The sequence below is a fragment of the Paraburkholderia phosphatilytica genome (assembly GCF_003443895.1).
In the GTDB taxonomy this organism is placed as follows: Bacteria; Pseudomonadota; Gammaproteobacteria; order Burkholderiales; family Burkholderiaceae; genus Paraburkholderia; species Paraburkholderia phosphatilytica.
The window spans coordinates 1-56,869 of the sequence record NZ_QQOA01000026.1; the positions used below are offsets into that span (position 1 = coordinate 1).

The following is a 56,869-nucleotide window of genomic DNA, read 5'->3' on the forward strand; positions in this document are numbered from 1 at the left end:
ACCCGGGAAACCCTTGCCTTCGGCTAACTCTTCCCCTTGCCGGGCGAGTAGAGGACTTTCACCTCCAAGTGAGTGCGCCCTGCCGGGCGCACCCAATGAAAAGCGAGCCGCATCGCGCGGCTCGCCAGGTACAGGGGAAACGGTACGGTTTAGCCGCTTCAGGTTTGCGAGGCGCTATCGTCCTGCGGAGCGGCGGTGTTGTCCGCATCCGTGGTCTTGTCGGCTTCGTCGTCTTTCTTCTCGACCAGATTTTCCAGCGCCTTCGCGCCTTCGAACCCGCCGACGGCGGCGGCTGCCTTGGTCAGCAGGCCGGCATCCGGGTCGACCTTCTCCGTTGCCTCGACGGCTGCGATCGCGCCAGCAATCTTGCCCGCTTCATCCAGAAGTCCCATGATCGTCTCCATGTGGATCGAACGCACGATCGCGTCCAGCTCTTAATGTAGCGGCTTTTATGCGGCGAAACTGTTAAAAAATATTTGGCGCGGCGCACCGGCGGGCGACGGAACGCGCTATGCGAACGTCAGGCCGTGCGATCATCGCGAACCTGTCGAAAGGATGACTGCATGCTCTTCGCGCTTGCCACGTTGCTGGTTTTTCAATGCCTCGGTGAAGGCGTGTCGTATGTGTTCAGGCTGCCGGTGCCGGGCCCGGTGGTCGGCATGCTGCTATTGCTCGCGTTTCTCGTCGCGCGGCCGAAAGCGGCGGCGGCGATCGAGCCGACCGCGCTCGAACTGCTGCGGCACCTGTCGCTGCTGTTCGTGCCCGCGGGCGTGGGCATCATGGTGTCGGCGAGCGCGGTGAGCGGCGATCTGCTCGCGGTCGTGGTGTCGATCGCTGTCAGCACGACGCTCGCGATCGCGGTGACGGCCCTCGTGATGCGCGCGCTGCTGCGGCGCAGCCGGCGGCTCGCGAGCGCTCAGGAGCCGCAATCGTGAACGCGCTGCCGCGCCTCGGCACGATCTGGGTCTACCTCGCGGCGTCGCCGCTGCTCGGGCTGACCATCACGCTGCTCGCGTATCTCGTCGCGCAATGGATCTATGCGCGCTGCCGTTTCAATCCACTTGCGAACCCTGTGCTGATCGCGGTCGCGCTCGTCGTCACGCTGCTCGAAATCAGCCGCACGCCGTATCAGACCTACTTCGAAGGCGCGCAGTTCGTGCACTTCCTGCTCGGCCCCGCGACCGTCGCGCTGGCGTTGCCGCTTTACCGGCAGCTCGCGAATCTGCGGCGGCTCGTCGGGCCGCTGCTCGTGGCGCTCGTCGCCGGCTCGTTGACCGCGATCGTGTCCGCGGTGGGAACCGCGGCGCTGCTGGGCGCGTCGCATCGCACGATCGCATCGCTCGCGCCGAAGTCCGCGACGACGCCGATCGCGATGGCCGTCGCGAACGAGATCGGCGGCATTCCATCGCTCACCGCGGTGCTGGTGATCTCGACGGGCGTGTTCGGCGCGGTGTGCGCGCGCAGCATCCTGAACCTGCTGAAGGTCGCCGAGCCCGAGGTGCGGGGCTTCGCGCTCGGCGTCGCATCGCACGGCATCGGCACTGCGCGGGCGTTCCAGGTGAGCGAGGAGATGGGCGCGTACGCGGGGCTCGGCATGGGGCTCAACGGCGTCTTCACCGCGTTCGTGGTGCCGATCCTGCTGCCGCTGCTCGCGAGGTGGCTGTAGGGTTGCGAAAGCTTTGGCCGGCGCGCGAAGTTCGCGAACAAGGTGTACAACCAGCAGGCGAAGCCCGCGCAACACACATTCACTGGACGGAGACACGATGCGCAACGTCGACGAAAACAGCATCACGCAGATCGTGCTCGCGCGTCACGCGCAGGCGGAGAACCCGCGGCTCAGGCAGATCGTGACGGGCATCGTCGAGCATCTGCACGCGTTCGCGCGAGAGGTCGAGCTGACCGAAGCCGAGTGGTTTCAGGGCATCCAGTTCCTGACCGACGTCGGCCATATCACCGATGAAAACCGCCAGGAGTTCATCCTGCTCTCCGACACGCTCGGTCTGTCGATGCTCGTCACCGCGCTCAACAACCGCAAGCCCGCGGGCTGCACGGAATCCACCGTGTTCGGTCCGTTCTTCGTCGAGAACGCGCCGCGCTACGAGAACGGCGACGACGTCGCGAACGGCGCAAAGGGCGAGCCGTGTTTCGTGACCGGACGCGTCACCGGGCTCGACGGCGAACCGGTGGCCAACGCGCGGATCGACGTCTGGCAGGCGGACTCGGAGGGTTTCTACGACGTACAGCGCGAAGGGGCGCAGGGCAATCGCGGCCGCGGCACGTTGACGAGTCTCGCGGACGGCTCGTTCCACTTCCGTTCGATTACCGCGGAGTCCTATCCAATTCCGCACGACGGGCCAGTGGGGCGCATGCTGAAGGCGCTGGGCCGGCACCCGTGGCGCCCCGCGCATCTGCATTTCATGATCGAAGCGCCGGGCTACGAGCGGCTCATTACGCACGTGTTCCGCGATGGCGACCAGTACCTCGATTCCGACGCGGTGTTCGGCGTGCGCTCGTCGCTGATTGCGGACTGGCAGCGCCATGAGCCGGGCAGGGCGCCCGACGGCACGCAGATCGATACCGCGTTCAGTACGCTCGATTTCACGTTCGTGCTGAACCCGTCGCCCGCGCGGCCCGTGCCTCGATAGACGCCGGATATCGCGCGATAGCGCCCGCTATGCGGCCACTGCGATGGCAGGCGCGACGCTGTCCGCCTGCGCGAGAAACCGCTGCAGACGTTCGAGCCTGATGCGGAACTGCGCAACCTTGCATGCTGGCGCGAGCGCGTCGATGCGCGCCTGCCAGTACGACGTGGGGAACGGGCCGCTGCCCATCTTCGGCAGGATGCGCTCGAGGTGAAGCAGTTCGCGCTCGACGTTGTGATGCAGCATGGTCTCTCTCGTTGTGTGCCCCTTTATGTGTTCTCCGACCGGGGGCTTCGGACAGCGAAGTGCACATGGAGAGCAGGGACCGTGCCATCTCAGGCGTGGCATCGTGCGCCAGAGCACATAGGGCTCGCCGAGGATGGGAAATGGACGGAATCGTCCACTGGTTTCGCGTGGCTGGCCGGATACGTCCGGAACCGGACATGCGCCTGGTGAAAACCCGGCGGGCCGTTCAGCCACCATCGCGCAGCGCGTCGACCACGACGGACAGCGCTTTCGAATAGTCGCGGCGGCCCGGATAGAAGATATGCAGCCCCGGAAAGGTCGGGAACCAGTCTTCGAGCACCCAGCGCAGCCGCTTCGCTTCAACGTGAGGCCGCGCAAGCTCCTCGGGAATGAATGCAAGCCCCGCGCCATCGATGGCCGCGTTCAGCATCGGATAGGCGCTATTGAACGTGAACTGTCCGTCGACGCGCACCTGCACCGCCCGGCTACGCTTCTTCAACTCCCACGCGTACAGGCCGCCGCGAGTGGGCAGGCGCAACGTGATGCAGTTGTGCCGCAGCAGGTCTTTCGGCCGCTTTGGCGCAGGGTGCTTTGCCAGATACGCCGGCGAGCCGACGATCGCAAGGCGCGCATCGGGCGCGATGCGGACCGCGATCATGTCCTTCGCGACCTGATCGCCGTGCCGCACGCCGATGTCGAAGCGCTCGGCCACGATGTCCGCGAGACCATAGTCCACCACGACCTCGACCTTGATGTCGGGATAATCCGGCAAGACCTTCGCGAGACGCGGCCAGATCACCGTATCGGCCGCGTAGTCGGTTGCGGTGATGCGGATCGTGCCGGCCGGCTTGTCGCGCGCGTCGACCACCGCGGCGAGTTCGCTTTCGATCTCCTCGAAGCGCGGTGCAACGGTCCGCAGCAACCGCTCGCCGGCCGCCGTCGGCGCGACGCTGCGGGTGGTCCGGCTCAACAGGCGCACACCCATGCGCGCTTCGAGCCCACGCAACGCATGGCTCAGCGCGCTCTGCGACAGGCCGAGCTGCGCGGCGGCGCGCGTGAAGCTGCCTTCGCGCGCCACCGCGATGAAAGCCAGCAGATCGGAAACGTTCTCGCGCAGCATTGATGAACCTCGCTCATAAGTCCTTGCTCATTCTAGCGTCTAGTCGGCTGGCCGGGCGGCGCGGACAATGCATGTCGTGCCGCACAAAGCCATGAAGGAGCCATGCATGTCCACACCCCACACCACCGCGCGCAACTCGTTCGGCAGCGTCGCGCCGAAGCTTGCCGAACTGAGCGACGACGTGCTGTTCGGCGACGTCTGGGAGCGTCCGCAGCTTTCGAAGCGGGATCGCAGTCTCGTGACCTGCGCAGCGCTGATCGCGCTCGGCAAGACCGAGCAGATGAACTTCCATCTGCCGCGCGCGATCGAGAACGGCGTGACCCACGACGAGCTCGTCGAACTCGTCACCCATCTCGCGTTCTACGCGGGCTGGCCCAACGCGATGTCCGCCGTGTCGAAGCTCAGGGAGCTTTTCGCGGCGCCGAACCGATAAGAGACACACCATGCAACTGAAGAAACCGGGCTCGCAGCCATCGATCAAGGGCCCCGCCGAGTGGTTCACCGGCACCGTGCGGATCGATCCGCTGAACGCGCCGCCGCCGCCCGCGCGCGTGTCTTGCGCAAGCGTGACGTTCGAGCCGGGCGCGCGTTCGAACTGGCACACCCATCCGCTCGGGCAGACGCTCATCGTCACGGCCGGCTGCGGCTGGACGCAGTGCGAGGGCGAACCGGTCGCGGAGATCCGTGCCGGCGACGTGATCTGGTGCCCGCCGGGTCACAAGCATTGGCATGGCGCATCGCCGACCACGTCGATGACGCACATCGCCATCCAGGAAGCGCTGGACGGCAGGAACGTCGAGTGGATGGAACCCGTGACCGACGATCAATACCTGGCCGGGCCGCCGCAAGCAGAAACGGAATGAAAGGCCATTGAATGAAAGGCCGTTGAATGAAAGGCCGCTGAATGAAAGGCCGCTGAATGAAAGGCCGCTGAATGAACACCCGTTGAACCACGCGTTCACGAAACCAGATACCGCCCCGGACGGCGCGCCGTTTGCTCATATTTATCAGGGCAATCAGCGGAGGGCGTATGGATCGTCGGGATATCGTGGTCGTCGGCGGATCGCGGGGTGCGTTCGGCGTATTGAAGACGCTCGCCGCGAATCTGCCGCCGGATCTGCCGGCCGCGGTGTGCATCGTGCTGCACGTCGGACGACACGAGAGCGTGCTACCCCAGCTGATGTCGAAATGGGGCGCGCTGCCGGCGATCCATCCTGCGGACGGAGAAGCGTGGACGAGCGGCAGGATTTACGTGGCGCCGCCTGGTCGCCACATGCTGCTATGGCAGGACGAGTTGAGGCTCGACGAAGGGGCCGCCGAAAATTTCTCGCGTCCCGCGGCGGATCCGCTCTTCAGGTCCGCCGCGCTGAGCCACGGCCAGCGCGTGGTCGGCGTCGTGCTGAGCGGCGATCTGGACGACGGCGCGGCCGGGCTCGCCACGGTTCGCGCGCACGGCGGCTACTGCATCGTTCAGGATCCGGCCGACTGCGAAGCCCCTTCGATGCCGCGCTCCGCGCTGGCCGCCGCGGGCGCCGACATCGTCACGACGACCCAGCAGCTCACGCAACACATCGTCGAGGCGGTTCACGGCGCACCGCCCAGGCATCGAAGAGAGGGGCACGCCATGATGACCCGGGAACTCGACGTCGAAGCGCGGATCGCGCGACGGGAAATCGTCCAGCCGGAGGATCTGGACCGCATCGCGGAGCGTTCGCCGCTCACGTGTCCGGACTGCGGCGGCACGTTGTGGCGCATGCGCGACGACCATCCGCTGCGCTACCGCTGCCACACGGGTCACGCGTTCAGCGCGCTGTCGCTCGAGGACGGCCGCGAAAAGGCCGCGGAAAATGCGATCTGGGCCGCGATCCGCGCGGTGAACGAGCGCGTGATCTTCGCGCGCGAGCGGCAGCAATGGGCCGAGCGGGTGGGCGACGAGCAGCGGATGAAGATCGAGCAGGCGCGCATCGACGAGGGGACGAAGCTCGTCGAGACGCTGCGGCAGACGCTGCAACCCGCGAACGCTCACGAGACGTGACGGATGCGGCCGATGCGTCGTTACCCAGGTTCCGCTAGATCGTGCCGTACAGCGCGCGCGGCCGGTCGCGCAGCGTGCGCGACAGCACCTGCAGCGCACGCGCCAGTTCATCGCGCGACGTCGCGCAGGCGAGGTTCACGCGCACGCCGTGTTCGATCGTCGAGCGGTCGACGGCGAACGCCGACGCCGGCATCGTATTGACGCCGCGCGCAAGCGCGTTCGCCGCGAAGTCGTCGGAGCGCCACGGCGCGGGCACGCGCAGCCACACGAACATGCAGGCCGGATCGCTCTTCAGCAGGTCCTTCGGCAACAGCTCGCGCGCGAGTTCCTGACGCGCCTGCAGTTCGGCGCGCTGCGCATCCAGAATGGTCTGCGCAGTGCCGTCCTCGATCCAGCGCGTCGTGATCAAGGTCGACAGCGGCGCGGGCATCCATGCGGTGGTGCGCACGGCTTCGGCCGCGAGCGCCGCGCCATGCGGCGGCGTGAGCAGATAGCCGACGCGCAGGCCAGGCGCGAGAATCTTCGACGTCGACGCGATGTGAAACGTCAGCTCCGGACACAGGCTCGCGATGGTGGGCAGGCGCTTGCGCAACAGCGGTCCGTAAACGTCGTCCTCGATGATCGCGACATGATGGCGCCGCGCGATGTCGACGAGCGCGATGCGCCGCTCCAGACTCATCGTGACCACACCCGGATTCTGGAGGTTCGGCACCGTGAAGATCGCCTTCACGCGCATCCGCTTGCACGCATCTTCGAGCTGTTCGGGCAGCAGACCATCGTCGTCACTGGGAATGCCGACCAGTTCGAACTGGAACACGGGCGCCAGCGCCTTGAGTCCGTAATACGTGAGCTTGTCGGAGAGGATCACGCCTTCGTGTCCCATCAGGCTGCTCAGCACCGCATAGAGGCCGTGCTGCGCGCCGCTCGTCACGACGAGGTTGTCCGCGAGCGGCGCGAAACCGGGCGCGGCCATCCACTGCGCGCCGGCCGCGCGCGCCCAGTCGGGCCCTTGCGGCGGCTGGTACTCCTGGGTCTCCGCGAAGCGCGGATCGCGCGCGATGGACGCCATCGTACGCGCGAGCTGCGTGAGGAATTCGCCGGTCGCTGGCCGGTTCACCGTCAGATCGATCACCGCGCTCGCTTCGCTGGCCGCCGCATTCGCGCCGCGATGGACCGGCGTTTTCACCGCGGGCATCGCGCCACCGGTCACGATCGAGCCGCGCCGCTTGCTCGCGACGATCAGTCCGCGTGCCTGCAATTCCTTGTATGCCCTCGACACCGTCGACACGTTGATGCCCAGTTCGAGCGCGAGGTCGCGCTGCGGCGGCAGCCGGCTGCCCGGCGGGTAGTGTCCGCTGCGCACCTGTTCCTCGAGATTGCGCGAGACCTCGAGATAGGTTGCCTGCCGCCCTTTTGTCTGGAGTTCGTCGTCGCTGTTTGTGTGGTTATCGATGGCTTTCATTCAAGTAGTAACTCCATACAAAACATGGCCGGCAAGCATGAACGGCTTGTGCGGCCTGGCCGGCGGGGTCCCCGGCAAGATACGTCGAATCCAGTCAATCCCCTGCATAACGCCCATTCTGCCTGACCTCCCCCGGTTGTGGTCAAGTTTCTCCGGGAAACTCCTGGTCTCCACACAAAGCAATTTCATTTGCAGACAAAAAATTTTTGTGTGAGCATGAATCGACAGTTTGTTCGGCCACCTCGCCGACGCAACACGCACTGTAGATCAAGAGGAGATGTTCGTGATGGATCAGCAGCCAGCTTCCCGCCAGGACCCGACTTCCCACCACCTCGGTCACTCGCTGAAGAAGCGCCACGTGACGATGATTTCGCTCGGCGGCATCATCGGCGCAGGCCTGTTCGTCGGCAGCAGCGCCACCATCGGTGCAATGGGACCAGCCGCGTGCCTCAGCTATCTGATGGCCGGCATCGTCGTGCTGTTCGTGATGCGCATGCTCGGCGAAATGGCGATCTCGCATCCGGGCGTGGGGTCGTTCACCGAATTCACGCGTATCGGCCTGGGCAACTGGGCCGGCTTCACCAACGGCTGGCTCTACTGGTATTTCTGGGTGATCGTGGTGGCCGTCGAAGCGGTGGCCGGTGCCGGCATCCTGCAGCGCTGGATACCGGCACCCGTGTGGATGATCGGTCTCGTGCTGCTTTCAGTGATGACGGCGATCAACCTGCTGTCGGTGAAATCGTACGGCGAATTCGAGTACTGGTTCGCGTCGATCAAGGTGGCCGCGATCATCGTGTTCATCGTGGTCGGTGTGAGCTGGCTGTTCGGCTTCAGTTCGTGGCATCAGACGGCCGCCAATCTGACAGGCAACCGCGGCTTCCTGCCGTTCGGCGCGATGTCGGTGTTCGCGGGCGTGCCGACGGTGATCTTCGCAGTGGGCGGCGCCGAGATCGCGACGATCGCCGCCGCGGAATCCGACGACCCGAGCCGCAACGTCGCCGCGATGACGCGCTCGGTGATCCTGCGCGTGATCACGTTCTACGTCGGCTCGATCTTCGTGATTGCGTGCGTGGTGCCGTGGGCGCTGATCAAGGTCGGCTACTCGCCGTTCGTCGCCGCGCTCGAAACCATGCATATCCCCGGCGCCGCCGACATGATGAATGCGATCGTGCTGGTCGCGGTGCTGTCCGCGCTGAACTCCGGTCTCTATGTATCGTCGCGGATCATGTTCCGTCTCGCCGAACGCGGCGACGCACCGCATGCGCTCCTCACGCTGTCGCCGAATCACGTGCCGCGTCTCGCAGTGCTCGCGAGCAGCGTGGTCGGCTATGTCGCGATCGTTGCCGCGATCGTGTCGCCGCAGGGCGTGTTCCTGTACCTCGTGAATGCATCGGGCGCGATCATGCTGTTCGTGTATCTGTCGATCGCGGTGTCTCAGATCGTGATACGTCGACGTATCGAAGCGCGCGAGCCGCAACGGCTGCAACTGAAGATGTGGCTGTTTCCGTGGCTTTCGTATGCGGTGGTCGCGGCGATCGCCGGCGTGCTGATCGCGATGGGCTTTGATCGTTCGCTCGCGAGCCAGCTGATGGCGAGCCTCGGCAGCGTCGCGGTGGTGTCGCTCGCCTTCGTGCTGACGCGGCAGGCGCGGGGCCGTGCGGCCGGCGCCGCAGCTTCGCAGGGCGGCAAGCTTCGCCGTTTCGACGAACCCGCCACGCACTGGAAAAAATGATGGCTGACGTCGCTGTGATCGGCGCGGGTTTCATCGGTCTTTCGTGCGCGCACTGGCTGCTTCGCGATGGGCATCGCGTCACGCTGTTCGACGCGCAGGGCCCGGGCGAGGGCGCGTCGTACGGCAATGCCGGCACGTTCGCGAACTACGCGTGCATTCCAGTGAACAACCCGGACGTGTTTCGCAACCTGCCGCGCTTCCTGTTTTCACCCACGAGCCCGCTGCGGATCCGCTGGCGTTATCTGCCGAAGCTCGCACCGTGGCTCGCGCGCTTTCTGCTGAACGCGACGCCGCGCCGCTATGAGCACAGCGCGGCAGCGCTCGCCGCACTGCTGTCGCGTGCGTTCGAAGGCTACCGCGAGATGCTGGCGATGGACGCATTGGCCGGCTTCGTGCGCGAAGGCGAATGCCTGTACCTGTATTCGGGCGCAGCGTCGTTCAAGGGCGCGCAGGCGTCGCTCGCACTGCGCCGTTCGCTGGGCGTGGCATTCGAAACACTCGAGCGCGACGGCATCCGTGTGCTCGAACCGAATCTCGCGCCGATCTTCGAGCACGGCACGCTCTTTACCGGCAGCTGGTTCCTGAGCGATCCGCGCGGCTTCCTGCAGGCGCTCGACGCATCGATGACACGTCGCGGCCTGCATCACGAACGCGTCGCGATCGACCGGATCGAGCCGACCAGAAACGGCGTGCGGCTCGTGGATACGAGCGGCCGCGCGTTCGATACCGCGCGTGCGATCGTCTGCGCCGGCGCGCTGTCGGGCCGCTTCGCGCGGCAATGCGGCGACGCGGTGCCGCTCGATACCGAGCGCGGCTACCACGTGCGGTTTCCCGATACGTCGAGCCTCATCTCGCGGCCGTGTGGCTGGGCGGAACGCGGCTTCTACATGACGCCGATGACGGGCGGCATTCGCGCTGCCGGCACCGTCGAACTCGGCGGCTTCGGACCCGAGCGCAACGCGGACCTGCTGAAGCTGCTTAGAACGTCCGCGCGCGAAGCGCTGCCCGCGCTCACGCAACCCGATACCGACTGGCTCGGCTTCCGGCCGAGCCTGCCCGACGGTCTGCCCGTGATCGGACCGTCGCGCCGTTCGCCGCACGTCGTCTATGCATTCGGACATCAGCATCTCGGCGTGACGCTGGGCGGCGTCACCGGCAGCGTGGTCGCCGATCTGGTCACGGGACGCGCGAGTCCGGTCGATCTCGAGCCCTACAGTCCACGCCGTTTTTAACCACCACCGCTTTCAACCACCGCACCAGCACACAGAGGAAAACGTCATGAACCGCCGCAACCTGGTATTCGCACTGGCCCTCGCCGCCCTGTGCGTCAACGCGCCTTCGTATGGCGCCGATCCCGAGATCGTCAAGATCGGCTTTGCCGGACCGCTCACCGGACCGGTGGCGCGCGTCGGCAAGGATCTGCAATACGGCGCGCAACTCGCGCTCGACGAAGAAAACGCGAAGAATCCGACGATCGGCGGCAAGCCGGTCAAGTTCGTGCTCGACGTGCAGGACGATCAGGCCGATCCGCGCATGGCGATTCAGGCCGCGCAGAAACTCGTGGACGACGGCGTGGTCGGCGTGATCGGCCATTACAACTCGGGCTGCAGCATCCCGGCGTCCGCGGTGTATCACACGGCGGACGTCGCGATGATCACGCCGGGCTCGACGAATCCCGCGCTCACGCAGCAAGGGTTCGCGAACGTGTTCCGCACGATGGGCAACGATGGCGTGGGCGGCGTGATTGCTGGCCGCTTCGCGGTCGAGCAGCTGAAGGCGAAGCGCATCGGCATCATCGACGATCGCACCGCGTTCGGCCAGGGTCTGGCCGATGCGTTTGCGAAAGGCGCGAAGGAAGCGAACGGCAACGTCGTGGATCGCGAGTTCACCAACGACAAGGCCGTCGATTTCCGAGCGATCCTGACCACACTGAAGGAGAAGAACGTCGACATGATCTTCTTCGGCGGCCTGGACGAGCAGGGCGCGATGCTGGTCAAGCAGATGCGCTCGCTCGGTATGCAGACGCAGCTGTTCGGCGCGGGCGCGCTGAAGAGCAACGCGTTCCTGCAGATCGCGGGCACCTCGGGCGAGGGCACGCGGGACCTGGAGCCGGGCCCCGCGCTCGACAAGCTGCCGTCCGCGCAGGATTTTGCAAAGCGCTACAAGGCGCGCTTCAATCAGGATGTCGAACTGTATGCGCCGTTTGCGTACGATGCCGCGCTCGCGATGATCAAGGCGGTGCACGAAGCGAACTCGCTCGACCGCGCGAAGATCGTCGCTGCGCTGCCGAAGGTCACGGTAACGGGCGTGACCGGCAAGATCGAGTTCGATCCGCATGGCGACCTGATCAAGCCGCCCTATACGCTCTTCGAAGTGCAGCAGGGTCAATGGAAGAGCCTGCGCACGGTGGGCGGCAATGGCGTCTGATTCCAGCGCGATGTCTCGTCGATACGTTGCGAGGATGACCGCATGAGCTTTCGCGAAACCATCGGTAGCCGCAGCTATCGCTTCGACAGCCTGGGCACGCTGCTCGCGAAAGCGAGTCCGCGCCGCTCGGGCGACGAACTGGCCGGCATCGCCGCGACTTCGGAAGAGGAACGCGTCGCGGCGAAGATGGCGCTCGCCGCAGTGCCGTTGCGCGCGTTTCTCAACGAGGCGGTGATTCCGTACGAAGACGATGAGATCACGCGCCTCATTTTCGACGGGCATCGCCGCGACGCGTTCGCGCCGGTTTCGCATCTGACCGTGGGCGGCCTGCGCGACTGGCTGCTGGCGGATACGACCGGCACGGACGATCTTGTGCGGGTTGCGGACGGACTCACGCCCGAGATGGTGGCCGCCGTGTCGAAGCTGATGCGCAACCAGGATCTGATCCTGGCCGCGCGCAAGCGGCCGGTCGTCACGCGGTTTCGCAATACGGTTGGCTTGCCGGGCCATCTGTCGGTGCGTCTACAGCCGAACCATCCGACCGACGACGTGAAGGGCATCGCCGCGTCGATGATCGACGGCTTGATGTACGGTTGCGGCGACGCGATGATCGGCATCAATCCGGCCTCCGATTCGCTCGCGGCGATCACCGCCCTGCTGGCGATGATGGACGACTTCCGCCGCGCGTACGACGTGCCGACACAGACCTGCGTGCTGACGCATGTGACGAACACGATCGCGGCGATCGAGCAGGGCGCGCCGGTCGATCTGATCTTTCAGTCCATTGCCGGCACGGAGAAGGCCAACGCGAGCTTCGGCATTTCGCTGTCGCTGCTCGCCGAAGCGTACGATGCAGGCCGCTCGCTGAAGCGCGGCACCGTCGGCGAGAACCTGATGTACTTCGAGACCGGGCAAGGCAGCGCATTGTCCGCGAACGCGCATCACGGCATCGACCAGCAGACCTGCGAGGTGAGGGCGTATGCGGTTGCGCGCAGGTTCGATCCGTTCCTGACCAACACGGTGGTCGGATTCATCGGCCCCGAGTATCTGTATGACGGCAAGCAGATCATCCGCGCCGGCCTCGAAGATCACTTCTGCGGCAAGCTGCTGGGCGTGCCGATGGGTTGCGACATCTGTTACACGAACCACGCGGAAGCGGACCAGGATGACATGGACAACCTGCTGACGCTGCTCGGCGCGGCCAACGTCAATTTCATCATGGGCGTGCCGGGCGCCGACGACATCATGCTGAACTACCAGAGCACGTCGTTCCATGATGCGCTGTACGCCCGCAAGGTGCTAGGGCTCAGGCGCGCGCCGGAGTTCGACGCGTGGCTCGAACGGATGCAGATCGCGGACGCGCGCGGCGCGATCCAGGATCACGCGCGGGCGCAACCGCTGCTCGGATGGATCGAATCATGACGCGATCGCCGCAGCGCAAGGATGCGCATGAAGTCGTGAACGGTTCGACGGGAACCGTCGACTCATGGTCCGCGTTGCGGCGCTTCACCGATGCGCGTATCGCGCTCGGCCGTACCGGCAGCAGCCTGCCGACCGCGCCGCTGCTCGCGTTCAACCTGTCGCACGCGCAGGCTCGTGACGCGGTGCATACGCCGCTCGATACGTCGGCGCTCAGGCGCGAGCGGGAAAGCCTGACGCTCGATACGATCGAAGTCGCGAGCGCGGCCGCGCAGCGCGACGTCTATCTCCGGCGCCCGGATCTTGGGCGGGTGCTGGACGCGCACAGCGCCGCGCGTCTCGCCGAGCATGCGGCGGTGGCCGAGGCACCGCCCGATCTGATATTCGTGATCGCCGACGGTCTGTCCGCGAAAGCGGTGGCGACGCACGCGGTGCCGCTGATCGATCGCACGATTGCGCAACTGCAAGGCTGGCATATCGGCTCGATCGTGATCGCGACCGAAGCGCGCGTCGCGATTGGCGATCACATCGGTTCGCTGATGAACGCGGAGATGGTGGCCGTGCTGATCGGCGAGCGACCCGGCCTCAGTTCGCCGGCGAGCCTCGGCGTCTATCTGACGTACCGCCCCGCCGTGGGGCGCAGCGATGCCGAGCGCAACTGCATCTCGAACGTGCGGCCCGAAGGCTTGGCGTACGACGCGGCCGCGTTCAAGCTCGTGCATTTGCTCGAAGCAGCGCGCCGCAAGCGGTTGACCGGCGTTGGGCTGAAGGACGAGAGCGTGTGGCGTGCTGTTGACGCGCCAGAGGGTGCACGCGCTGCGCTGGGCGGTTCGTCATCGCCGGGCAACTGAAGCGTCTCGCGCTGCGTACCCGGTATCGCGATCACTTCATAGCGAACTACCGCCGCACACCATGATCTGCTGCCCGGTGATCGCGCCGGCTTCGTCGCCGATCAGAAACGCGACGAGCGCGGCTACTTCATCCACCGTCACATAGCGGCCGATCGGCGGTACGACCGGCGCGCTGGTTGCACGTTTTGGATCGCGCAACATCGGCGTATCGGTGGCCGCTGGCGACACGACGTTGACCGTGATGCGACGCGGCGCGAGTTCGCTTGCCCATGAGCGTGCGAGCCCGACCATTGCGGCTTTCGCGGCCGCATACTGGCTGCGTCCGGCCGCGCCATTCGACACGCGGCTGCCGATCAGCACGATGCGTCCACCGTCGCGCATCGCCGGCGCGAGCGCATCGGCGAGCGCCGTTGCAGCGCCGATATGCAGCCGCCACATTGCTTCGCCGCTCGCGTGATCGAGTTCGCCCAGTCTCGCGATTTTCATGAATCCCGCTGCGTGCACGAGTCCATCCACCGGACCGAGTGTCTGGGCAAGCGGTGCGATCGCGTCGAGTTCGCCGAGATCGGCCGCCACGAAGCGGAAATTGTCGTGTGCGAAATCGGGTTCGCTGCGACTGAGACCGATGACTTCGCAGCCTTCTTTCAACAGCCGTTGGCTCACGGCATGACCGATTCCGGAACTCGCTCCGGTCACTACGATGCGTTTCGTCATGTCCTCGCCTGATGTGAGCCGGCAGGCGCGCCGGCCCGTATCTGCTTCAGTTCGCGTCGAGATCCGTCGGCGTGACCGATTCGACGGTGATGCCCGCGACGTTCATGAACGCATGCAGGCCGGTGTGCGCGCGATTCGCGTCGGTGATCAGGGTCCACGGCTTGTCGATCGGCGCCCAGTGTTGCTGGCTGTCGCGATTCAGCTTGTCCGACGTGGCCAGCACAAAGATGCCCGCGGCTTGCCGCATCAGGCATTCCTTCAGGTACGCTTGGTCGGCGGTCGCTTCGCACAGGCCGCGGCCCGGCACCACACCGTCCGCGCCGAGAAACGCCTTGTCCACAGTGACGCGCGTCAACGTGAGCTGCGCGATCGCGCCAAGCGTACTCATGCTCGAACCGCGCACTTCGCCGCCGATCAGCGTCAGCGGCACGCAGGAAGTAGCGAGCATCTGCACGACCAGCAGGTTGTTCGTCACGACGCGGATGTCGGGGCGCTCGGCGAGCGCGCGGGCGAGCGCGGCAGTGGTCGTGCCGCTATCGAGGAAGATCGTGTCGCCGGTCATCACGTGCGCGGCGGCGGCCTGCGCGATCGCATCCTTTTCCGCCTGAAAACTGTGGCGGCGCTGTTCGAGCGATTCTTCGGGCGCATGCGTGCCGACCGACGCGGCGCCGCCATAGGTGCGCAGGATCAGCCGGTCGTCGGCGAGCGCGCGCAGGTCGCGGCGCACGGTGGCTTCGGACATGCCGAAGTGTTCGCACAGCTCGGCCACCTCGGTCATTCCGGACAGCACGGCCTTCAGCATGGCCTCGCGGCGGCGGGCAACTTTCATGTTGGAATCGGAAACGGGTTCGGGACGCCGCCTGCGCAGATGGCGGGCGGCGGCGCGGAGGGTCCGGCGCGAGGGTAGTTTATCCATTTCCGTGTCGAGGCGTAGCTGGAATCCCGCGGTGCGCGGCGATGCACCGCCCGTCAGGCGGCGTGCCGCACGCCGGCCGATGCCCAGTCTTCGGTCACGCAGACGTACTTGATGCGCTGGCGGAAGTACGTGTAGGCGATGTGCAGCTTGCCGTCGGCCGACTGCGCGATCGACGGATACGAGAACTCGCGGTTGAGCTTCTCGGTCGAGTTGTTCGTCATGCAGTAGCCGTCGCCGGTCTCGAGATTGCGCTGCACCGGCCACGTGCGTCCGCCATCGGTGGAGATCGCGAGCGTCATCGGTGCGCGCGGTGCGCCCCAGAATGCCGTGCCGTGTGACGATGCAGCCTGCGTGACCAGCGCGCCGCTGTCTTCCGAATCCTCGATGTCGTCGTAGAGCGACGCGCGGCGTGCGGTGCTGTCCGCGGCGCTGCTGTGATTGAACACGAGGCCGAGATGGCCGTTCGCGAGCGCGACGAACTGGATCGACGAGTTGTTGTTCGGCAGATCGAGCGGCTGCGGCTCGCTCCAGTGGCATCCGTCGTTCGAGCGGCTCGCGTAGACATGATCGGCCCAGCGGCTGCGAAACAGCGCGATGAGCGTGCCGTCGGCGAGCGGCTGGATGTTCATGTGCACGCAGCCCACGCTGCCGGGCACTGCGTGTTCGGTCCACGTCGCGCCGTCATCCGTGGAGCGCATCACGGCGCTGACGTCGTCGTTGCCCGACCAGCGCTCGCCCGGCTGCACGCGACACGAGAACACCGGGCACAGCCAGGCACCGTCCCGCGCGACCACGATCGGCTGCCGCACGAAGGTGCCGGGGCGGTCGAACAACGTCGTGATCGGCCCCCACGTGAGGCCGTTGTCGGTGGACACACGGCGCCGTACGATCGCGGTGTTCTGGTGTCCTGATAATTGCGCAGTGTAGATCAGCCACAACGCGCCGTCCGGCGTCGCGAACAGCACTGGATTCTGCTCGGAGCGCGTCGGGTCGTCGGAGAGACGCTCGGGTTCGCTCCACGTCGTGCTGCCTTTCGCGAGCCGCGACAGCCAGATCGAGATATCCGGCACGCCTTCCTGGGTGCCGCCGAACCACGCGCACAGCAGGTCGCCGTTGGCGAGCGCGATCAGGTTGGCGGCGTGATTCTGCACCGTCGCCGAAGGCAGGTACGCATCGATGCGCGAGTGGTCGGAGGAGGCGGGATGCAGCTGCCCCGACAGCGTGGTCGCTTCGACGGGCAGGGTGGACTGGCTGGTCATGATCGGATCCTGAAGCATGGAATGATGGCTGAAGCCGCGGTCATGCGCCGCTCACGAATCGGTATGCGCAACGCGCCGGTGCTCGACCTGCGAGCCATTGCCGCTCGCGGAGTGGAACAGCAGCTTGTCGAACACCATCACGATCGCGGGCGTAATCAGCGCGACGTACATGTTGTCGATACCGAACGGGTTGCCGAGCAGATACCAGACGGTGGTCGCGATGGTCGCGATCACGAGCGCGGAAATCGCGCCGCGATTGCTGTTGAAGAACGGCAGGTAGATGCCCATCAGCGCGACGACCGTCACGGTGAGTCGCAACGCGCGGGTGAAGAACGACAGCGCGAGAATCTGCGGCACGAACAGCACGAAGATGAGCGGCAGGAAGCCGACTGCGAACGAGATGAGGCGGGTCGCGTGCAGCTCGCGTTCCGGCGTCGGGCGGTAGCGGGGCACGTAGAAGTCCTTGACGACGAGCGACGCGATCGCGAGCGCCACCGTGCTCACGCTGACGAAGATCGACGCGACGAGCGACACCGTCACCACGCCCGACAGCAGCGGGTTCATGTGCTGCAGGAAGATCGGCAGCGCGTACAGGCTCTTGATGTGCGGAAACAGGAACTTCGCCGCGACACCGAGAAAACCGAGCGCGATCGCGATGGGCACGCACAGCACGCCTGCGATCAGCGTCGAGTCGCGCGCATCGTTCGCGGACTTCGCGCCCGAGATCGCCTGGATGATGAACTGGGTCGAGAAGATCGCGCCGGCCGTGCCGATGATCCATGCGCCGATCGTGCCGCCGCTCAATGCGCCTTTCCACGTGAAGTACTGCGCGGGCATCGACTGGACCATCGGCGCGATACCGCCCGTCATCGAGAATGCGACCCACACGAGGATCGCGATGCCGATCAGCTTGATCGCGCTGTGCAGCACGGTCACGTATGCGACGCTCTTCAGGCCGCCGTACGCGAAGTAGATCGTGCTGACGACCGCGGTGATCAGCGCGGCGGTGGGCAGGTTCACGCGCAGCACGGTGGAGATGGCCGCGGCGCCGCTCACGTAGTTGCCGACGTTGACGATGAAGAGCGCGTAGATCATCACCGCGGACACGACGAGCCGCGCGCGGTTGCCGTACTTCTGCGCGATGAAGCCCGAGATCGTGAACTCGCCGGAGCGGTACAGGCGCTTCGTCATGAAGAGGCCGAACAGCACGAAGCCGATCGACGCGGAGATCACGGACCACGACGCGGCGATCCCGACGTTGAACGCTTCCTGCGACGTGCCGATCGTCGATTTCGCGCCGATGTACTCCGACATCAGCAGGATCGCGATCACGATGGCGGGCGTCGAGCGGCCGGCCACCATGAACTGCTCGGTCGTTTTGCTGCGCAGCTTGATGCTGAGCCACGACGTCGCGACGATATACACCACCACCATTGCGATGATGATCGCCGTGTCCAGCACGGTGAAATGATTCATTGCTGTCTCCGATTGTTTTGGGCGCTACGGGTCCGCATGCAGGCGAAGCGCGTCTGCATGCGTCCGGGCAAATCCGTCCTGGCAAAACCTAGGCGGTCTGAACCGCGCGGCGCGTGGCGAGGTCTTGTGCCTGCTTCAGCGCTTCGAGCATGCTGCGTTCGTCCGCGATGCCTTTGCCTGCGATGTCGAATGCGGTGCCGTGATCGACTGACGTGCGGATCACCGGCAACCCGACCGTCACGTTGACGCCCGCTTCGAGTCCCATCACCTTCACGGGACCATGACCCTGGTCGTGATACATCGCGACGACGACGTCGAAATCGCCGCGGCCTGCGCGGTAGAACAGGGTGTCGGCGGGCAGCGGGCCTTCGACGTCCCAGCCGCGCTCGCGCAGCACGTTGACCGCCGGCACGATCTTCTCTTCTTCCTCGCCGTAACCGAACAGGCCGTTTTCACCGGCGTGCGGATTGATGCCGCACACGCCGATGCGCGGCGTCTCGATGCCGGCGCGCACCAGCGTGTCGTGCGCGCGTTCGATCGTGCGCTGCACGAGGCCGGGCTCGATGCGACGGATCGCGTCGATGATGCCGATGTGCGTGGTCACGTGAATCACACGGAGCCGTGGCGCAACGAGCATCATCGACACCTCGGGGATACCCGTGAGATGCGCGAGCATTTCCGTGTGACCGGGGAAAATGTGGCCGCCCGCGTGCAGCGCTTCCTTGTTGAGCGGCGCGGTGCAGATCGCATCGAGCTCGCCCGACGAGGTCAGCTGCACAGTGCGCGCGATGTACTGATAGGCCGCATCGCCCGCTACCGCGGAGAGCTTGCCGTACGGCAGTTCTTCGGGAATCAGGCCGAGGTCGATGCAGTCGACTTCGCCGTAGCTGAAGCGCGCGTCGGCAGGGGTGGCGACCGTGCGCACCGCGAGCGTCACGCCGACGCGTCGGCCCGCATCGACGAGACGCTTCGCGTCGCCGATCACGAGCGGCCGGCAGCCGTCGTAGACCGACTGGTGCGCGAGACTCTTCATGATGATTTCGGGGCCCACGCCGGCGGCATCGCCCATCGTGATTCCGATTACCGGACGATATGTCATGGCTTCCTCTTTGCTGGTTTGACGCGGCGCTTGCGTGTCCGCGGGCGCGATAGCGGCGAGTCGCCGCCATGCGCGATACAGGGTTTCCGGGTTGCCGAAGCCACCCGCCTTGGTCACCACCGGTAGGTTGCGGCCGGCATGCGTGGCGGCGAGCAGCGGCACGCCGGTTTCGATTTCTTCGTTCACTTGCAGCGTCGCGACACCCATCGCCGACAGCAGCGCGCGGGCAGTTTCGCCGCCGGTTGCGATCAGCCCGGCCGCGTGTTCCGCGGCGCGCGCAAGCAGCGCGCCGAGCTGCCGCGCGAGTTGCGCGCCATCGGCCGTGCCAGTGCGTTCGCTCTGGTTCAAAGCGACGACCACGTGACGACCGCGCAGCAGCGCATGCGTGACGCGCGCGGTGAGCGTGAGGCTGGCCTGGCTCACAGGATCGAGCAGCGCGGCGGCGCTCAGCTCGAACGTATCGAGCGTGTGCCCGGCATGGGCGGAGAGCGTCGCGACCTGCCGATGCGACACGCTCGACATGCTGCCGACGACGATCAGCACACCGCGCGGATGAGACGTGGTCGCAGCGATGGCGGCGAGCGGTGCCGCGTTCGCGTTCGTAGGTGTCGCCCTCGATGCCGATGCGGCCAGCGCTTCGATGAGCGGCGCTGCAAGGCCCGCCGAGCCGACCCAGAACACGCCCTGCATGCTTGCCGATGCAGCTGCTGCATTCACGAGATCTTCGTCGGTTTCACTGTCGCACACCACCGCCTGCCAACCGGCCGCGTGCAGTTCGACAAGACGCGTATGCAACGATGCGGCGCTCTCACGTACGCTTGCGAGATCGACATGGGCCACGCGCAGACCGCTGTCTTCAAGCATCGCGCACAGATTCGCGGTGCCGCCGATGTCTTCGTTGCGCCAGACTTCGGAATCCTCGACTGGGACGCCGAACACGAACTGGCGTCCGCCGACCGTCGTGCGTCCCGCCGACGGAAACGCGGGCGCGATGATCGCCATGCCGGCGATGCGCGCGAGCGCCGCGATTTCGGCGGCGACGTTGCCGCGCAACGTCGAGTCGATCTTCTTGTAGAGCCTGCGGCTGCCGCCGTGTTCGCGCCATGCGCGCTCGACTGCTCGCGCGGCATCCGGCGCAGCGGCGCGGCGCGTGTCGGTATCGATCGCGAGCACGGTGACGTCGTCTGCGGCGGCATTGGCGTGCGCGACGTCGAGACTCACCACGCTGCTCAGTCCGTGATGTGTGCAGGTGACCGCGCAGTCGGCGGTGCCGGACAGATCGTCGCCGACGATCAGCAGGCGCGCGCTTTCGTTCGACGTTTCGGGCGAGACGGCAGTCATGGCAACAGACGGCGATAGATCGCCTTGATGTCGTCGAGGCTCAGCGCCTTCGGATTGTTGCCGAGCAGCCGCTTCACTTTCGACGCGGCAACGGCAAGCGGATCGAGATGCGCTTCCGTCACGCCGAATTCGCGCAGGTTCTGCGGAATCGCGAGTGCTGCGGTCCACTCGCGCAGACGCGAGAGCAGCTGGTCCGCGGCGGCTTCGTCGCTGTCCTGATGCGCGGCAATACCGAGTGCGTGCGCGACGTTGGCGAGACGCCCGACGATCGCGTCGCGATTGAACTCCATCACGTGCGGCAGCAGCATCGAATTGGCGACGCCGTGCGTGATGTTGAACATGCCGCCGAGCGGATACGCGAGCGCGTGCACGGCCGCTGTTCCCGCCGCGGTCAATGCGAGGCCGCCGTACATCGAGCCGAGCAGCATCGCTTCGCGCGCCTTCAGCGAATGGCCGTGCTCGTACGCTTCGATCAGGTTCGCGCCGATCAGCCGCATCGATTCCATCGCGTACATGTCGCTGACCGGATTCGCCTTCGTCGAGATATACGATTCGAGCGCGTGAATGAACGCATCCATGCCGGTCGCGGCGGTGATCGGTTTCGGCAGATCGAGCGTGAGCGTCGCGTCGAGAATCACGAGTTGCGGCAACAGATGACGGCTCACGATGCCGACTTTCAGCTCTTCGTCGGGCAGCGTGACGATCGCATTCGGCGTGACTTCCGAGCCTGTGCCGGACGTGGTGGGCACGAGGATCAGCGGCACGCCGGGCGCTGCGATGCGGTCGATGCCGAGCCAGTCGGCGAGCGGTGCCTCGTTCGTGAGCCGGACGGCGAAGAGCTTCGCGGCATCGAGCACGCTGCCGCCGCCCACCGACAGCACGGCATCGGGCGCGAACGGCGCGATCTGCTCGCGGAACACGGTTTCGACGTTCTCGATGGTCGGTTCCGGCTGCACGTCGCGCACCGTCAGCACCTGGATGTCCAGTTTCGTCAGTGCGGCGACGACGCGATCCGCGACGCCGTTCTGCTCCATCACGGGCTGCGTGATGAACGCGATGCGGCGGATCGGGCGATCGAGCAGCGCGAGCTTTTCCGGCAGCTGATCGAGGCTGTGCGCGCCGTGAACGATGTGCCTGACGGTCTGGAAGTGATAAACGGTACTCATGTCGTGCGTCTCGGTATCTCTGTTTCTCTGTGTCGCGATCGGAAGGGCGAAGGGCGGCCTTCAGCCAGCGTGCTGGTAGACGGCAAGCGCCACGGCGAGGCGTGCGCGTGCGGCGTCGTCGAGCGGCAGCGCGGGCGCCCGTGCGGGACCAGCCGGCATGCCGAGCATCGTCGCGGCGGTCTTCAGCACGACCGGCATGGTGCCGAGCGCGAACGCGTCGCGTAGCGGTCGCAGCAGTTCCTGTGCGCGGCGCGCCGCTTCGATTTCACCTGCCTGGAAGTGATTCCAGATCGACATCACGACGTCCGGTACCGCGTTCGTCGTGGCCGCGACCGCGCCGTCGCCGCCGGCGATCAGCGTCCACAGGATCATCGAATCCGTGCCGGTGAAAACGGCGAAGTCGTCGCGGCGCAGATTGATCAGTTGCACCAGGCGATCGAAATCGCCGCCGCTGTCCTTGATGCCGCGGATGTTCGGAATCTCCGCGAGACGGCGCACCGTATCGACGGTGAGCGTGACGCCCGCCTTGGCCGGGATCGTGTACAGCATGACCGGCAACGATGTGCCGCGCGCGATCCGCTCGTAGTGCGTGAACAGCTCCTGCTGCGTGGTGCCGTTGAAATACGGCGTGATCACCGATACGGCGTCGACGCCAGTGTCCTGCATCCTGTGATTGAGCTCGATCACGTCGCGCGTTGCATAGGCGCCGGTGCCCGCGATCACTGGCACCCTTCCGCGCGCGTGGTCGACGGCGATACGCGCGACGCGCAGCTTCTCCGCTTCCGACAGCGCGACGAATTCGCCGTTCGTGCCGAGCACGAAAAGCGCATGCACCCCGGCGTCGATCAGCCGATCGACGAGGGTGCGCAGGCCGGTTTCATCGATGTCCTCTGCCGCGGTCATCGGGGTGATGAGGGCGGGGACGATGCCTCTGAAAGTGACTGACATGCTCGAACTCCACTTGCGGGCCGGGCAACGCGGGGTTGCCCGGCGGTCATAACAATGATTCGTTCTGCTGCGTGACTGCTGTTGCTACGTTTTCTGCTTGTTGCTGGGCGCTTTCTGCCTAGAACTTGTGCCGCAGACCCAGCGCCGCGACGATCTGATGCGAGTTGCTCGATGCGGTGATCGGCCACAGTGCCGCGACCGCTGCCTTGCCGGTCGAGTCGGTGCCGGCCGCGTGCTGGTACGCGGTGGTCAGGTAAATGTCGGTGCGCTTCGACAGGAAGTAGTCGGCGCCGAGATTCGCCTGGCTGTAGCGCGCATCGCCCGCGCCGTGGCTGCGCGTGTAGTTGTACGCTACACCCGCGAGCAGCGACGGCGTGATCTGGTAGCTGAAGTTGGCTTCCGCGTTGTCGAACACCGCGGTATCGCCGCGGAATCGCGCGATCGGCGCGGCGGCCGCGCCCGAACCGAGATCCTCGAAGCGCGAGTTCGAATAGACGAGGCCGAAGCGCGCAGCGCCGAACGTGTAGCTGCCGCCCACCGACGCGACTTCCTGCGACCGCGCGGACGTGTAGCCGGAGAAGATCGGCGTGTTGTTCGGCGAGATTGCTGCCGCGCCCGCGGTGCCGTCCCACAGCGCCGTATTCGGCGTCGACGTGTTGATGTACGCGGCGCCGAGCGCGAGCGGGCCACGGTTATAGCCCGCGGCGATGCTCCAGATCCGGTTGTTGCTGAAGTTGCCCGCGGTGCCGCCGAGGCTGAACAAAGCGCCCGCGCGGAAGCCGCCGTAGTCGCGGCTGATGAACTTCACGCTGTTGCTGATCCGCGAGTTGATATACAGGTTGTCGGTATCGCCCGGGTGCGCGCCGATGCCGCCAGCCCACTGGTTCGATGCGACGAGCGGCCCGACGAAATCGGCCGAAGGTTCGTTCTGGCGGCCGATCGTGACGTTGCCGAACGGGCTCGCAATGCCGACCCACGCGGCGCGGCCGAACTCGCGGCCGTTCTGGCCGAGTGTGCCGACCGTGCTGCTGAAGCCGTTTTCGAGCACGAAGATTGCGCTGTAACCTCCGCCCAGATCTTCGGCGCCTTTCAGACCCCACCGGCTGCCGGACTCCACGCCGCTCGACATCTGATAGTTCGCGGCGCCTTTCTGGTTGTTGGTGTACACGAGCGAGGTGTCGATCAGACCGTACAGCGTGACGCTGCTTTGTGCGTGCGCGGACATCGCGACACCCAGCATCCCGAACAGCGCAATGGACCTTCTCATCCTGTATGTCTCCTGTCGTTTTCCGTTTTGACCGATCCGATCATTCCGTGCGCTTGCCGCACATTGCTCACGTGTTGCTGATGCATCGCCGAGATCAGTCAGCTGTCACGTGGCTTTCTCTATGATCGGTTCAGTCATTGTATTTGATCGATTCGGACGATTCAACTCAAGGTTAACCCGATTTTGATTGAATCGATCGTTTTGACGTCAGATGAAAGCACCCCGCGCGCGACGGAATGAACGCGCGTGGAGGCGGTGTGCGGTGCGGGTTAGAAGGCTGAGGCGAGTGGCGGGAAGCGTTTGCGATGTTGAACCGGGGATGAACGGCCGTTCATTCCGGTGTCGTGGTTTGAAGCATCGGTGGAATTGCCGCCCACGGCGTGCGCGCGCACGACTCGACGTTGTCGGCCAGACGGAACGCGCGCGAACCGTCGTCGAATTCAAGGCACTCGAAGGTCCAGCCGTCTTCGCGCGGCGTGGAACCCGCGACGAGCTGTCCGGTGATATGGCGGAAACCGAGGTCTCCTTCGCGCAGCAGTTCGACCGCGGACTGTCCGGCTTTCACGGTCTCGCGGCGTTCCCAACGGTTCATCAAGGTGATGGCGATCTCAGCGTCGTGCATGAATCTGTCCTCCATGCCTCCTGGGCGGGCCGCGATTGAAGCGTCGCGGCCACCATCAATATACCAGGAATGTTGCGACGCAGCAGAGAACTGTCAAATGAACGGAAACGCACCGACGATCGTCATGGAATGAACGGCAGTCAGCGGCATCTGCCGGCGTGAATCGCTTTTTCTGGGGTCACGCTGTCACGCGAAATTCACGCCGGCAGGCATGCGGCTGGCGCGCCCGGTACGCGGTGGCACCCCTGTGTGCCTGTCCCGTACACGGTCCGTCGCAATGCTCGCTCACCTTGCTCCATCGTCCGCCATTGTCATGGCGATGCTCGTCGTCTGCCTCGTCATGGTGCTGGCCTTCGAGGCCAGCAACGGTTTTCACGATTCGTCGAACGCGGTGGCAACCGTGATCTACACGAATTCCCTGCAACCGGTGCAGGCGGTCGTCTGGTCCGGCATCCTGAACCTGATTGGCGTGCTGGCTGGCGGCATTTCGGTGGCGTACGCGCTCGTCGAGATCCTGCCGCCCGACGTACTGACGCCGCCGGATGGTTCGCCCGCGGTGCCGATGCTCGTGTCGATCTTCGCGTCGGCGTTATTCTGGAACGTGCTGACGTGGGCGTTCGCGATACCGAACAGCAGTTCGCATTGCGTGATCGGCTCGCTGATCGGCGTGGCGGCCGCCGATGCGTTGCTGAAGTCGCGCAGTCTCGAACAGGGGGTGGACTGGCGCCAGATCGTGACGGTGCTCGAAGGGCTCGCGATCTCGCCGGTGCTGGGGTTCGTCATTGCGGGCGGTCTGTACTTCGTGCTGCGAACGATCGTGCGTAGCGGGCATCTGCTCGAACCGCCGCAGCATGGCGAAAAGCCGGTCTGGTGGTTGCGCGGGCTGCTCGTGCTGACCTGCACGACTGTCAGTTTCTCGCACGGCACGAACGACGGCCAGAAGAGCATCGGCCTCATCATGCTGACGATCATCGGTCTGTTGCCCGCGACGTATGCGCTGAACCCCGCAGCCGTGGACCGGATGACCGAGCTTGCGCAACACGCGGCGCAGGCCGGACCGTTGATCGCGGCCTACGGCGACGACGTCAAGGCGCAGGGGCTCGCGGCTGCGCAGGCACTGGTGCGCGCGCAGCCTCAACTCGTGCAGGAGGCGAGCGAACTGCACGCCGACCAGTCGCCTGCCGCCGACGAACGCGCTACGCGCTCGCAATTGCGCGGCGATGTGTACGACGTCGTGTCGGAAATGAAGTACATCAGCGAGCGCAAGGAAGTGCCCGCAGCGCAGCGGAAAGAGGCATCGCAACTGCGCAGGTCGATGAGCCAGCCCGTCGAATACGCGCCATGGTGGGTGCGCGTGCTCAGCGCCGTCTGCCTCGGGCTGGGGACGATGGTCGGCTACCGGCGCGTCGTACGAACGCTGGGTGAGCGGCTTGGGCGTCAGCACATGACGCCGGGCCAGGGCGCGTGTGCCGAACTCGTGGGCTCCGCGCTGATCGGCACGGCGGGATTCACCGGGCTGCCCGTGAGCACGACGCACATCATCACGTCGGGCATCGCGGGCACGATGGCCGCAAGCGGGCAGGGTGTGCAGGGCGGCATGATCGCGCGCATCGTGATGACGTGGCTGATCACGCTGCCCGTGACGATCGTCCTCGCGGGCGGGCTGTTCTACGTGCTCGCGTGAGGCCGCTTACGCGTAGCGCGCTTCGTTCAGGTCGGCGATCAGCGTCGGTCCGTGCGGATTCCAGCCGAGCGCGGCCAGCGTTTTCGCGCTGGAGGCCGGCATGTCGAGGCCGACGAACATCGCCATCCAGCCGAAGTGCGCTTCCGCCTCGTTCGGCGCGATTGAAACGACCGGCAGCTTCAGGCCGCGGCCCAGCGCCTCGGTGATTTCGCGGCTGCTGATCCCTTCTTCGCCGACCGCGTGATAGCGCGCGCCAGCCTCGCGTTTTTCGATCGCGAGACGATAGAGTCGCGCGACATCGGACAGATGGCCGGCGGGCCATCGGTTGCGGCCTTCGCCCACGTACGCGCACGCGCCTTTTTCGCGCGCGATGGCCACGAGCGGCGAGATGAGGCCCTGCTTGTACGGGTTGTGAACCTGCGGCAGGCGCACTACCGACACGTTGATGCCCGATTCCAGCAGCGCATTGCCTGCCAGTTCGGACGCGATCCGCGGGTTCGGGTGGCTGGTATTGAACACGTCTTCGCTGGCCAGTTCGCCATGTTCACCGCTGCCCATGCCCGTGCCGGACGTGATGACGAGCGGCCGGTCCGAGCCGGCGAGCGCGGAACCAAGCGCCGCGATCGCACGTTTGTCCTTCTCGCAGTTCTCGATGAACCTGGAGAAGTCGTGATCGAACGCGGTGTGAATGACGGCATCCGCCTGCGCTGCGCCACTGCGTAGGCTCTCGGGATCCTCGAGCGTGCCGCGATGCACCTCGGCGCCCGCGTCGGTCAGCGCCTTCGCGCCTGCATCCGAACGGGTCATGCCGAGCACCTGGTGGCCCGCTGCGATGAGTTCGGGAACGATGGCCGAGCCGATGAAACCGGTCGCGCCGGTCAGAAAGATTCGCATGGTGAAGTCTCCGTGATCGTGACCACGGCACTATCCAACCGTTTTTCATTCCGTTGAAGTAGTGACGTCATCATATTAAGTTGACTAACAGGATGCTGAACGCGCTCTGACGGGGCGCTCAGTGAAGTCAGGTTGGCGCGGGTTGGCGACATCGCGATCGTGCTGAATCTAGAATGTCGACATTTACGCTTCACAGTCTGGGTTTTTTCTTTTCTCGCTCCGGCCGGCGCAACTCCACATGAGGAACAGTGAACGATGAAGCTTTATGGAAGACGCAGTTCGATCAACGTGCAGAAGGTGTTGTGGTGTCTCGCCGAACTCGGCCTCGAGGAAGGCCGCGATTTTCAGCGGATCGATGCGGGCCTCGATTTCGGCGTCAACAACACCCCCGAATTTCTCGAACTGAACCCGAACGGGCTGGTGCCGGTGCTCGTCGACAACGGGCGGGCGCACTGGGAATCGAACACGATCCTGCGCTATCTTGCGGCGACACACGGCAACACCGCATTGCTGCCGGCTGACGCGGGCGAGCGTTCCGAGGTGGAACGCTGGATGGACTGGCAACTGAGCGCGCTGTGGGCCAACCTGCGCATCACGTTTCTCGGGCTCACGCGCACGCCGGAAGCGCAGCGCAATCACGACGCGATCCGCGCGGCGTTCAACGAGGCCGCGCGGTTGCTGCGCCTGCTCGACGTGAAACTGCAAACGCGGACGTACGTCGCGATGGAGCACTTCACGCTCGCGGATATCGTCGTCGCGCTGGCTGCGCACCGCTGGTATGGGCTCGCGGAACGCTTTCCCGGCGAGATCGATGCGCAGCCGGAGATGCCGGGCGTCAGGCGCTGGCTGGACGAGGTTCGCGCGCGGCCGGGCTTTGCGCTCGCGGTGCAGCCGTAGCGTACGACGCGGCGACGTGGCTTCGATCGAAGCCGCGCGCTGACAGTGCCGCTAGTCCTGCAGCCCGCGCACGTTGCGATACGCGCACTGGCTCGATTCGACGAAGCGCACGCGAAATTCGACCGGCCGGTCCTTGAACGTATAGGCCGTCCGCTCGATGCGCAGCACCGGCGTACCGACCTCGATATTCAGCGCGCCCGCCACGTTTTCGTTCGCAAGCGCGCCGCTCAGGTCTTCGACCACGCGCACCACCGAGATGCCGAAATGCTCCTGATAGAAGCCGTAGATCGAGCCGCGCCGGGCGGCGAAGGTCTCCGCATCGAGATTCGGGAAGACGTCGAGCGGAAACCACAGATGGTCGAGCATCACCGGTGCGCCGTCGCGCAGCCGCAGATTCTCGACGCTCGCGAGCCGCGCGCCGCGTTCGAGCTTGAGCGCCGCGGCCAGCGTCGGAGTCGCGCGTTCCTTGCCGAAACGCAGCAACTGCGCGGTGACGTGCACGGCCTCGCCGTTCTCGTCGACGAAATTGAAGTAGTGATCGAAGGCGTGCTCGTCGCCGAACTTCGCGACGACCGTGCCGAGCCTCGCGCGCCGGATCAGCAGCCGCTCGGCGACCAGTTCCTCGACCGCGCGGCGGATCGTGCCGATGCCGACGCCGAATGCTTCGGCCAGTTGCGGCTCGGTGGGGATCCTGTCGCCCGCCGCCCACTCGCCGGTGTGGAGCCGTTCGAGTATGCCGGCGCGAACGATTTCGTAGAGCGGCTGGTCGCTGGAATGACGGGTGGCTGACATCGGTGGCGCTTGAAAGAGGGCGGTTGGCGAAGATGTCGGAAGGATACAGGATCGGTCTGGACGGCTGCGAGTCGTCCGCCTGAGTCTTGCGGGGAAACCTGCAATGCGTACGGGAGATCGCCATCACGGACTCTATCATTTAAATCGAATCATTCGAATGATTCGATTGACTCGGAGGATTCGCGACCCTAGACTTGCCACATCGCGCTACCCGATCCCGCGCGGCAATCACGAGGAGCTACCGCAATGCCGAATTTCATCAAGCACATCGCATTCAAGGTCGAAGACGTCGAGAAGGAGCGCGCGTTCTACGAGAACGTGTTCGGCTACCGGCACGTGAACACGGTGCGCCGCAAGGGCAAGAACGGCGATCACATCTCGCATCACCTGACCGACGGCTATATGGACCTGACGCTGATCCACTACGAGTCGGCCGATTCCGACGAGGCGGATTTCGCGGGTCCCGCGCCGTGCATTCATCACATCGGCATGGAAGTGGAAGACCTCGATGCATTCATCGAGCAGATCAAGGCGAACGGCGGCGAGATCCTGACGGCGCCCGGCCATCTGCCCGTCAAGTTCCGCTCGCCGAACGGTCCGGTGGCGGAAGTCGTGCCGATGAAGCGCTGGGAAAAGGACACGCTCTCGGCCGGCGTGCACGGCGAAGTGCTCGAATAACGCCAGAATCAGCAGTAGTAGCGCGCCGGCGCACAGGCTCCACACACAACACAACACAACACGACGCGTCCGGCGCGTCGCCGCGCACGCAATGCGCAGGCGAAAAGCAGGTTGCAGCAATGCCCGTCATTCCGTATGACGCGTGCCGCCTCGTCGCGGCAACGCGATACGGAAGCTGGGCACACGCAGTCGCAACGACGCGCTGTCCCCGCACGGCGCGCCTGCATGGAGAGAGACAATGGCAACATCCAACGGCGCGAGCGCGCGTAGACGCTTCTCCGCCACCAACGGCGTGCTGCTGGTCCTGTGCATCATGTCGTTCCTGATGTACATCGACCGGACCAATATTTCGACGGCCGCGCTCGCGATCCGGCGCGACCTGCAGCTCAACAATTCGCAACTCGGCATCGTGTTCTCCGCGTTCGCGATGACCTACGCGATCGCAATGATTCCGGGCGGCTTCCTCGGCGACCGGCTAGGCGCGCGCAAAATGCTCGCGATCTGCGGCGTGCTGTGGGGCGTCGGCACGCTTCTCACGGGATTCGCGGGCGGCCTGGGCACGCTGCTGCTCGCGCGCTTCGTCGTGGGCCTCGGCGAAAGCCCGATCGTGCCGGCGTCGGCGCGTGCGCTGACCGCATGGATGAAGCCCGACCAGCGCGGCTTTGCGCAAGGCGTCACGCACGCGTGCGCGCGACTCGGCAATGCATCCACGCCGCTCGTCGTCGCGGCGCTGATCACCGCGTTTTCGTGGCATGCGGCGTTCGTGATCCTCGGCATCGCGAGCCTCGCGTGGGTTGGATTGTGGCTCTGGTATTACCGCGACGATCCCGCGGATCATCCGGGCATCACGCCCGAAGACATCGCGCGTCTACCCGTGAAGGTCAGCAAGACACGCGTACCGATGCGCTGGGCGCCGCTGCTGCGCGCGTTGTGGCCGGCAACCGTCGTGAGTTTCTGTCACGGCTGGATCCTGTGGTTCTTCCTGAACTGGATGCCGTCGTTCTTCGCGCAGGCCTATCACCTGAACATCCGGCATTCGGCCGTGTTCAGCTCGGGCATCTTTCTGAGCGGCGTGGTGGGCACGACGCTCGGCGGCTGGCTGAGCGACCTGCTGTTCAGGCGCACCGGCAATCTGCGCCGCGCGCGGCAAACGCTGATCACGGTCGGCTTTCTCGCGCCGATCGTGTTCTTCATCCCGATGTTCCTGCATCCGTCGTCGATGGCCGCGGCATGCTCGCTCGCTGCCGCGCTGTTTCTGTCCGAGTTCGTGACCGCGCCGCTGTGGGCCGTCGCGATGGACCTCGCGCCGAATCATTCGGCCACGTCGAGCAGCATCATGAACACAGGGCTTGGCATCGCGGCGTCGGTATCGCCGCCGCTCGTCGGCTGGCTCGTCGATCTGACGCACTCGTGGCAGCCGGTGTTCGCGCTATCGATTTTCTTCCTCGCGCTAGGCCCGATCGCCGCGCACTGGATCCGGCCGGACCGACCGTACCTGGGCGAGCCCGAAGGCGAATCGAACGCTGCGGCAAGCGGTTTTGCAGCGCAGATGGACGCGTCCTGAAGGTCGCGTTGCGTGAGAAGAGGGAATCTCGATGGAGCGTATCGAGAGTGAAAGCGGGCTCGATGCCCGCTCCGTTTCGCGATATCGGGCCGCGTCGCTGCGCGGCTCGCATCGCAACAAGACACCGCCCGCATCGTCAAGCGCGGGCGGCGTCCTGCAACCGCAAAACTCAGTGCCGCAATTGCGCGGCGCCAGCCATCGTGGTCGCGCCGAACACGTGCTCGCACCACGTGCGCGCGGCTTCCGCGTTCTCGGCATCCCAGCCGCCGTAGCGCGCGTTGTCGATGAACTTCGCGTTCAGCTCTGCCGCCGACAGCGGTTCGTGCGCGCCGCCCCGCATGTGCGGCTGGCGGATTTCGTGCACGCTGCCATCGGCAAGCGTTGCGCGCAGATGCCCGGTGAAGTTCTTCGGATATTCGTTCTCCGGATCGATCCGGTAGCGGATCTTCGCGGCGAGCGCGAGCACCTGCGCGTCGTGAATGCGTGCTTCGGTGAACTGCTCGAAGCCGGCCTTGCGATCGAAGAAGCCCACGGCCATGCAGAACGGCGTGCTGAATTTCGCAGCATACGCAGTGGGCGGCCGATGCTTGACGGCCAGTTCTTCCCACAGACGATGCACGGTCCCTTCGCCGACGTCGCAGACGATCTCTTCGATCTGCGCCGCCTGCACGCCGCGCTCGGCGAGCGCAATCGCGCAGTCGATGTACGGTTGCGTCATCGTCCCGCACGCGTACGGCTTGAACGCGATCGTCGACATGATCCAGCTATCGCCGAGCCCGTTGAGCGCCGGCTCGAAATCCGGCGTACGCGACGGCGCGAATGCCTTGAAGAAACCGTGGCGGCCTTCGAGCACCGTGCGCGGACCGTCGAAGCCCGCGCGCGCCATCAGCGCGGCGCGGATACCGGATTGCGCGGCCCATCCTGCGTGCATGCGCTTCGTCGACGTGCCTTCCGCGAGGTACTCGATGATGCCCGACGCCATGCTGCCCGCAATGCCGAGCGCCGACGTCGCGGCCTGTGCGTCGAGCCGCAACGCGGCCGATACGCCGGCGGCGGCAGCGAGCGCGCCGATCACGGCGGTGGGATGGAAGCCTGCGGAATGAATCGCGCGTGGCGCAACGAGGCTCAGCCGGCACATCAGTTCCGCGCCGGTCGCGATGCCGCGCAGCAACGCGTCGCCGCCCAGGCCTTCGCGTTCACAGGCCGCGAGCACCGCAGGCACGACGACCGCGCCCGAATGCACCGGGCCGCCTTCGAACGTATCGTCGTAATCCTCGCCGTGCGCCGCGGTGCCGTTGATCAACGCGGCATCGAACGCGCTGAAGCTGCCCGCGTGACCGATCGCGGTGCAGGTACCGTTGCGATCGGTCGCGGCGAGCGTTGCGCGGACATAGCTTTCGGCACGCCCCGCGATGCACAGGCCCGTGACGTCGGCGAGCAGCAGGCGCGCGGTATCGATCGCGGCGGCGGGCAGCCGCGCTTCGTCGATCGATGCAATCCAAGTTCCAAGTTGCTCAGCAATGCTTAATGTTGAATCGGTGGTATTCATGTTCATCGGATGTCCCGCTCCAGTCTGTCGGTTCGAAGAAATCTGCCCGTCCGGTGCTGCCGGAAGCGCGCGCCGTGCAGCAATGAGCCACGCGGCGCAGCGTTCGTCAGCGCGGTTGTTCGCTGCTGTCCTGCGTTCGGTGGGGAAGGTCGGCCGGCTGGTCCGTGCCGTCTTCGCTTCCCGCGCCCGCCGTGTGCGCACGGTGATAGCCCGCTTCGACGTGCTGGCGCATCGTGCGCGCGACGGCGTCGGGGTCGCGCGCGGCCAGCGCTTCGAGAATCTTGCGGTGCTCGTCGTGCGACGCGCGCGAGCTGCCCGCCAGCGAGAAGCCGCGCCGGCGCAGCAGGTGCATCCGGTTGATCACCTGGCGGTAGAGCGCGAGCATCGTCGCATTGCCGGCCAGTTCGACGAGCCGGTCGTGAAACGCGATGTTCAGCGAGAAGTAGTCGTTGAGTTCGTCATCCTTCGAGCAGGCCTCGAGGCGATCCAGCATGCCGCGCAACTCATCGAGCTCCGCGTCCGTGATGACCGGCGCGAGACGGCGACCGGCCATCTCATCGAGACCCGCGCGCACTTCATACAGTTCGGCCGCCTCGGCGTCCGAGATTTCTCTGATATAGACGCCGCGATTTTTCTCGAGCCATACGAGACCCGCTTCCTCGAGCGCACGAAATGCCTCGCGCACCGGACTGCGGCTGATCTTCAGATGCTCCGCGAGATCCATCTCGTTCAGCTTCATGCCGGCCTGCAGTTCGCCGGCCTTGATGCGGCGCAGGATTTCCTCCTGGACGAGCCCCGACAGGGTGACGGAGCGGAGCAGTTCGAGCGAATTGGCGGCGCGGTGCATGGGACGGATCCAGACGTTGGAAAGCAGAAATTTTACCGTAAGACTTGCATGTTGACGATTGTCGACAATATACTTCGCTTCAGATCGGGCTTCAAGGCATTTCAGAGACGAGATTGCGAAAGATTTTCGGTGCGGTCCGCATCGGACTCAGCTTTGTCGACAATATTCGTAATGCAATAACAAGGACGAAAGCAGACGGTAACCCCGTTGCAGGGGAGGCCGGACGCCACCGATGACAGGACGCGCCGCACCACCGCAACGCGGCGCGCCGGAGACAGGAGACAGTGGATGTTCGTCAGTGCCGGCACCGCAGTCCGCACCGCCCGCCCGTATCGCGTGTTCTTCGCGACGTGGGCCGGATGGACGCTCGATGGCTTCGACAACGCGATCTACATCTACGTGATCGTGGCCGCGCTGACCGAGCTGCTGCCGGCCAGCGGCCTGCCCGCGGATCACGCGCACATCGCACGTTTCGGAGGACTGATGTTCAGCCTCTTCATGCTCGGCTGGGCATGTTCGATGGTGTGGGGCTGGTTCGCGGACCGCTTCGGACGCGTACCGGCCATGTGCGCGACGATCTTCATCTACTCGATCTTCACCGGCGCGTGCGGTCTCGCGTCCGGCATCGTGTCGTTCGCCGTGTTCCGCTTTCTGACGGGCTTCGGCATCGGCGGCGAATGGGCCGCGGGCGCGCCGCTGCTGCAGGAGTCCGTGCCCGAGCATCTGCGCGTACGACTGTCGGGCTGGCTGCACACGGGCACGCCGATCGGCTTTCTGCTGGCGTCCGTCACCGCGCTGTTCGTGCTGCCGCACTTCGGCTGGCGCGCGCTGTTCCTGATCGGCACCGCACCAGCGCTGCTCACGGTGTGGCTGCGTGCCGGCGTGCCCGAATCGCCGCGCTGGACCGAGCAGCGTGCCAGCGCGCAGGAACAGGTGTCCTGGCGCGAGCTGTTCGGCAAGGGTCGCGCGATGACCACCTGGTGCGCTGCGCTGATGATGACCTGCCTGATCTTCGGGCTCTGGTCGTCGACCTTCTGGATTCCTACGCTTGTGTCGACGTGGCAGCGTTCGCTCGGTCAATCGGCCGCATCGGCGCAATACCTCGGCTCGCTGTCCGGCTTCATCATGAGCCTTGGCACGCTCGCCGGCTGCGGCGGCATGCCGTGGATCGTGCGCTGGTTCGCGACACGTCGCCGCGCGGCCGTGTTCTTCTTCATCGGCGCGGCCATGTGCAACGTGTTCGCGTACGGCATCGTGGTGCTGATGCTGAAGAACCTCACGCTGTTCATGTGGATGCTGCCGCTGCTCGGCTTCTTTACGAGCGGCGTGTTTTCGCTCTACACGATCTGGTTGCCGGAGATGTTTCCGACGATGCTGCGCGCGCTCGGCTCGGGCTTCGCGTTCAGCTTCGGCCGCATCGTGGGGGCGGTCGGCCCGACGCTCGTCGGTGCGCTCGCGGCTGCGTTCGGTTCGTATCCGTTCGCAATCACGCTGGTATCGCTGATCTACGTGATCGGTTTGCCGCTGGTCTTTCTCGCGCCCGAAACCGCCGGCAAGCGGCTGCGCAACTGAGCGGGGCGCGTGCCTGATGGTTCGTATGGAATTCTTGGAGATCGTTATGCAGTGCTGCATTCGAAGGGATCGCGCAAGATGAAGACCAGTCTGTTCCGCGGCGCGACCGGTCGCGTTTTCATGCTCATCTGCGCGATGTATTTCATCGAGTACGTCGACCGCGTAAATCTGTCGATCGCGGCGCCGCTGCTGAAAAAAGAGCTGCATCTGAGCAATACGAGTCTCGGCGTCGCGCTGTCTGCGTTCGGCTATTGCTATGCGACGTTCCAGATCGTCAACGGCTATCTCGGCGACCGCATCGGGCCGCGCCGCATGCTCGCCATTTCCGGCCTGCTGTGGGCGATCGGCACACTGACCACGGGGGTGATCGGCGGTCTCGGTTCGCTGGTGTTCGCTCGGATGTGCGTGGGGCTCGGCGAGGCCGGCACGATTCCGAACGCGACGCGCGCGATGACCAACTGGGTGCCGCCGGTGAAGCGCGGCTTCGCACAGGGCTTCACGCATTCGGCGGCGCGCGCGGCTGCTGCGATCACGCCGCCGCTCCTGGTTGCATTGATTCCGCTGCTCGGCTGGCGTGGCGCATTCGTTGCGCTCGGCCTGGTGAGCCTCGTGTGGGTCGCCGTGTGGTGGCTGTATTTCCGCGACGATCCGCGCACGCATAAAGGCGTGACGCTCGCGGAGATCGACGTGCTGCCGGCGTATGCGGGCCCGCGTCACCGCACCGCGGTGCCGTGGTGGCCGCTTACGCGTCGCATGATGCCGGTGACGCTGGTGTTCTTCTGCCACGCGTGGACGCTTTGGCTCTATCTGAGCTGGCTGCCGAGCTTTTTCGTCGCCGTTTATCACATCGATCTGAAGCACTCGGCGCTCTTCACGTCCGGCGTATTTCTCGCGGGTGTGATCGGCGACACGGCGGGCGGCCTGCTGACCGATGCGATCTACCGGCGTACCGGCAACCTGAACCGCGCGCGCCGCAACGTGATCGTGTGCGGCTTCCTCGGCTCGCTGCTGTTCCTGTCGTGCGTGTTCTTCGTGCACAACCAGACCGTCATCGCGCTGTGCCTCGCTGCCGCGCTGTTCTGCCTCGAGTCCACTGAAGGACCGGTCTGGGCGGTGCCGATGGATATCGCGCCGGCTTTCGCGGGCGTCGCGAGCGGCTTCGTCAGCACCGCGGCGGGTCTCGCGGCGATCGTGTCGCCGCTCGCGTTCGGCATCGTGACGGATCTGACGGGCAGCTATCGCGTGCCGTTCCTGATGTCGATCGGGCTGCTGTTCATCGGCATCGTGCTCGCGTTCTGGATCCGTCCGGACCGCCGGCTCGACGCGCACCACGATCAATCTTCTTCGACTGAATCACTAGGAGTTCATCCATGAATGCAGCTACGGGCGGGCGCGTCGCCGTCGTAACGGGCGCCGCGCGCAACATCGGCCGGGCGATCGCGCTCGAACTCGCGGCGGCGGGCGCGACCGTCGTCGTCAGCGCACGCAGTTCCGCCGACGAAGCCGCGAGCGTCGTCCACGCGATCGAAGCCGCGGGCGGCAACGCAGCGGTCGAACTGGCCGACGTCAGCACGCCGGACGGTGCGCAGGCACTGATGGACGCGGCCGCGCGGCGCTACGGCCGCATCGATCTGCTGGTGAACAACGCGGCCGTGCGGCGCGAAGTGCCGTTCGACGATCTCGACTGGCAGCAATGGCGCGACGTGATGTCGGTCATTCTCGATGGCGCGTACCTGTGCGCGCGCGCCGCGTTGCCGCATCTGCGCGCGTCGGGCGCGGGCGCGATCGTGAACATCGGCGGCATGTCCGCGCATGCGGGATCGAGCGGACGGGCGCACGTGATTGCGGCAAAGGCGGGTCTCGTCGGGCTCACGCGGGCGCTCGCGCATGATCTCGCGCCGGATGGCATCACGGTGAACTGCGTGGTGCCGGGCCTGATCGACACGCACCGTGGCGGCGCGGCCGGCGATCGTCAGCCGGCGCACCACGCGGAGCGCACGACGCTGCTCGGGCGCCGCGGTCAACCGGAAGAAGTCGCGGCGCTGGTCGGATTCCTGTGCGGCGACAAGGCGCGCTATCTGACGGGACAGGTCATCCACGCGAACGGCGGGGCGTTCCTCGGCTGACAGCTGGACGCTTCGAATAGCAGAAAACCAGTGGCATGAAAAAGGAATCGCGCTGCCGCTGGTCTGACGCTATTAATCAGTAATACGAATAAATAAAGGTTGGGTCATTCATTCAACTCACAACGGAGACAGTGATGAAGAAGGCAGTCTGGGCAGTGCCGGCATTGGGTCTGATCGCCGGAGCGGCGCACGCGCAAAGCAGCGTGACGTTGTACGGCATCCTCGACGAAGGGATCATGATCAACACCAACGCGAAGAACGTGGTGAACGGGCACAACGTGGGTGGGCGGCAATTTTCGGTGGATTCGAATTCGGGCACGCAGGGTAGCCGCTGGGGCTTGAAAGGCAAAGAAGATCTGGGCGGCGGCCTCTCCGCGATCTTCATCCTCGAATCGGGGGTGAATCTGAGCACCGGGCAGTTCGGGCAGGGCGGCACCGCGTTCGGCCGCCAGGCGTTCGTCGGGCTGACGAGCCAGCAGTTCGGCTCGGTCACGCTGGGCCGCCAGTACGACAGCATCAACGACTATGTCGGCAACTACGGTTTCGCGCTCGCCTACGGCGGGTCGACGACGGAACACCCGGGCGACATCGACAACGTGAACCACACCTATCGCGCGAACAACACGGTGAAGTACACGAGCCCGAACCTGCGCGGGCTGACCTTCGGTGGCACGGCGACGCTCGGCGGCGTGGCGGGTTCGATCTCGCAGTCGAGCGGCTACACGCTCGGCGCGAACTACGCGGCGGGACCGTTCGGCATCGGCGCGGCGTACGAGCTGTTCAAGAATCCAGCCGCGTCGGGGGCGATCCTGAACGACAACGCGTCCGCCTCGACGTTCAACTCGCTCAACTCCGGCTATCTCGGCACGCGTCCCGCGAATTCGCTGCAGATCGTCGCAGTGGGCGGCAGTTACCGCATCGGCAATGCGTTGCTCGGCGCGGTGTATTCGAACACGCGCTATCTGAACATCGGCGCGTTCAACGGCGCGTCCGCAACCTTCAACAGCTATGAAGTGAACGCGCTGTACCGCGTTACGCCGGCGTTCGCGGCGGCGATCGAATACAACTACACGAAGGGCAACGCCGTGCGCGGCGACCTGGGCGATCAGGGCTACAACCAGGTCTCGCTGCTGCTCGACTATTCGCTGTCGAAGCGCACCGACGTGTATCTGCTCGGCACCTACCAGACCGCGAGCGGCACCAGCTCCACGGGCGCGCCCGCGGTGGCCGACATCGGCAATCTCGGCGATTCGTCGAACAACCGCCAGGCAGTCGCGCGGGTTGCGATTCACCACAAGTTCTGATCGTTTGAGCGTGACTGGCAGCAAAGGCCCGGCGCATCCGCTCCGGGCCTTTGACATGCGGCTGGTGTTACCTTAAGCGGAAATCACGCGACACCTTCCCGTCAGATCAAGCATGAAGAGCAACCTCGATCATCAACTGCGCCTGTTCGTCGAAATCGCGAACTGCGGTTCACTATCCGGCGCGGCCGACGCGCTGTCGCTCACGCAATCGGGACTGAGCCGTCAGCTTGCGAGTCTCGAAAGCGCGATCGGGCAGACACTGTTCGTGCGCAACGGACGCGGCGTGTCGCCCACCGAGGCAGGGCAGAAGCTGCTCGAAGCGGCGCGCTCCGCGTATCAGCTGATCGACGGCACGCTCACGCAACTGCGCGATCAGCACGGCATCACCGCGGGCACGCTGAACGTCGCGACCATTCATACGCTCACCTATTACTTCATGGCCGAAGTGGCCGCGAAGTTCATGGCGCAACGGCCCAGCGCCGGTGTCGTGCTGCTCGGGCGAAGTTCGCCCGGTGTCGTCGAGCTGGTGGAGTCGGGGCGCGCGGAGATCGGCTTCGTCTACGACTCGGCGGTGGCCAGCGACGAACTCGACATCACGCCGCTGTTCGAGGAAGACATGGGCTTCGTCGTGCACGAAAGCTCGCAGTTCGCGAGCCTTCCGGGCATCACGCTCGATGCCAGGACGCCGCCGCTCGTGGTCTTTCCGGCCGGCTACGCGTTGCGGCGCATGCTGCATACGCGCGACTTCAACGCAACGGTCGCGGCGGAAGTCGAGACCGTGGACGCCATGCTCAAGCTCGTGTCGCTTACCAACGGTCAGTGCATTCTGCCGAACCTGATTCCGGAAAAGCTGTTGCGCGAATATCAGCTCACCCGCGTGCCGATCCTGGCGCCGCTGATGCGCCGGCGCATCGTGGCGATCACGCGGCGCGGCCGGCCGCTGTCGGCCATGACGTCGCTGATGCTCGACATCGCGCGTGAAAGCGCGGCGAAAGCCTGGCAGTGAACGGCGCCCTTTCGCTTTCATTACCTCCTTCATTATTCTGAGCATTGCGTCATAGCTGCTATGAACCCGCGTTCATAGCTCGAAAGGCCTCACTCTCCGATACTGAATCCATGCATTGACGACACGGTGTCGTCGGTGGCGGACACGGTACCCACTGGAGACTGAGATGAGCGAACGGATTGCGATCGTGAGCGGCGCGAGCCGCGGTATTGGCCGTGCGACGGCGATCAGGCTGGCGAAGGACTATGGCGGCGTGGTGCTGGTCGCACGCAACGCGGAACTGCTCGAAAGCACCGCTGAAGCCGTGCGCGCAGCCGGCGCCGAAGCGTTCGTCATCGACGCCGATCTGCGCGATCCTGCTGTGGCGAAGTCGGTGGTCGAGCAGACGCTCGGCAGATTCGGGCGCATCGATGCAGTGGTGAACATCGCCGGCGCGGTGCCGCAGGTCGACGTGCTCGACATGACCGACGAACAGTGGGACGACGGTTTCGCGCTCAAGCTGCACGGCGCGCGTCGGCTGACGGTGCACGCGTGGGACGCGTTGAAGAAAACGAACGGGTCGGTGATCTTCACGTCCGGCAATTCCGCGCAGACGCCGAAGTCGGCATTCGCGGCGGTCGCGACGGTGAACGCGGCGATCGTTGCGATGGCGAAGGCATTTGCCGACCGCGGCACGACGGACGGCGTGCAGGTCAACAGCGTGCTGCCCGGGCCCGTAATGACGGACCGCCGACGCTCGTATATGGAGAAGTACGCGCCGGCGCATGGCATGAGCGTCGAAGAGGCGCTCGAAAAGTTTCCGTCGCAGGTGGGTATCACGCGCTATGGCAAGCCCGAGGACATCGCGGAACTGATGGCGTTCGTACTGTCGCCGGCGGGCAACTGGATTGTCGGATCGGCGCTGCGGATGGACGGCGGCGAGATCAAGGCGGTGTGACGGTGCGTTAGTGAGGTATCGTCGCGGCAATGCACTGCATCGGAACACGGAGAGAGACACATGGAACTGCGAGCCAAACATTATTTCGATGAACGCGCGACGGCTGAAATGAATGAACACCTGCGGCCGAAAGCACGCACCGTTCAGGAAAAACTTGCGTACGCGTGCCGCATCCTTGCGATGAGCGGGCATGAAGCGGGGCTCGCCGGTCAGATCACCGCGCGTTCGGAGAAACCGCGGTGCTACTGGACGCTGCGTTTCGGCCTCGGTTTCGACGAAGCGACACCGGACGATTTCATCGAAGTCGACGCGGACCTGCACACCGTCACCGGCAACGGCATGGCCAATCCAGCGACGCGCTTTCATTTGTGGGTTTATGAAGCGCGCCCGCAGACGAACGCGATCATTCACACGCATTCGCCGTACGTGTCCGCGCTCGTCGCGGCGCGCCAGCCGCTCGTGATCGCGCACATGGACATGACGCCGCTGCACGACGACTGCGCGTTTCTCGCCGACTGGCCCGGCGTGCCGATTGCGGACCAGGAAGGCGTGCTGATTTCGAACGCGCTCGGCAACAAACGCTGTATCCTGCTCGCGCATCACGGCCAGCTGACCACGGGCGTCGGCGTCGAAGAGGCGACCTATCTGGCGGTCTATCTGGAACGCGCCGCGCGCATGCAGATCCGGGCCCGCGTATTCGGCCCGATCACACCGGTGCCCGACGACCTGGCGGCCGAGGCGCACGACTATCTGCTGACGCCGTCGATCGTGAACGGCACCTTCGACTACTGGTGCCGCCAGGTGGACCGGCTGTGAGCCACTGCATCGTCTTCGAACCAACAACCATCACACGATGACTGCGTACCTGCTGATCGTTGTCGCCGGCATCTGGGCTGGCGCGCAGAACGCGCTGGCCGGCGGCGGCTCGTTCGTCACGCTGCCAGCGCTGATCCTGTCCGGCATGACGCCGATCGCGGCGAACATCACGTCGACGGTCGCGCTGTTTCCGGGGCAGTCCACGTCGGGGATCGTCGCGGCGAAATGGGTGACGGGCGCGGGCAAGCTGCCGTTCTGGGCGCTGTTCGCGATCAGTCTCGCGGGCGGCGCGTTGGGCGGCGTGCTGCTGCTGCGTACCTCGCCGAAGACCTTCGAATATCTGGTGCCCTGGCTCGTGCTGTTCGCGACGATCGTGTTCGCGTGGGGCAGCTTCCTCAGGAAGCCGCACGAGGCGAGCGTGCATCTCGGTCCGCTGCGCACTTCGTTTGCGCAGTTTGCGATCGCCGTCTACGGCGGGTACTTCGGCGGCGGCATCGGTTTTCTGATGATGGCGGCGCTCTCGATGGCAGGCGTGCCGACGCGCAACGCAGTCGCGATCAAGAATGCGCTCGCGGGTGTAATGAACGCGGCCGCCGTGGTGATCTTCGTGATGTCGCCGGAACTGCACTGGCATGCGGCCATCGCGATGGGCGTCGGTTCGGTGCTGGGCGGCTTCGCCGGTTCGTGGGCGGTCGCGCGGATCAACGAACGGGCGTTGCGGATTCTCGTGGTCTGCATTGGCGCGGCGCTGACGGTCGGGCTCTTCATGCGGCCGGTGTGAAAGCAGAGTCACACCCTCGGTAAAGTTGCTATGAAGTTGTAAATATGACTTACAATCCGTTCCCGGACAGATTCCCCGTTCCGTGAACATGGCCGAGCAAAAAGCGCCGGGTATGCCTGCGCGCATCTATACCGACATCCTGAACCGCATCATCGAGGGCGAATACGAGGAAGGCTCGCGCCTGCCGACCGAACACGCGCTGGCCGGGCAGTTCTCGACCTCGCGTCCGACCGTGCGCGAAGCGCTTGCGCAGCTGCGCGCGGACGGCATCATCGCCACCCGCCACGGCGCCGGCACCACCGTGATCCGCCGGCCTGACCCGGACGTGCGCAAGTTCGCGCCGCTCGAAACCTTGTCGGACGTGCGCCGATGCTATGAATTCCGCGCGGTGATCGAGGCCGGAGCCGCGGCGCTCGCGGCCCAGCACACGAACGACGCCGATATCGCGGCAATCCAGCAGGAGTGGGACAACCTCGAGACCATCGTCGAGACCGCGGGCATCGGCGCGAAGGACGACTTCGCGTTCCACCTCGCAGTGGCGCGCGCGTCGAAGAACCCGTTCTTCATCACGTCGCTGTCGTCGATCCACGAGCAGATGGTGTTCAGCATGAACCTGTCGCGCAACCTGTCGCTCGTAAAGTCGGTTGAGCGGCAGCGGACCGTCCAGCACGAGCATCTCGCCGTGCTCGAAGCGATCCAGCGGCACGACGCCGAACGTGCGGCCCGGGCGATGCGCGCGCATCTGGACCGCGCGATCGAACGCATGTTCGGCATCTGAGACCAGCGGAGCGGCGGCAAGCCGAAGGCAAGCTAGGGGTTTACACGCGGATACTTGTCATGTTGTTTGACAACATCGACGGGGGAGTGCTAACTTCCGGGTCCATCGATCCACACTCCCTTTTCGAGGTCTCATGAACGTGTCCCCGATCGTCGAGAGCGAATTTGCCTCGACCGTGATGGCGGTGCCGCCGCTTGCGCGCAACGCCGACCTGAGTCTCGACGTCGAAGCCAACCGCAAACTGATCCAGCACATGGAAGCGGGTGGCGTGCGTACGCTGCTGTACGGCGGCAACGCGAACCTGTATCACGTCGCGCCGAGCGAATACCGCGATCTGCTCGACATGCTGTCGTCGCTGACCGCGGCCGGCACGCGCGTGATTCCGGCCATCGGCCCCGACTTCGGCAAGATGCAGGACCAGGCGCGCATGCTCGCGCAGACGCAGTACCGCACCGCGATGGTCCTGCCGCTGTCCGGCTTCACGACGCCGGTGGGTGTCGAAGCGGGCTTGAAGCGGATCGTCGATATCGCGGGCATGCCGCTCACGCTCTACATCAAGAGCGAAGACTACCTGGACGTCGACACGCTCGCGAGCCTCGTCGAAGGCGGCACGCTGAGCGCCGTGAAATACGCGATCGTCCGCGACGATCCGGCCAACGATCCGTACCTGAAGCGCCTTCTGCAAAGCGTGAATCCCGCGCGTGTGATCTCGGGCATGGGCGAGCGCCCGGCGCTCGTGCACGTGCGCGATTTCGGCATGGCGTCGTGGACCACCGGTTCGGGCTGTATCGCGCCGAAGGCGGTGATGGCGCTGCTGCGCGCCGCGAAGGCTGGCGGGATGGACGAAGCGCAGCGCCTCTACGACGCGTTCATGCCGCTCGAAACGCTGCGCGACGAGATCTCGCTGATCCGTGTGCTGCACGATGCGGTCACGTTCTCCGGTGTCGCCGACATGGGCGCGCATCTGCCGCTGCTGAGCGAGTCGCCGGCTGCGCGCCACGCGGAGATTGCCGCCGCGGCGAAGACGCTGCTCGCGTTCGACAGCACGGTGCCGGCGACGGCATAAGCAGTAAGCCTAATCAAATCGTCAAAGCAACGTATGGCCGCAACGAACGCGGCCGTTCCACCCGCTTACCGGATTTCCCAGGAGCAAGACAAGCGTGAGCAACAAGCGAAAGACCCCCGAAGAACTGCGTAGCCATCGCTGGTATGGCGTGAACGACCTGCGTTCTTTCGGCCATCGTTCGCGTACCGCGCAGATGGGTTACAGCCGCGAGGAATATGCGGGCAAGCCCGTGATCGCGATCCTCAACACGTGGAGCGAGATGAACCCGTGCCACACGCACTTCAAGCAGCGTGTGGAAGAAGTGAAACGCGGCATCTGGCAGGCGGGCGGCTTCCCGATCGAACTTCCGGTGCAGACGCTGTCCGAACCGTTCCAGAAGCCGACCACGATGCTCTACCGCAACTTCCTCGCGATGGAAGCGGAAGAGACGCTGCGTTCGTATCCGGCGGATGGCGTGGTGCTGATGGGCGGTTGCGACAAGACCACGCCGGCGCTGCTGATGGGCGCGGTGTCGATGGATCTGCCCGCGATCTTCCTGCCGGCCGGTCCGATGCTGCGCGGCAACTGGAACGGCGCGACGCTCGGCTCCGGCTCCGACACGTGGAAGTACTGGGCCGATCTGCGTGCCGGCAAGATCACCGAAGAGGACTGGAAGGGCGTGGAAGGCGGCATCGCGCGTTCGCCGGGTCACTGCATGACGATGGGCACCGCGTCGACGATGACGAGCGCGGTCGAAGCCCTCGGCTTCACGCTGCCAGGCTTCGCATCGATTCCGGCGCCGGACTCGCGGCACGCGCAGATGTCGGCGAAAACCGGCATGCGCATCGTCGACATGGTGTGGGAAGACCTGAAGCCGTCGGACATCATCACGCGCAAGGCGATCGACAACGCAGTGACCACCTGTCTCGCGTTGTCGGGCTCGACCAACGCGATCGTGCACATGATCGCGCTCGCGCGCCGCGCGGGGGTCGACCTGACGCTCGCGCAATACGACGAGATCGCGCGCCGCACGCCGGTGCTCGCGAACATCCGTCCGACCGGCGAGTACCTGATGGAAGACTTCTATTACGCCGGCGGCCTCACGGCGATGCTGAAGGAACTGGGCGACCTGATCGACGGCACGCAGAAGACGGTGAACGGCCGCACGCTCGGCGAGAACATCGCCGACGCGCAGATCTTCAACGACGCGGTGATCCGTCGTCGCGCGGATCCGGTGATGCCGGATACGGGTCTCGCGGTGCTGCGCGGCAATCTCGCGCCGGACGGCGCGGTGATCAAACCGGGCGCCGCCGAAGCGAAGCTCCACGTGCATACCGGCCGCGCGGTCGTGTTCAGGGACTACAACGACATGGCCGCGCGTATCGACAGCGACGATCTCGACGTCGATGCGGACAGCGTGATCGTGCTGCAGCACGCGGGCCCGGTCGGCGCGCCCGGCATGCCGGAGTGGGGCCAGCTGCCGATTCCGCAGAAGCTCCTGAAGCAGGGCGTGCGCGACATGCTCCGCATTTCGGACGCGCGGATGAGTGGCACGAGCTATGGCGCGTGCGTGCTGCACGTTGCGCCCGAGTCGTTCATCGGCGGACCGCTCGCGCTCGTGCGGGACGGCGACATGATCGAGCTGAACGTGCCGGAGCGGCGTCTGAACGTGCTGATCTCCGACGCAGAGATGGTGCGCCGCAAGGCCGCATGGGTCGAGCCCGAACCGCGCTTCACGCGCGGCTACGGCGCGATGCACCAGATGCACGTGATGCAGGCGGACAAGGGCTGCGACTTCGACTTCCTGCAGCGCGAAGGCGCCGCGGGTTCGTGCAGCGCCGGCGGCGAGCCGGAGATTCACTGAGGTATCGGCATTGGCTTGACGTCATGGCGCGCGATGGGGTTTGCAAGCGGACACGCAGTCCGGCGCGCCATGACGAACGAGGAGGCGTTTCATAGAGGTAAACCCGGGTAGCAAATCACAACGATTAAATATAGGACTACGGATGAAAAAGACACTCATCGCATCGGCGATCGGTTTGATCGCCATGAGCGCGCATGCTCAGAGCACGGTCACGCTGTACGGCATCGTCGATACCGGCATCGGCTATCAGAGCAACTCGGCGTCGCTCGGCAAGACTACGGGCGGCAAGTCGGTGGTCAAGATGGTGCAGGGCGTGTGGGCAGGCGATCGCTTCGGCCTGAAGGGCAGCGAAGACCTGGGCGGCGGCTCGAAGGCGATCTTCCAGCTCGAGCAGGGCTTCAATCCGGATACGGGCGCCGAGTCGACGTCGGGTCTCGGCTTCAGCCGCGCGGCCTTCGTCGGTCTGACGAACCAGAACTACGGCACGCTGACGGCCGGCCGCCAGTACGCGCCGTACTACACGCTGCTCGCACCGTACAGCCCGACCACGTGGCTCACCGGCGCCTACGGCGCGCACCCGGGCGACGTCGATTCGATGGACACGATCTATCGCATCAACAACTCGCTGGTCTACACGTCGCCGAGCTTCGCGGGTCTGACCGTGAGCGGCATGTACGCATTCGGCGGCGTTGCAGGCAGCACCAACGCGGGCTCGACGTGGAGCGTCGCGGCACAGTACCTGCACGGTCCGTTCGGTCTGGCGGTGGGCTTCGAGCGTCTGAACAACTCGACGGTGGGCGGCGGCGCGTGGGGTGCGAACTCGACGGCGTCTAGCAACGGCGAGCCGGGCGTGTCGGCGATCACCAACGGCTACCAGACGGCCGCTGCGCAACAGCGCTTCGCGGTGACAGGCGGCTACAAGTTCAACGACCAGTGGGACGTGTCGGCGTCGTATTCGAACACGCAGTATGTGGCAGGCGCGGGCTCGTCGTTCCACGACACCGCGATCTTCAACACCGGCGGCGTCGTGCTGCACTACAAGCCGCTGTCGGCACTGGATCTCGCGGCAGGCGTGGCCTACACGCGCGCAACGGAAGCGAACGGCATCACGAACGCGGCGAGCTACCAGCAGTACAACCTCACGCAGTTCTACAGCCTGTCGAAGCGCACTGGCCTGTACTTCATCGAGGCGTATCAGCGCGCGAACGGCAAGACGCTCGGCACGAACGGCGCGGGCAGCATCGTCGACGCGACGGCCGATATCGGCGACGGACAGAACAGCGCACCGTCTTCGTCGCACACCATGGTGGCAGGCGGCGTGGGCATCATCCACAAGTTCTAACGCTTAGCGAAGCGTCTCAACCGATCGACAAGTGGTGATTTGAACCACGGCGGCAGTACCTGTGCTGCTGCCGTGGCTTTTTGCGTTTAGCGACTTCCGCTTAACGCCAGGCGCTTTTCAGCGCCCGTGCTGTTTAGCGCTTCTTTAGCCGCTTGCCTTCAGGCGTGAAGTCGTAGCTCGCGAAGCTGCCGCCTTGATAACGCTGCGCGGTTGCATCGAGCGGATTCGTCTGCGGGAGAATTTCCGCGGCGTAGTCTTCCGCGTTCTGCTTCGGCTCATAGCCGAGCTTTTGCGCGCCGCCGTCGTTATTCCAGTAGCTGCGCGTATTCGCCGACACACCCCACACCACTAGAAAGCCGATCTCCGGCACGTTGATGGCCTGATCCATCATGTGCAGGAAGTCTTCGTGGCCGAACCACGTGGACAGATGACGGAACTCGGTCGGCTCAGGCAGGCAACTGCCGATCCGCACGCACAGTGATTCGATGCCGTGTTTGTCCCAGTACAGGCGCGCGAGCGATTCGCCCCAGGCCTTCGAGAGTCCATAGAACCCGTCGGGACGGAACGCGCAGTCCAGATCGAGCTTGTCTTCGACCGGATACATGCCGATCGCGTGATTTGAGCTCGCGAACACGATCCGGCGCACGCCGTGACGACGCGCGCCTTCATACACCTCGACGAGCCCGCGCAGGTTGTTCTCGATGATTTCGGGCAGCGGCCGCTCGACGCTCGTGCCGGCCATATGGATCAGCACATCGACACCCTGCAGCAGACGATCGACCACCGCGGGGTCGCGCAGGTCGCCGTGCATCACGTCTTCGCCCGGCACGATCGGCTCAAGCGGTTTCGAACCCGCCGCCGAACGCAGATCGACACCGCGCGCAAGCAGCGCGCTCCGCAGCACGCGGCCCAGCTGGCCGGCCGCACCGCTCAAAGCAACTTTGGTCACGTTGAAAACCTCTTGTCCTGAAGAGCAAACAGAAGCGCCGTAGCGCGCAAGAACGCGGGGGCGGATGGATAGACGACCCCTCGCAGGTGCGAAACATCGTGACAACGAGGGTTAAAGTTGTCAATCAAATTCTGGGTGGCTGACGATAGCGGGCCTCCGCCCACGCAGCAATGGCGCGAAAGAAGCCTCATCCAAAGGGTCTGACGCAGTTCGGCAATGCAGCGATGAGCAATCAAGTACGGGTATTCACTAAGGCTCAACCGGGGTCGAGGTCTATACAATTCGCCGTTGTCAAACAACAGGTGAAGCGGCGGGCGGGGTCCCGCCGTGCGACCGGAAGTTCTGGTCTGCACTCGAAGGCCCTTATTACAAACAAGGAAGACACACGATGCGAAAGACTCCGCTGTCCCGCGTTTCGGCCATGGTTGCCGCAATCGCTCTGGCCTGTGGCGCGGGTAGCGCCGAAGCACGCATGTTCCGCGCGGCCAACGTGCACGCCGATACGTTCCCGACGGTCGTGACGCTGAAGGCGATGGGCGACGAGCTCAGCAAGACGACCAACGGTCAGGACACGATCAAGGTGTTCGGCAACAGCGCGCTCGGCTCGGAACCCGACACGATCAGCCTGGTGCGCGTCGGCGCGCTGGACATGGTGTGGGCGAACGGCTCGGCATTCAACGAAGTCGTGCCGGAATCGGTGATTCCGTCGCTGCCGTTCCTGTTCCGCGACATCGACCATTTCCGCAAGGTGATGTACGGCCCGGTCGGCCAGCAGATTCTCGACGCGTTCTCGTCGAAGGGCATGGTCGCGCTGGCGTTCTATGAAAGCGGCGCCCGTTCGATGTATTCGAAGAAGCCGATCCACTCGCCGGCCGACATGAAGGGCATGAAGGTGCGCGTGCAGCCGTCGGACCTGATGGTCGACGAGATCAAGGCGATGGGCGGCACGCCGACGCCGATGCCGTTCGCCGAGGTCTACACGGGCCTGAAGACGGGTCTCGTCGACGCGGCCGAGAACAACGTGTCGTCGTACTACGAGACGAAGCACTACGAAGTCGCGCCGGTGTACTCGGAAACGCAGCACGCGATGACGCCGGAAGTGCTGGTGTTCTCGAAGAAGATCTGGGACACGCTGACCCCGCAGGAACAGGCGGCGATCAAGAAAGCCGCGCAGGACTCGGTGCCGGGCTACGTGAAGCTGTGGACCGCGCACGAAGCGGACGCGATGAAGGCCGTCGTCAAGGGCGGCGCGACTATCGTGCCGGCTTCGCAGATCGACCGCGCCGCGTTCGTGAAGGCGATGCAGCCGGTGTGGGCGAAGTACGAATCGACGCCGAAGATGAAGCAGATCGTCGACGCGATCGAGGCGGTCAAGTAAGGGACCTGGCGGATACGCCGCGCCGGAGCGTCCGTCCCGCACGAAGCGGGGGACGCTCCGGCTTCTTGCTTTCTGCGCGGAGATGGCCCGCTGTTTTCAGGGGCGCTTGCAGGCCTTCGAGGGCTTTCAGCGCTTCGCGCGATGGATGAGGATGTCCAGATGAGTGTGATGAAACGACCGAACGACTGGGTCGCGGGCGCGCTGACCGTGCTGTCCGCGCTGAGCCTGATCGTGCTGTGCGTGCTGGTGCTGTATGGCGTGGTGATGCGCTACGTGTTCGACAACGCCCCCGATTACGTCGAGCCGATCGCGCTGCTGCTGGTGATCGCGATCGCGTTCTTCGGCGCCGCGCTGAAGGTGCGCGATCGCGGCCACATCGGCCTCGATTCGCTGATCGACAAGCTGCCGGAAAAAGCGTATGACGCGGCCATCGCGTTCCAGCACCTGTGCCTGATCGCGTTCTCGATCGCGGTGATGGTGGGCTGCTACGAAATGGCGGCAACCACCGGCGACGATCCGATTCCGATCATCGGCCTGCCGGAGGCCACGCGTTACTACATTCCGATGATCGCCGGTGCGTGCATCGTGCTCTTTTCCCTCGAACATCTGCTGGACATGTTCGCACGCAAGCGGACCTGATCGACCATGGAACTCGCAATCCTTTCCGTCAGTTTTATCGTTTTTCTCCTGCTCGGGGTGCCGGTTTCGTTCGCGCTCGGGCTGTCGTGCGTGCTGACCTACCTGCATGAAGGCCTGCCGCTCGCCACCGCGATGCAGTCGATGGTGTCGGGCATCAACGCGTTCTCGTTCCTCGCGGTGCCGTTCTTCATCCTGTCCGGCGAACTGATGCTGCACGGCGGTATCGCCGACCGCATCCTGCGTTTCGCGCAGGCCACCGTCGGGCATTTCCGCGGCGGTCTCGGCATGGCCAACGTGGTGGCGTGCACGATGTTCGGTGGCGTGTCGGGTTCGCCGACGGCCGATACGTCGGCGATGGGCGGCGTGGTGATCCCGCTGATGAAGCGCGAGGGCTACAGCGCCGCGTATGCCGTCAACGTGACGACGCATTCGTCGCTTGCCGGTGCGCTGATGCCGACGTCGACCAACATGATCATCTACGCGCTCGCCGCGCAGGGCATTACGGGCATGGTGGCCGGCAACTCGGTGAGCGGCGTGTCGATCGGCGACCTGCTGTTCTCGGGCCTGATCCCGGTGCTGTGGGTGATGGGCTTCGTGCTCGTGACGGCCTACTGGCAGGCGGTGCGCTTCGGTTTCCCGCGCCATGCCGACGGCTCCACCAAACTCGCCGCCTTTCCGGGCTGGGCCGAAGTGGGCCGCACCTTCATCGGCGCGTTGCCTGGCCTGTTCGTGATCCTGATCATTCTCGGCTGCGTCGCGAAGGGCATTGCGACCGCGACAGAGGCGGCCGCGATCGCGGTGGGCTATTCGCTGCTGCTGACCATCGTGGTGTATCGCAGTATGACGCGCGAGAAGCTCTTCAAGGCGCTGACGCGCGCGGCCAGAACGACGGGCGTCGTGCTGCTGCTGATCGGCGTGTCGAACATGCTGCGCTTCCAGATGGCGTACCTCGAGATTCCGGATGCGATCGAGAGTGTGCTCGAACACGCGACCACGATTCCGTGGCTGATGCTGCTGTACATCAACATCATCCAGGTGTTCCTCGGCACCTTCGTCGACATGGCGGCGCACATCCTGATCACGACGCCGCTGTTCCTGCCGCTCGCGATGCATTACAACGTCGGTCCGGTGCAGTTCGGTATCATGATCCTGCTGAACTGCTCGCTCGGCCTCGTGCATCCGCCGATCGGGTCGGTGCAGTTCATCGGTTGCGCGATCGGCGAGGTGTCGATTGGCGAAACCACGAAGATCGCGTGGCCGTATTACCTGGCAATCTTCAGCGCGATCAATATCGTCACGTATTTCCCCGCGTTTTCGACCTGGCTGCCCAGTCTGATCAACGGGCATCCGGTGTTCTAGGGACGAAGGGCGCGGCGCAGTACACCGCGCCCTTGTTCCCTCGCGGCGCGGTTTCGCGCCGCGCCCGGGATGCGTGCACGTACCGGCGGCGCACCTTCCAGGAGACTGAACACCTTGAGACTCGACACGACAACCGTCCGGCTGGTGCTTGCGATCGTCGACGAGGGCAGCATTTCGCGCGCCGCGGACCGGCTGGGCCTCGCGGTGGCGGCGGCGTCGAGGCGCGTGACGGATCTCGAGGAGCAGCTCGGCGCGAAGCTGTTCCGCCGCGTGCCGCACGGCGTCGACATTACCGAGTCCGGCTACAAGCTGCTGCAGTACATCCGCCAGATCGACAACCTCGTCGATCGCCTGGAAGGAGACGCGCAGGCGCTGCACCAAGGGCTGGACGGCCGCATCATCATCGGCGCGCCGAAGGCGGTCGTGATCGAATTTCTCGCACCAGATATCGCGAACATCCAGCGCAAATATCCGGGTATCTCGCTGAAGGTCGTCGAGGAAAACAGCAAGATCGTGCAGCAGTTGCTGCGCGACAAGGTGATCGACGTCGGCATCTATGAAAAGAAGAGTGGCTTTCTCGACCTCGCGAAAACACCGTATCGCGACGACCGGCTGGTGCTCGTCTACAGCCGCGCGCATTTCCAGTTCGACGATACGCCGGTCGGTATCGACGCGCTGATCGAACTGCCGATCGTCAGCCTCGGCGCCGGCTCCGCGGTGCTCGCGGCGGTGCAACGCGCGTACCGCAGTCGCGGCCGCCAGTTCGCCGGCAATTTCACGGTGGCGGGCTTCGACACGATGCTCGCGCTGGTGCGCCACGGGCTCGGCGTCGGGCTGATGCCGCCGGACGTGCTGCGCAGCTTCCACCCGGAGCGCGCGCTCGGCACCGCGGAACTCGAGGGCGACTGGCATCACCGCAACTACGTGCTCTCTTTTCTCGAAGGCCACGCGCAGGAGCGCACGCTGCATCACGTCGTGACCGAACTGCTCGGCGGCACACCGGCCGAACGCTAAGGTCTGACATCAACTCCCTCCCGGTTTCGCCAATCGCGAAACCAGACATGCTCCTTCCATCCTTGCCGCTGCCCGCGCGCTGCGCGACAGTCTGACGTCAGCACATAAGCCAAGGAAAGGAGACTTCAGATGACCCAAACGGCGCAACTGCCGCTGCAAGGCATTCGCGTGCTCGACGTGAGCCAGGTGATGGCCGGTCCGTTCGCCTGCATGCTGCTCGCCGATCTCGGCGCCGACGTGATCAAGGTGGAGCCGCTGGAAGGCGACCAGACCCGCGGCGCGATGGGCTTCAAGATGAAGGGGCCCGACAGCATGGGCTTCCTGAACATGAACCGCAACAAGCGTTCGCTGTCGCTCGACCTGAAGAGCGACGAAGGTCGCGAGTTTTTCTACAAGCTCGCGAAAACCGCGGACGTGATCGTCGAGAACTACCGTCCGGGCGTCGTGCAGCGGCTGCGGATCGATTACGAGACGATCCGCGAGATCAATCCGAAGATCGTCTACGTCAGCATTTCGGGCTTCGGGCAGAGCGGGCCGTGGGCGTCGCGGCCGGGTTTCGACCTGATGGCGCAGGCCATGTCTGGCGTGATGAGCGTGACCGGCTACAAGGGCGGCAAGCCGGTGAAGGCGGGCGTGCCGGTGGCCGACATCGGCTGCGCGCTGTTCGCGGTATACGGCCTGCTATCCGCGTACATCGGCGCGCAGAAGAGAGGGCAGGGCCAACATATCGACGCGTCGCTGTTCGATTCGGCGATGGCGTTCTCGATCTGGGACATGTCCGACTACTGGGGCACGGGCGTGCCGCCGACTCCGCTCGGCACCAGCAACAAGATGAGCGCGCCGTACCAGGCGGTGAAAGCGCGCGACGGCTACTTCGTGATGGGTGCCACCAACCAGAAGCTGTGGACGAAACTCTGCGAGCTGCTGCAGCGTCAGGACCTCATCAAACATGCCGGGTTCGAGACCGTATCTCTGCGGCTGAAAAACCGCGAGGCGCTGATCGAAACGCTCGAACAGGAGTTCGGCAAACGCGATTGCGAAGACTGGATCGACACGATGCTCGCGGCCGGCATTCCCGCGGGTCCGATCCTGTCGTACCCCGAAGCATTTGCGAGCGAGCACGCGCAGCACCGAGGCATGTGCATGGAAATCGATCATCCGATCGAAGGGAAGGTCAAGAACATCGGCTTTCCGGTGAAGCTGCTCGGCACGCCGCAGCAGGTGCGCCGCCATCCGCCGCTACTCGGCGAGCACAACGCCGAGCTGTTCGCCGAGATCGACGGGACCGCACCATGAGCGAAACCGATACTGTCAAATTGACGCTGCATGCGTCCGGCGCGGCCGCGATCGTGATCGATCGCCCCGAGCGCCATAACGCGATGACGATCCCGATGTACGAGGCGCTGCTCGAGCGCATCGCGCAGTGCGAGCGCGACGCAGCGGTGCGCTGCATCCTGCTGTGCGGTGCGGGCGGCAAGTCGTTCGTGTCGGGCACGGACATCGGCTACTTCACCGGCTTTCGCAATGGCCGCGACGGCGTCGCGTACGAAGCGCTGGTCGAAAAGGTGATCGACGCGGTGGAGCGCATCGCGCTACCGACTATCGCGGTGATCGACGGCTGGACGGTGGGCGGCGGCCTCGCGCTCGCCACCGCGTGCGACTTTCGTCTGTGCACCGACTCGTCGCGCTTTGGTGCGCCGATCGCAAAGACGCTGTCGAACACGCTGTCGGCGCGCAATCTCGCGCGGCTCGCTGCCGCATTCGGCGTGCCGCGCGTGAAGAAGATGCTGATGCTCGCCGACATGCTGAGCGCACAGGATGCGCTCGCGTGCGGCTACGTCTACGAAGTCTGCGCGCGCGACACGCTGGAAGCATCTGCCGCAGCGCTCGCCGAACGGCTGATCGCGCTGTCGCCCGTCACGCAGCGCGCGGTGAAGGAAAGCCTGCGTCGCATCGTTGTCGAACGGCGGCTCGACGACGAGGATCTGATCGAGCAGGTCTACGGCAGCGAAGCGTTTCGCGACGCGGTAAAGGCGTTCACCTCGGGTTCATCGAAGCGTTGAAACGCTGAAGCCGCATCGAACATAACAAGGAGGAGACATGAAAGGATTGCAGCCGAAGGCGACCACCACGGTGCTACTGATGCTGTGCCTGATGTACTTCATCACGTATGTGGATCGCGTCAACATCAGCACCGCAGCCGGGCAGTTCAAGGCGGAACTCGGGCTTTCGAACACGCAGCTCGGGCTGATCTTTTCGGCGTTCGCGTATCCGTACGTGATATTCCAGTTCATCGGCGGCTGGGTCAGCGATCGCTTCGGCGCGCGCCGCACGCTGATCGCCTGCGCGGCGATCTGGGCTGTGGCCACCACGCTGACGGGTCTCGCGGGAGGCTTCTACGCGCTCGTGGCCGCACGCCTGCTGCTCGGGCTCGGCGAGGGCGCGACCTTTCCCGCGTCGACGAGCGCGATGGCGTCGTGGATCACGCGCGATAAACGCGGCATGGCGCAGGGCATCACGCATTCCTCCGCGCGGCTCGGCAACGCGATCGCGCCGATGCTGGTGCTCGCGTTGATGAGCGCGTTCGACTGGCGCGCGTCGTTCTATCTGCTGGGCGCGCTGAGCTTCGGCTGGCTGGTGTTGTGGCTGATCACCTACACGGAGAGGCCGGCCGACCACGCGCGCATCACGTCCGCCGAACTCGCGGTGCTGCCGCCGCCGCGCGTCCATCCGGATTCGCCGCGCGGCACGTGGCTGCGTCTGTTTCGCCGCATGCTGCCGGTGTCGATCGTCTACTTCTGCTACAACTGGATCTTGTGGCTGATGCTCGACTGGATGCCGCTGTACTTCATGCACAGCTTCCATCTGAACATCAGGAAGGCGGTGATCTTCACGTCGGGCGTGTTTGTTGCCGGCGTGGTGGGCGATCTGGTGGGCGGCATGGTCAGCGACCGGCTGGTACGGCGTACCGGCAACCTGAGGCTCGCGCGCAGCAACCTCGTAGCGGTCTGCATGGCGTTGACGGGCCTGTCGCTGATTCCGGTCGTGCTGCTGCACGATCCGGTCTACTCGCTGATCTTCCTCGGGGCGGCAATGTTCTTCAACGAGATGAACGTCGGGCCGATGTGGGCGATCCCGATGGACATCGCGTACGACCGCTCCGGCACCGCGAGCGGCATCATGAGCGGCACCGGCTTCACGGCGGCGATCGTGAGCCCGGTCGTGGCCGGCTATGTTGCCGATCATGCGGTCAACTGGAACATCACGTTCATGCTGTCGATCGGCGTGATGGCGATCGGCATTCTGGTGAGCTTCCTGATGAAGCCCAACCGCGCGTTCGAAAACGTATCACGACGTGTGGAAACGCCGGAAACCTCGTTGCCGCAGCGCGCGCGGGACGCGGCTTAGGTGCTCAGGTGATCTGGCCGGCTGCCCGCGAAGCGTTTGCCCATCGTAGCAGGCGTGGACGTTCGCTTTCGATCGGTCCCAGCCTGCCGTAGAGTCCATCGATCAATCCATAGCCGATGGCGGCGAGCTTCGCCAGCTTGCCGCCTTCGAACAGCAGCACCTGCGCGATCTGCATCAACGTGACGACGTTCGGCGCGATCGCAACCGGAAACGACAGCACATACTGCCTGCACAGAAACATGCCGTTGCGCGCCATGTAGTAGCGGCGCTCGGCCGGATGGTTCGTCGACGTCACGCGCAGCGAACCCAGCCGGTGCACGCGCCGGTGTCCGATGCGGTGCGTCAGCACGAGACGCGGGTCGATGTAGAACGGCACGCCGAGCTGCAACGCGCGCATCGCGTAGTCGGTGTCGACATGATCGATGAAGAACGCTTCCGCGAACGCGCCGAGCTTCTCATACGCGCCGCGCGAGATCACCGACCCCGACGACAGCAGGAACGAGCAGCGCTGCGGGCCGTGGCATCCTTCGAACGACAATCGCCGCCACGTGAAGCCGTTGCTGACGATCTGCGGCATGAACCGGCGCGCGTTCGCATCGAAGATCTGTGGCCCGATGACGAACGGTTTCGCACCGAAGCGTCCGGACGATTCGTGCATCAACGGAAAGTAGTCTTCGCTGACCACCGAATCCTGATCGAACAGCGCAACAGCGTTCAGGCCTTCAGCGAAGAGCCGGGTCAACCCCGCGTTGTAAGCGCCGGCAATACCGCCATGGTTGCCGTTATGCCAATACGCAATGTCGTGCGCGGCCAGCGTGGCGGCGAGTTCGGGGTCGGCGCGCATCGAGTTGTCGACCGCCAGCACGTGCGGGGTCCGCGCGCGCAGACGCAGCAGATGATCCAC

At 65.1% G+C, this 56,869-nt stretch carries 53 protein-coding genes (1 of these 53 cut by a window edge); 34 read left to right on the forward strand and 19 right to left on the reverse strand.

Features of this window, described 5'->3' with window-relative positions; translation table 11 throughout:
• Positions 1–158: 158 nt before the first annotated feature.
• Entirely contained in the window at positions 159–392 is a 234-nt protein-coding gene (locus tag DVS29_RS24215; RefSeq protein ID WP_118183145.1) for a hypothetical protein, read from the reverse strand.
• Positions 393–563: 171 nt separating this feature from the next.
• Between DVS29_RS24215 and DVS29_RS24220 the strand changes: the two genes are divergently transcribed.
• From DVS29_RS24220 to DVS29_RS24230, 3 genes are all read left to right on the forward strand, one after another.
• Positions 564–935, forward strand: a complete 372-nt coding sequence (locus tag DVS29_RS24220; protein ID WP_118183058.1) for a CidA/LrgA family protein — start codon at positions 564–566, stop codon at positions 933–935.
• Positions 932–1,666 (forward strand): LrgB family protein, encoded by a 735-nt coding sequence (locus DVS29_RS24225; protein WP_118183059.1) that lies wholly within the window; start codon positions 932–934, stop codon positions 1,664–1,666. Before DVS29_RS24220 ends, DVS29_RS24225 begins: the two co-directional genes overlap by 4 nt.
• Positions 1,667–1,763: 97 nt before the next feature.
• Entirely contained in the window at positions 1,764–2,645 is an 882-nt protein-coding gene (locus DVS29_RS24230; RefSeq protein ID WP_118183060.1) for an intradiol ring-cleavage dioxygenase, read from the forward strand.
• A 27-nt stretch (positions 2,646–2,672) separates the two neighbouring features.
• On the opposite strand, the gene DVS29_RS24235 is transcribed toward DVS29_RS24230, so the two are convergent.
• Both DVS29_RS24235 and DVS29_RS24240 read right to left on the reverse strand, forming a co-directional pair.
• On the reverse strand, positions 2,673–2,888 hold the full coding sequence (locus DVS29_RS24235; RefSeq protein WP_118183061.1) for a hypothetical protein: 216 nt from the start codon (positions 2,886–2,888) through the stop codon (positions 2,673–2,675).
• A gap of 226 nt (positions 2,889–3,114) precedes the next feature.
• Complete coding sequence (locus tag DVS29_RS24240; RefSeq protein ID WP_118183062.1) at positions 3,115–4,008, reverse strand: LysR family transcriptional regulator; 894 nt, start codon at positions 4,006–4,008, stop codon at positions 3,115–3,117.
• 106 nt (positions 4,009–4,114) lie between these two features.
• Between DVS29_RS24240 and DVS29_RS24245 the strand changes: the two genes are divergently transcribed.
• From DVS29_RS24245 to DVS29_RS24255, 3 genes are all read left to right on the forward strand, one after another.
• Positions 4,115–4,441, forward strand: coding sequence for a carboxymuconolactone decarboxylase family protein (locus DVS29_RS24245; protein WP_118183063.1), 327 nt, complete (start codon positions 4,115–4,117; stop codon positions 4,439–4,441).
• Positions 4,442–4,451: 10 nt separating this feature from the next.
• A complete protein-coding gene (locus tag DVS29_RS24250) occupies positions 4,452–4,871 on the forward strand; it encodes a (R)-mandelonitrile lyase (RefSeq protein ID WP_118183064.1) in 420 nt (139 codons plus the stop codon).
• A gap of 167 nt (positions 4,872–5,038) precedes the next feature.
• Complete coding sequence (locus DVS29_RS24255; protein ID WP_118183065.1) at positions 5,039–6,043, forward strand: chemotaxis protein CheB; 1,005 nt, start codon at positions 5,039–5,041, stop codon at positions 6,041–6,043.
• Positions 6,044–6,077: 34 nt separating this feature from the next.
• Here DVS29_RS24255 and DVS29_RS24260 read toward each other — a convergent pair whose 3' ends face one another.
• Positions 6,078–7,505 (reverse strand): aminotransferase-like domain-containing protein, encoded by a 1,428-nt coding sequence (locus DVS29_RS24260; RefSeq protein WP_118183066.1) that lies wholly within the window; start codon positions 7,503–7,505, stop codon positions 6,078–6,080.
• Positions 7,506–7,791: 286 nt separating this feature from the next.
• Between DVS29_RS24260 and DVS29_RS24265 the strand changes: the two genes are divergently transcribed.
• Genes DVS29_RS24265 through eutC form a run of 5 tightly spaced genes read left to right on the forward strand, consistent with a single transcriptional unit; the run spans position 7,792 to position 13,934 of the window.
• A complete protein-coding gene (locus DVS29_RS24265) occupies positions 7,792–9,237 on the forward strand; it encodes an amino acid permease (RefSeq protein ID WP_240655780.1) in 1,446 nt (481 codons plus the stop codon).
• Positions 9,237–10,469 (forward strand): NAD(P)/FAD-dependent oxidoreductase, encoded by a 1,233-nt coding sequence (locus DVS29_RS24270; protein WP_118183068.1) that lies wholly within the window; start codon positions 9,237–9,239, stop codon positions 10,467–10,469. Before DVS29_RS24265 ends, DVS29_RS24270 begins: the two co-directional genes overlap by 1 nt.
• Before the next feature lie 46 nt (positions 10,470–10,515).
• On the forward strand, positions 10,516–11,664 hold the full coding sequence (locus DVS29_RS24275) for a branched-chain amino acid ABC transporter substrate-binding protein (RefSeq protein WP_118183069.1): 1,149 nt from the start codon (positions 10,516–10,518) through the stop codon (positions 11,662–11,664).
• Between the two features lie 42 nt (positions 11,665–11,706).
• The gene (locus tag DVS29_RS24280; protein WP_118183070.1) at positions 11,707–13,086 is read left to right on the forward strand and encodes an ethanolamine ammonia-lyase subunit EutB; all 1,380 of its coding nucleotides are present in this window, start codon (positions 11,707–11,709) and stop codon (positions 13,084–13,086) included.
• On the forward strand, positions 13,083–13,934 hold the full coding sequence (gene eutC / locus DVS29_RS24285) for an ethanolamine ammonia-lyase subunit EutC (protein WP_240655781.1): 852 nt from the start codon (positions 13,083–13,085) through the stop codon (positions 13,932–13,934). The genes DVS29_RS24280 and eutC overlap by 4 nt, the downstream gene beginning before the upstream one ends.
• 36 nt (positions 13,935–13,970) lie before the next feature.
• Here the strand turns inward: eutC and DVS29_RS24290 are convergent, their stop codons facing one another.
• From DVS29_RS24290 to DVS29_RS24330, 9 genes are all read right to left on the reverse strand, one after another.
• Positions 13,971–14,648, reverse strand: a complete 678-nt coding sequence (locus tag DVS29_RS24290) for an SDR family NAD(P)-dependent oxidoreductase (protein ID WP_118183072.1) — start codon at positions 14,646–14,648, stop codon at positions 13,971–13,973.
• 46 nt (positions 14,649–14,694) lie between these two features.
• Complete coding sequence (locus DVS29_RS24295; protein WP_118183073.1) at positions 14,695–15,477, reverse strand: DeoR/GlpR family DNA-binding transcription regulator; 783 nt, start codon at positions 15,475–15,477, stop codon at positions 14,695–14,697.
• A gap of 140 nt (positions 15,478–15,617) precedes the next feature.
• Positions 15,618–16,823 (reverse strand): sialidase family protein, encoded by a 1,206-nt coding sequence (locus DVS29_RS24300; protein WP_118183146.1) that lies wholly within the window; start codon positions 16,821–16,823, stop codon positions 15,618–15,620.
• A gap of 51 nt (positions 16,824–16,874) precedes the next feature.
• Entirely contained in the window at positions 16,875–18,299 is a 1,425-nt protein-coding gene (locus DVS29_RS24305) for a sodium:solute symporter family protein (protein WP_118183074.1), read from the reverse strand.
• 88 nt (positions 18,300–18,387) lie between these two features.
• The gene (gene pdxA / locus DVS29_RS24310) at positions 18,388–20,739 is read right to left on the reverse strand and encodes a 4-hydroxythreonine-4-phosphate dehydrogenase PdxA (protein ID WP_118183075.1); all 2,352 of its coding nucleotides are present in this window, start codon (positions 20,737–20,739) and stop codon (positions 18,388–18,390) included.
• Positions 20,736–21,905: an iron-containing alcohol dehydrogenase gene (locus tag DVS29_RS24315; RefSeq protein WP_118183076.1), complete on the reverse strand. Its 1,170-nt coding sequence runs from the start codon at positions 21,903–21,905 to the stop codon at positions 20,736–20,738. Before DVS29_RS24315 ends, pdxA begins: the two co-directional genes overlap by 4 nt.
• A 60-nt stretch (positions 21,906–21,965) precedes the next feature.
• On the reverse strand, positions 21,966–22,853 hold the full coding sequence (dapA, locus tag DVS29_RS24320) for a 4-hydroxy-tetrahydrodipicolinate synthase (RefSeq protein ID WP_118183077.1): 888 nt from the start codon (positions 22,851–22,853) through the stop codon (positions 21,966–21,968).
• A gap of 118 nt (positions 22,854–22,971) precedes the next feature.
• Positions 22,972–24,120 (reverse strand): porin, encoded by a 1,149-nt coding sequence (locus DVS29_RS24325; protein ID WP_118183078.1) that lies wholly within the window; start codon positions 24,118–24,120, stop codon positions 22,972–22,974.
• Between the two features lie 331 nt (positions 24,121–24,451).
• Positions 24,452–24,742: a hypothetical protein gene (locus DVS29_RS24330; RefSeq protein ID WP_118183079.1), complete on the reverse strand. Its 291-nt coding sequence runs from the start codon at positions 24,740–24,742 to the stop codon at positions 24,452–24,454.
• A 277-nt stretch (positions 24,743–25,019) separates the two neighbouring features.
• Here DVS29_RS24330 and DVS29_RS24335 point away from each other — a divergent pair, with 277 nt between their 5' ends.
• Positions 25,020–26,426 carry an inorganic phosphate transporter gene (locus tag DVS29_RS24335; RefSeq protein ID WP_118183080.1) on the forward strand — a complete coding sequence of 469 codons (1,407 nt, stop codon included), beginning with the start codon at positions 25,020–25,022 and terminating at the stop codon, positions 26,424–26,426.
• A 6-nt stretch (positions 26,427–26,432) separates the two neighbouring features.
• On the opposite strand, the gene DVS29_RS24340 is transcribed toward DVS29_RS24335, so the two are convergent.
• Positions 26,433–27,320 (reverse strand): SDR family oxidoreductase, encoded by an 888-nt coding sequence (locus DVS29_RS24340; protein WP_118183081.1) that lies wholly within the window; start codon positions 27,318–27,320, stop codon positions 26,433–26,435.
• A 255-nt stretch (positions 27,321–27,575) separates the two neighbouring features.
• On the opposite strand from DVS29_RS24340, the gene DVS29_RS24345 reads away from it, so the two are divergent.
• The gene (locus tag DVS29_RS24345; RefSeq protein WP_118183082.1) at positions 27,576–28,217 is read left to right on the forward strand and encodes a glutathione S-transferase family protein; all 642 of its coding nucleotides are present in this window, start codon (positions 27,576–27,578) and stop codon (positions 28,215–28,217) included.
• A gap of 51 nt (positions 28,218–28,268) precedes the next feature.
• Here the strand turns inward: DVS29_RS24345 and DVS29_RS24350 are convergent, their stop codons facing one another.
• A complete protein-coding gene (locus tag DVS29_RS24350) occupies positions 28,269–29,009 on the reverse strand; it encodes a GntR family transcriptional regulator (RefSeq protein WP_118183083.1) in 741 nt (246 codons plus the stop codon).
• A gap of 246 nt (positions 29,010–29,255) precedes the next feature.
• Between DVS29_RS24350 and DVS29_RS24355 the strand changes: the two genes are divergently transcribed.
• Both DVS29_RS24355 and DVS29_RS24360 read left to right on the forward strand, forming a co-directional pair.
• Positions 29,256–29,687 carry a VOC family protein gene (locus tag DVS29_RS24355; protein WP_118183084.1) on the forward strand — a complete coding sequence of 144 codons (432 nt, stop codon included), beginning with the start codon at positions 29,256–29,258 and terminating at the stop codon, positions 29,685–29,687.
• A 238-nt stretch (positions 29,688–29,925) separates the two neighbouring features.
• Entirely contained in the window at positions 29,926–31,251 is a 1,326-nt protein-coding gene (locus tag DVS29_RS24360) for an MFS transporter (protein WP_118183085.1), read from the forward strand.
• A gap of 169 nt (positions 31,252–31,420) precedes the next feature.
• Here DVS29_RS24360 and DVS29_RS24365 read toward each other — a convergent pair whose 3' ends face one another.
• Both DVS29_RS24365 and DVS29_RS24370 read right to left on the reverse strand, forming a co-directional pair.
• A complete protein-coding gene (locus DVS29_RS24365; protein WP_118183086.1) occupies positions 31,421–32,806 on the reverse strand; it encodes an MmgE/PrpD family protein in 1,386 nt (461 codons plus the stop codon).
• Between the two features lie 100 nt (positions 32,807–32,906).
• Positions 32,907–33,647 (reverse strand): FCD domain-containing protein, encoded by a 741-nt coding sequence (locus DVS29_RS24370; RefSeq protein WP_118183087.1) that lies wholly within the window; start codon positions 33,645–33,647, stop codon positions 32,907–32,909.
• Between the two features lie 288 nt (positions 33,648–33,935).
• On the opposite strand from DVS29_RS24370, the gene DVS29_RS24375 reads away from it, so the two are divergent.
• The 12 genes from DVS29_RS24375 to DVS29_RS24430 all read left to right on the forward strand — a co-directional run bounded on the left by DVS29_RS24375 (position 33,936) and on the right by DVS29_RS24430 (position 47,218).
• A complete protein-coding gene (locus tag DVS29_RS24375) occupies positions 33,936–35,219 on the forward strand; it encodes an MFS transporter (protein WP_118183088.1) in 1,284 nt (427 codons plus the stop codon).
• 78 nt (positions 35,220–35,297) lie between these two features.
• Entirely contained in the window at positions 35,298–36,593 is a 1,296-nt protein-coding gene (locus tag DVS29_RS24380; RefSeq protein WP_118183147.1) for an MFS transporter, read from the forward strand.
• Positions 36,590–37,345 carry an SDR family NAD(P)-dependent oxidoreductase gene (locus tag DVS29_RS24385; protein WP_118183089.1) on the forward strand — a complete coding sequence of 252 codons (756 nt, stop codon included), beginning with the start codon at positions 36,590–36,592 and terminating at the stop codon, positions 37,343–37,345. Before DVS29_RS24380 ends, DVS29_RS24385 begins: the two co-directional genes overlap by 4 nt.
• Before the next feature lie 134 nt (positions 37,346–37,479).
• Entirely contained in the window at positions 37,480–38,649 is a 1,170-nt protein-coding gene (locus tag DVS29_RS24390; RefSeq protein WP_118183090.1) for a porin, read from the forward strand.
• Between the two features lie 112 nt (positions 38,650–38,761).
• Complete coding sequence (locus tag DVS29_RS24395) at positions 38,762–39,655, forward strand: LysR family transcriptional regulator (RefSeq protein WP_118183091.1); 894 nt, start codon at positions 38,762–38,764, stop codon at positions 39,653–39,655.
• 166 nt (positions 39,656–39,821) lie between these two features.
• Positions 39,822–40,592, forward strand: coding sequence for an SDR family oxidoreductase (locus tag DVS29_RS24400; RefSeq protein ID WP_118183092.1), 771 nt, complete (start codon positions 39,822–39,824; stop codon positions 40,590–40,592).
• Positions 40,593–40,652: 60 nt separating this feature from the next.
• Positions 40,653–41,408, forward strand: a complete 756-nt coding sequence (locus tag DVS29_RS24405) for an aldolase (protein WP_118183093.1) — start codon at positions 40,653–40,655, stop codon at positions 41,406–41,408.
• 37 nt (positions 41,409–41,445) lie between these two features.
• The gene (locus DVS29_RS24410; protein WP_118183094.1) at positions 41,446–42,189 is read left to right on the forward strand and encodes a sulfite exporter TauE/SafE family protein; all 744 of its coding nucleotides are present in this window, start codon (positions 41,446–41,448) and stop codon (positions 42,187–42,189) included.
• An 88-nt stretch (positions 42,190–42,277) separates the two neighbouring features.
• Positions 42,278–42,967 carry a FadR/GntR family transcriptional regulator gene (locus DVS29_RS24415; protein WP_118183095.1) on the forward strand — a complete coding sequence of 230 codons (690 nt, stop codon included), beginning with the start codon at positions 42,278–42,280 and terminating at the stop codon, positions 42,965–42,967.
• A gap of 133 nt (positions 42,968–43,100) precedes the next feature.
• Positions 43,101–44,033: a dihydrodipicolinate synthase family protein gene (locus tag DVS29_RS24420; protein ID WP_118183096.1), complete on the forward strand. Its 933-nt coding sequence runs from the start codon at positions 43,101–43,103 to the stop codon at positions 44,031–44,033.
• Positions 44,034–44,127: 94 nt separating this feature from the next.
• The gene (araD, locus tag DVS29_RS24425; protein ID WP_118183097.1) at positions 44,128–45,876 is read left to right on the forward strand and encodes an L-arabinonate dehydratase; all 1,749 of its coding nucleotides are present in this window, start codon (positions 44,128–44,130) and stop codon (positions 45,874–45,876) included.
• 142 nt (positions 45,877–46,018) lie between these two features.
• Positions 46,019–47,218, forward strand: coding sequence for a porin (locus tag DVS29_RS24430; RefSeq protein ID WP_118183098.1), 1,200 nt, complete (start codon positions 46,019–46,021; stop codon positions 47,216–47,218).
• 133 nt (positions 47,219–47,351) lie between these two features.
• Here DVS29_RS24430 and DVS29_RS24435 read toward each other — a convergent pair whose 3' ends face one another.
• Positions 47,352–48,167 (reverse strand): NAD-dependent epimerase/dehydratase family protein, encoded by an 816-nt coding sequence (locus DVS29_RS24435; RefSeq protein ID WP_118183099.1) that lies wholly within the window; start codon positions 48,165–48,167, stop codon positions 47,352–47,354.
• 388 nt (positions 48,168–48,555) lie between these two features.
• Here DVS29_RS24435 and DVS29_RS24440 point away from each other — a divergent pair, with 388 nt between their 5' ends.
• The 7 genes from DVS29_RS24440 (at position 48,556) to DVS29_RS24470 (ending at position 55,965) form a co-directional block, all read left to right on the forward strand.
• Positions 48,556–49,545, forward strand: coding sequence for a TRAP transporter substrate-binding protein (locus DVS29_RS24440; RefSeq protein ID WP_118183100.1), 990 nt, complete (start codon positions 48,556–48,558; stop codon positions 49,543–49,545).
• Between the two features lie 159 nt (positions 49,546–49,704).
• Positions 49,705–50,184, forward strand: coding sequence for a TRAP transporter small permease (locus tag DVS29_RS24445; RefSeq protein ID WP_118183101.1), 480 nt, complete (start codon positions 49,705–49,707; stop codon positions 50,182–50,184).
• Between the two features lie 6 nt (positions 50,185–50,190).
• The gene (locus DVS29_RS24450; protein WP_118183102.1) at positions 50,191–51,543 is read left to right on the forward strand and encodes a TRAP transporter large permease; all 1,353 of its coding nucleotides are present in this window, start codon (positions 50,191–50,193) and stop codon (positions 51,541–51,543) included.
• A gap of 114 nt (positions 51,544–51,657) precedes the next feature.
• Positions 51,658–52,557 (forward strand): LysR family transcriptional regulator, encoded by a 900-nt coding sequence (locus DVS29_RS24455; RefSeq protein WP_118183103.1) that lies wholly within the window; start codon positions 51,658–51,660, stop codon positions 52,555–52,557.
• 129 nt (positions 52,558–52,686) lie between these two features.
• On the forward strand, positions 52,687–53,853 hold the full coding sequence (locus tag DVS29_RS24460; protein ID WP_118183104.1) for a CaiB/BaiF CoA transferase family protein: 1,167 nt from the start codon (positions 52,687–52,689) through the stop codon (positions 53,851–53,853).
• The gene (locus DVS29_RS24465) at positions 53,850–54,620 is read left to right on the forward strand and encodes an enoyl-CoA hydratase (protein ID WP_118183105.1); all 771 of its coding nucleotides are present in this window, start codon (positions 53,850–53,852) and stop codon (positions 54,618–54,620) included. Before DVS29_RS24460 ends, DVS29_RS24465 begins: the two co-directional genes overlap by 4 nt.
• Positions 54,621–54,657: 37 nt before the next feature.
• Entirely contained in the window at positions 54,658–55,965 is a 1,308-nt protein-coding gene (locus tag DVS29_RS24470) for an MFS transporter (RefSeq protein WP_118183106.1), read from the forward strand.
• 4 nt (positions 55,966–55,969) lie between these two features.
• On the opposite strand, the gene DVS29_RS24475 is transcribed toward DVS29_RS24470, so the two are convergent.
• A protein-coding gene (locus DVS29_RS24475) for a glycosyltransferase family 2 protein (RefSeq protein WP_118183107.1) crosses the window boundary here: on the reverse strand, positions 55,970–56,869 show its 3' portion. It continues 63 nt past the right edge of the window; the window shows 900 of its 963 coding nt (coding positions 64–963); its start codon lies beyond the right edge, outside the window; the stop codon is at positions 55,970–55,972.

Bases quoted from the DNA above. Each gene is read 5' to 3' on its own strand.
- dapA (WP_118183077.1), bottom strand. From the start codon at position 22,853: ATGTCAGTCACTTTCAGAGGCATCGTCCCCGCCCTCATCACCCCGATG.
- DVS29_RS24275 (WP_118183069.1), top strand. From the start codon at position 10,516: ATGAACCGCCGCAACCTGGTATTCGCACTGGCCCTCGCCGCCCTGTGC.
- DVS29_RS24215 (WP_118183145.1), bottom strand. From the start codon at position 392: ATGGGACTTCTGGATGAAGCGGGCAAGATTGCTGGCGCGATCGCAGCC.
- DVS29_RS24360 (WP_118183085.1), top strand. From the start codon at position 29,926: ATGGCAACATCCAACGGCGCGAGCGCGCGTAGACGCTTCTCCGCCACC.
- DVS29_RS24460 (WP_118183104.1), top strand. From the start codon at position 52,687: ATGACCCAAACGGCGCAACTGCCGCTGCAAGGCATTCGCGTGCTCGAC.
- DVS29_RS24240 (WP_118183062.1), bottom strand. From the start codon at position 4,008: ATGCTGCGCGAGAACGTTTCCGATCTGCTGGCTTTCATCGCGGTGGCG.
- DVS29_RS24295 (WP_118183073.1), bottom strand. From the start codon at position 15,477: ATGAAAGTTGCCCGCCGCCGCGAGGCCATGCTGAAGGCCGTGCTGTCC.
- DVS29_RS24220 (WP_118183058.1), top strand. From the start codon at position 564: ATGCTCTTCGCGCTTGCCACGTTGCTGGTTTTTCAATGCCTCGGTGAA.
- DVS29_RS24265 (WP_240655780.1), top strand. From the start codon at position 7,792: ATGGATCAGCAGCCAGCTTCCCGCCAGGACCCGACTTCCCACCACCTC.
- DVS29_RS24420 (WP_118183096.1), top strand. From the start codon at position 43,101: ATGAACGTGTCCCCGATCGTCGAGAGCGAATTTGCCTCGACCGTGATG.
- DVS29_RS24315 (WP_118183076.1), bottom strand. From the start codon at position 21,905: ATGAGTACCGTTTATCACTTCCAGACCGTCAGGCACATCGTTCACGGC.
- DVS29_RS24330 (WP_118183079.1), bottom strand. From the start codon at position 24,742: ATGCACGACGCTGAGATCGCCATCACCTTGATGAACCGTTGGGAACGC.
- DVS29_RS24300 (WP_118183146.1), bottom strand. From the start codon at position 16,823: ATGACCAGCCAGTCCACCCTGCCCGTCGAAGCGACCACGCTGTCGGGG.
- DVS29_RS24245 (WP_118183063.1), top strand. From the start codon at position 4,115: ATGTCCACACCCCACACCACCGCGCGCAACTCGTTCGGCAGCGTCGCG.
- DVS29_RS24385 (WP_118183089.1), top strand. From the start codon at position 36,590: ATGAATGCAGCTACGGGCGGGCGCGTCGCCGTCGTAACGGGCGCCGCG.
- DVS29_RS24390 (WP_118183090.1), top strand. From the start codon at position 37,480: ATGAAGAAGGCAGTCTGGGCAGTGCCGGCATTGGGTCTGATCGCCGGA.
- DVS29_RS24370 (WP_118183087.1), bottom strand. From the start codon at position 33,647: ATGCACCGCGCCGCCAATTCGCTCGAACTGCTCCGCTCCGTCACCCTG.
- DVS29_RS24470 (WP_118183106.1), top strand. From the start codon at position 54,658: ATGAAAGGATTGCAGCCGAAGGCGACCACCACGGTGCTACTGATGCTG.
- DVS29_RS24250 (WP_118183064.1), top strand. From the start codon at position 4,452: ATGCAACTGAAGAAACCGGGCTCGCAGCCATCGATCAAGGGCCCCGCC.
- DVS29_RS24380 (WP_118183147.1), top strand. From the start codon at position 35,298: ATGAAGACCAGTCTGTTCCGCGGCGCGACCGGTCGCGTTTTCATGCTC.
- DVS29_RS24270 (WP_118183068.1), top strand. From the start codon at position 9,237: ATGGCTGACGTCGCTGTGATCGGCGCGGGTTTCATCGGTCTTTCGTGC.
- DVS29_RS24325 (WP_118183078.1), bottom strand. From the start codon at position 24,120: ATGAGAAGGTCCATTGCGCTGTTCGGGATGCTGGGTGTCGCGATGTCC.
- DVS29_RS24260 (WP_118183066.1), bottom strand. From the start codon at position 7,505: ATGAAAGCCATCGATAACCACACAAACAGCGACGACGAACTCCAGACA.
- DVS29_RS24405 (WP_118183093.1), top strand. From the start codon at position 40,653: ATGGAACTGCGAGCCAAACATTATTTCGATGAACGCGCGACGGCTGAA.
- DVS29_RS24350 (WP_118183083.1), bottom strand. From the start codon at position 29,009: ATGTCAGCCACCCGTCATTCCAGCGACCAGCCGCTCTACGAAATCGTT.
- DVS29_RS24410 (WP_118183094.1), top strand. From the start codon at position 41,446: ATGACTGCGTACCTGCTGATCGTTGTCGCCGGCATCTGGGCTGGCGCG.
- DVS29_RS24375 (WP_118183088.1), top strand. From the start codon at position 33,936: ATGTTCGTCAGTGCCGGCACCGCAGTCCGCACCGCCCGCCCGTATCGC.
- DVS29_RS24400 (WP_118183092.1), top strand. From the start codon at position 39,822: ATGAGCGAACGGATTGCGATCGTGAGCGGCGCGAGCCGCGGTATTGGC.
- DVS29_RS24255 (WP_118183065.1), top strand. From the start codon at position 5,039: ATGGATCGTCGGGATATCGTGGTCGTCGGCGGATCGCGGGGTGCGTTC.
- DVS29_RS24365 (WP_118183086.1), bottom strand. From the start codon at position 32,806: ATGAACATGAATACCACCGATTCAACATTAAGCATTGCTGAGCAACTT.
- DVS29_RS24235 (WP_118183061.1), bottom strand. From the start codon at position 2,888: ATGCTGCATCACAACGTCGAGCGCGAACTGCTTCACCTCGAGCGCATC.
- DVS29_RS24465 (WP_118183105.1), top strand. From the start codon at position 53,850: ATGAGCGAAACCGATACTGTCAAATTGACGCTGCATGCGTCCGGCGCG.
- DVS29_RS24415 (WP_118183095.1), top strand. From the start codon at position 42,278: ATGGCCGAGCAAAAAGCGCCGGGTATGCCTGCGCGCATCTATACCGAC.
- DVS29_RS24335 (WP_118183080.1), top strand. From the start codon at position 25,020: ATGCTCGCTCACCTTGCTCCATCGTCCGCCATTGTCATGGCGATGCTC.
- DVS29_RS24355 (WP_118183084.1), top strand. From the start codon at position 29,256: ATGCCGAATTTCATCAAGCACATCGCATTCAAGGTCGAAGACGTCGAG.
- DVS29_RS24395 (WP_118183091.1), top strand. From the start codon at position 38,762: ATGAAGAGCAACCTCGATCATCAACTGCGCCTGTTCGTCGAAATCGCG.
- DVS29_RS24430 (WP_118183098.1), top strand. From the start codon at position 46,019: ATGAAAAAGACACTCATCGCATCGGCGATCGGTTTGATCGCCATGAGC.
- DVS29_RS24345 (WP_118183082.1), top strand. From the start codon at position 27,576: ATGAAGCTTTATGGAAGACGCAGTTCGATCAACGTGCAGAAGGTGTTG.
- DVS29_RS24230 (WP_118183060.1), top strand. From the start codon at position 1,764: ATGCGCAACGTCGACGAAAACAGCATCACGCAGATCGTGCTCGCGCGT.
- DVS29_RS24290 (WP_118183072.1), bottom strand. From the start codon at position 14,648: ATGACGAAACGCATCGTAGTGACCGGAGCGAGTTCCGGAATCGGTCAT.
- DVS29_RS24340 (WP_118183081.1), bottom strand. From the start codon at position 27,320: ATGCGAATCTTTCTGACCGGCGCGACCGGTTTCATCGGCTCGGCCATC.
- DVS29_RS24280 (WP_118183070.1), top strand. From the start codon at position 11,707: ATGAGCTTTCGCGAAACCATCGGTAGCCGCAGCTATCGCTTCGACAGC.
- DVS29_RS24305 (WP_118183074.1), bottom strand. From the start codon at position 18,299: ATGAATCATTTCACCGTGCTGGACACGGCGATCATCATCGCAATGGTG.
- pdxA (WP_118183075.1), bottom strand. From the start codon at position 20,739: ATGACTGCCGTCTCGCCCGAAACGTCGAACGAAAGCGCGCGCCTGCTG.
- DVS29_RS24450 (WP_118183102.1), top strand. From the start codon at position 50,191: ATGGAACTCGCAATCCTTTCCGTCAGTTTTATCGTTTTTCTCCTGCTC.
- DVS29_RS24440 (WP_118183100.1), top strand. From the start codon at position 48,556: ATGCGAAAGACTCCGCTGTCCCGCGTTTCGGCCATGGTTGCCGCAATC.
- DVS29_RS24445 (WP_118183101.1), top strand. From the start codon at position 49,705: ATGAGTGTGATGAAACGACCGAACGACTGGGTCGCGGGCGCGCTGACC.
- eutC (WP_240655781.1), top strand. From the start codon at position 13,083: ATGACGCGATCGCCGCAGCGCAAGGATGCGCATGAAGTCGTGAACGGT.